The following is a 46,440-nucleotide window of genomic DNA, read 5'->3' on the forward strand; positions in this document are numbered from 1 at the left end:
CCCGGAAGTCGAGGCGTGGTCAAAGGAAAATGGCGGCAAGCTGCCTCTTCTGCGCGACGTGGATATCTCGTATTACCTGCGGCAAGAGAAGAACGGCTTCAACCTTGGCCCTTATGAGCCCAATTGCAAAGGCCATTGGATGACCGACGATGATCCAATGCCCGACGATTTCAGCTTCCAACTGTGGAACGACGATCTGGACCGCATCGAGGACATAGTCACTGACGCGATGGAAAGAGTGCCGCTTATGGCGACTTCGGGCGTCGGGCGGGTGATCAACGGCCCGATCCCATATGCGCCGGATGGCCTTCCGCTGATTGGCCCGATGCCGGGTGTGAAGAACGCGTTCGAAGCGCACACCTTTACTTTTGGGATCGCGCAGGGCGGTGGTGCAGGAAAGGTACTGGCCGAGTGGATCGTCGATGGCGCGACAGAATGGGACATGTGGGCGGTCGATCCGCGCCGCTACACCGACTATACGGATCAGGACTACTGCAACAAAAAAGGCATGGAGGTTTATGGCAACGAATACGCCATGCACTTCCCCCATCATGAATGGCCTGCAGCCCGCGACAAGAAACTTTCGCCCGTTCATGACAAAGTCAAAGAGCTTGGTGGCGTAATGGGCGCATATAATGGCTGGGAACGCGCCAACTGGTTCGCGAAACCGGGCGACGATACTTCGCTTGATGCGACGCATACCTGGGGTCGTTCAGGGCCGTGGGAACAGCGCATCAAGGAGGAGTGTGAAGCCGTCCGCGATCACTGCGGAGTTTTGGATCTGCCGGGTTTCTCACGGTTCATTGTCAAGGGTGAGGGTGCGGCGGAGGCTCTTCGATCTCTGGCAACGGGGGGATTGCCTAAAATTGGCCGTATGAACCTGATTTATATCGCTGATGAACGGGGCCGTATCCTGACAGAGATGTCCTGCATTCGACTTGGCGAAGATGAGTTTGTCATGATCACCGCTGCAACCGCTCAGTGGCATGATCGCGATATCCTTACCGGTGCAATGCCTCAGGGCGTATCGATTGAGGATGTAACCACAACCCGGGACACTTTGATTGTCACGGGGCCCAAGTCCCGCGAAATACTATCGGAAATGACAGATGCCGATTTGACCTCTGGATGGTTGACGCACCAGTCGGCAACGGTGGCTGGCCAGCCGGCTTATCTGATCCGCGTTTCTTTTGCGGGTGAATTGGGTTGGGAAGTGCACGCTCTTAACGAGCATATGCCGGAAATCTACAACGAAATCATCAATGCGGGAGCCAAGCCTTTTGGAATGTATGCATTGAACTCGTTGCGTATCGAAAAAGGCTACCGCGCGTGGAAAGGCGACCTGAGCACAGATTATTCTTTGTTGGAAGGCGGGCTGGAAAGGTTCGTAAAGCTGGATAAGCCGCAAAACTTCCCAGGCAAGGCCGCGATCCTGAACGAAAAGCAGCAGGGTGTGAAAAAGGCATTCGTTACTTTGACGGTAGACGCGGGTGATTGCGACGCACCTTACATGTCGTGCATCTGGCAAAATGGTGAAATCGTGGGCGAAACAACGTCTGGCGCATGGGGCTATCGTGTCGGAAAGTCAATCGCACTTGGCATGATCAAGTCCGAGCTTGCAAACCCGGGCACCGAGCTTGAGGTAGAAATCTACGGCGAAAAGCACCGCGCTGTGGTAGAGCAGGATCAACCGCTTTGGGATCCTGAAAACGAGCGGTTGCGAGCGTAACCTCTCTCGGAGAAGGCCATGAGTAAAAGATATGCGAAATTGGGACCCGGAGAGGGTCCCAATTATGATTGGGAAAACGACCACACATTTGTAAAGGTGTCGGGTCAGGATACCGATGGTGTATATACGCTCATGGAGGATAACTTGAAGGCCAGCTTTGCGCTGGGCCTTCATCGCCATGACAGCCATGCAGAAACCTTCTATTTTTTGGAGGGTGAGGTGGATTTTTATGTTGATGGCGACTGGCATCGATGCACGACGGGTACAACCATCCATGTTCCACCTGGTGTCCCACACGCGTGCCGCGTAGCTGGAGGGGCACCGGCAAGGATGTTGATGATATTTCAACCTTCTGGTTTCGATGGATTTCTTGCCGAGCTGGCGACTATGACCGAGACCGATTTTGCTGACGAGGCTAAAGTGGCGGCGCTGAACGCACGCTATGACATCGTACCAATGGGACCGGTTCCGCCTCACCCCGACGATCAAGACTAAAGGTGTAACAATGGCAATTCCAAAAACCATGTCAGGTGTGTTCCTGACCCGCCACGGTGGTCCAGAAGCTTTGGAATGGCGCGACGACATTCCAGTACCGACACCGGACAAGGGGCAAGTGCTGGTTCGAGTTGCTGCGGCCGGAGTGAACAACACCGATATCAACACGCGGATTGGATGGTATTCTTCGGAGGTAACTGGCGCGACCGAAGATGTGGAACAGGACGTCGAGGCCGGTGGTTGGGGCGGTTCCCTGAACTTTCCGCGAATTCAGGGAGGCGATCTTTGCGGAATAGTTGAAATAGCCGGACCAGAGACAGGGTTCGAACCCGGCCAGCGAGTTACGTGCCCGATCAACTTGCCACGTTCGCGTCCCGGCAATCCTACCGGATTTATCGCGCTCGGGTCCGAGATGGACGGCGCGTTTGCCCAATATTGCCTGGTCGAGGCCAATGATTTGTATGACGTCAGTAGTTCCCCTCTTTCGGATATTGAAATCGCGGCAATACCGTGTGCGTTTGGTACCGCCGAGAATTTGCTTACGCGTGCCAGAGTTACTGCAGGGCACAACGTCCTAATTACTGGTGCGTCCGGGGGTGTCGGTCTTGCCGCGGTTCAGTTGGCGACGCTACGGGGAGCAACGGTTTCAGGGGTTACGAGTTCGACCAAAGCGAATGTGGTCAAGCAACAGGGGGCCATTGACACCTATGACCGCGACGCGTCTCTGCCAGCTGATGCTTTTGATGTCGTGATAGATGTCGTGGGAGGTCCAGCCTGGCCTGGCCTGATCCAAGCGCTTCGACCCGGTGGGCACTATGCCGTTTCCGGAGCAATCGCAGGTCCGATAATACAGGCTGACTTACGCGATATATATCTGCGGGACATCACGATTCACGGCTGTACGCATCAAGAGTTTGATGTATTCGGCCGCTTGGTTGAATTGATGAATTCCGGACGGGTAAAGCCTCTGATTTCAAAAACCTATCCACTTCGCGATATCGCGCTTGCTCAAGTGGATTTCCAATCAAAGACCTTGCCGGGAAAATTGGTTTTGGTTCCCTGAGGAGACGGATAAATGGCAGACATCACGCTTCTGGACGGCTCGATTGGGCAGGAATTGGTTAAACGCAGCGGGGACAAGCCAACACCGCTCTGGTCCACGCGTGTGATGATGGACCACCCGGAGTTGGTGCGGGAAGTACACGAGGAATACTTTCGCCGAGGCGCGACGATTGCGACAACCAATACTTACGCAGTGCATCGTTCGCGATTGGAACGGGTCGGGCTGGAAGATCAACTTTCTGCGTTGGTTGATGCAGCGCTTTTGCAGGCCGAGCACGCGCGTAAGGGTGCGAAGGCCCGAATTGCGGGTTCACTTGGCCCATTGCTGGCAACATATCGGCCAGATCTGAAGCCCGATCCTGATGAGGCAGCGGACAAATTTTCAGAACTGGTTCGACTGATGGTGGATCGTGTCGATCTGTTCCTCATCGAAACCGTGTCCTCTTTGCTTGAAGGCGAAGGAACATTGCGAGGTACAGCACGTTGCGGCAAACCTGTTTGGCTAGCCTTGTCAGTTATGGATGATGATGGCGCACTGCTGCGATCTGGTGAACCACTTGCCGACATTGCACCTTTGGTAGAACAATACGCACCACAGGCGCTTTTGATAAATTGTTCTCGTCCCGAAGCGATCCCCACGGCATTGGATATTCTGGCCTCTATGAAATTGCCATATGGTGCCTATGCGAACGGGTTCACCGGTATTTCTCAAGAATTTCTTCAGGACGCCCCGACCGTTGACGCATTGGAACGACGTGTCGACCTTGGTCCGGAAACATACGCAGAGCATGCAATGAAATGGGTCGATCAGGGGGCAACAATTGTTGGCGGTTGCTGCGAGGTGGGACCAGACCATATCGAAGCAATAGCGAAACGTTTGCAAGAAACCGGTCACAGGATCGTCTGAAAGGACCGGAATGCAATCCAACGCGACATCCGACAACCAGCAAGGACCCGGTGGACAAATTCACTTTGACATTATGGTCGCGCAGGGGTTCGTTTTGTTGGAGTTCGCGTCGCTGGTTGAGGTTCTTCGCCTTGGCAATCGCGTCTGTCCACATCCGCCTTTCAGCTATACCTATCGATCGCATAAGGGGGGGCCAGTTGGAAGCAGCAGTAACGCAACCGTTCCGACCGAGCCGATTTCGAACAGGCCGAACGCAAGTTACTTGTTTGTGATAGGCAATTCAGATCCGGATCAGCCAGAGTTGTCTTTGGGGCGTATAGTTTCGAATTACACTTATAGCGGGGCACAGGTGTTTTTGCTGGCCGAAGCCGCCAGCCGGTACATCGATGAACACGGCACTGCTGAAATGGCAACCCATTGGGAGAACGCCTCTTTTCTTCGCGAGCGAGGCGCCAGGTTTGAGGCTAAACTGTCGATCGCCACTGAACTTGGCCCCGTTGTTACATGTGCTGGAATGGAAGCGACAACCGATGTCGCTTTGGCCGTTATTGGCCGCCACATCTCGGGCCCTGCCAAAATGACAGTGGCCGATATTATGCTGCACGAGAGCATCCGGGATTTTTCTTCCCTCCAACCTTTTTCGGGCTTTAAAAACACTGCCACTGGGGATGCAAAACTGGATGAATGCATAAAGCTGATGCAGGCGAATATCGAAGATCCATTGGCAATAAACGAGATCGTTGACATGCTAAACCTGTCAAATCGGTCGCTGGAACGAAAGTTCAAATCCTTCTTTGGAACCACTCCGAACGGGTTCTACCGCGAAATGCGACTGGCAAAAGCCAACAACTTGCTTTTGAACACAACAATGAGCGTTCGTGAAATCGGCTTGGCATGCGGGTTTCCGAACGGGTTTTCGTCTGTTTACAAAAGCTTTTTTGGCGTGACACCTTTTGCCTTGAGGCGCGAAAAGCGACGGTCATCGCCAAGGTGATTTTCGCGACTTTTGTGACGCTTTCTGTACATCGTTTGTCGGTCTTTCATGTCAGTTTGGGCAAAACCTGAAAAATCGGAGTCATCAACAATGGCTGAACTTCCTCAAAAGGCCCGGGTGGTCATCATCGGTGGCGGTGTGATCGGATGCTCGGTAGCCTATCATCTGACCAAAAAGGGCTGGGATGATGTAGTTCTGTTGGAACGCAAGCAGTTAACTAGTGGCACCACGTGGCATGCGGCAGGTCTGATTGCGCAACTCCGCGCAACTGCGAACATGACTAAACTGGCGAAATACAGTCAGGAACTTTATGGCTCGCTTGAAGAAGAAACTGGCGTCGCAACCGGGTTCAAGCGATGCGGTTCGATCACTGTTGCCCTGACCGAAGAGCGTAAGGAAGAGATTTACCGTCAGGCTGCCATGGCGCGTGCGTTTGGAGTTGAAGTCGAGGAGATTTCCAACGATCGCGTACAAGAGTTGTACCCGCATTTGAACCTTGATGGTGTCAAGGGTGCCGTCTACCTGCCCTTGGACGGCCAGGGCGACCCAGCGAACATTGCGCTGGCACTGGCCAAAGGTGCGCGTCAACGAGGTGGGATCGTTAAGGAACGCGTCAAGGTCACCGATATTGTTAAGCAGGGCCGCAAAGTTACGGGTGTGGACTGGGTAGCGGACGATGGCAGCGCATCAGGCCACATTGAATGCGACATGGTGGTGAACTGCGCTGGTATGTGGGGTCATGAGGTCGGCCGGATGGCGGGGGTCAATGTCCCGCTTCATGCCTGCGAACATTTTTACATCGTAACCGAGAGCATTGACGGTCTTACGCAATTGCCGGTACTTCGCGTCCCCGATGAATGCGCCTATTACAAAGAAGACGCCGGTAAAATTCTGTTGGGTGCATTTGAGCCCAATGCCAAGCCGTGGGCAATGAAAGGTATCCCGGAAACGTTTGAATTCGATCAGCTACCCGAAGATTTCGATCATTTCGAACCGATACTCGAAGCTGCATGTAACCGTATGCCTATGCTTGCAGAGGCTGGTATTCACACTTTTTTTAATGGCCCCGAAAGCTTTACTCCAGATGATGCATATCACTTGGGGCTTGCGCCAGAGATGGATAATTTTTGGGTCGCGGCAGGTTTTAACTCGATTGGTATCCAGTCCGCAGGTGGCGCAGGAATGGCTCTGGCCGAGTGGATGGATACGGGCGCAAAGCCATTTGATCTGGGTGACGTGGATATCAGCCGGATGCAACCGTTCCAAGGTAACAAACAGTATCTGTTCGAACGCTCGAAAGAGACATTGGGTCTTCTCTATGCTGATCACTTTCCTTACCGCCAGAAGGTAACGGCGCGCGGTGTGCGCCGGACACCGTTCCACCACCACTTGCTAGAACATGGGGCGGTCATGGGTGAACTGGCGGGTTGGGAACGCGCCAACTGGTTTGCGAGCAAGGGGCAGAAGCCGGAATACCAGTACAGCTGGAAACGCCAGAATTGGTTCGAGAACTCGGCTGCGGAACACAAATCCGTGCGCGAAAATGTGGGCATGTACGACATGTCATCGTTTGGCAAGATCCGCGTTGACGGTCCCGATGCCGAAGCGTTCATGAACTATGTCGGTGGCGGCGATTATTCGGTGCCGAATGGCAGGATCGTCTATACCCAGTTTCTCAACCGCGCGGGCGGTATTGAGGCGGATGTGACCGTGACCCGCCTATCTGAAAACGCCTATCTGGTTGTCACACCCGCCGCGACTCGGCTGGCTGATCAGACTTGGATGATGCGCCATATTGGGGATTTCAATGTGGTTGTCACTGATGTTACCGCAGGCGAAGGAGTATTGGCCGTTATGGGCCCAAATGCCCGGAAACTGTTGGAAAAAGTTTCACCAAACGATTTCTCCAATGCGACAAACCCGTTCGGCACGGCGCAGGAAATCGAAATCGGCATGGGGTTGGCTCGTGCACATCGCGTGACTTACGTGGGTGAACTTGGCTGGGAAATCTATGTCTCCGCCGATATGGCGGGCCACGTTTTCGAGACTTTGCACCAGGCTGGGCAAGATTTTGGGCTCAAGCTTTGCGGTATGCACATGATGGACAGTTGCCGCATCGAAAAGGGGTTCCGCCATTTCGGCCATGATATTACCTGCGAGGATCACGTCGTCGATGCAGGTCTCGGCTTTGCCGTCAAGGTGGACAAGGGCAGTGACTTCATCGGGCGCGAAGCAGTGATTTCCAGAAAGGATAGCGGGCCCAAAAACCGCCTTGTGCAATTCAAACTGACCGATCCTGAACCTTTGCTCTTCCACAACGAACCTATCATCCGAGACGGAGAGTACGTTGGTTATCTAAGCTCGGGAAATTATGGTCACACGTTAGGCGGAGCCGTTGGTCTTGGCTATGTACCATGCGAAGGCGAGAAGCCTGCGGACGTTTTGGCATCCACATACGAAATCGATGTGTGTGGTGTCAAAGTTAAAGCCGAAGCTTCTCTCAAGCCGATGTACGATCCGAAATCTGAGCGTGTAAAGATATAATCTAAGTACCTAGAGGAATAGCGCTATTTCGCCCTTTTCTTCAGGCCCATCAAAATATTTGATGGGTTTCTTCACGCTTTTGGTGGTTTAATAACCTGCCTGAACTGACGTAAAGACATCCGGTATAAGCCGGAGACCCATTATGGCGGACATCACGACAAGCCCCCAAAATACGGATACACCAAAGGGGCTTGCTCTTGCGGTGACGGCTTACTTTCTGTGGGGTTTCCTTCCATTGTACATGAAGGCAATGGATCACATTGGACCGGTTGAAGTCGTGGCGCATCGGGTCATTTGGTCAGTTCCTTTGGCCGGGCTTTTGCTTGTGGCTCTTGGGCGGACAAAAGATTTGAAAGCTGCTTTACGAAGCCCGCGTATGTTGGGAATGGCTTGCCTTACAGCAACGCTGATTTCCATAAATTGGGCCATATTCGTTTGGGCGGTTGCAACAGGAAATGCTGTGGATGCTGCACTGGGTTATTATATCAACCCGCTATTTAGTATTGCGCTAGGGGCGCTTCTTCTGCGCGAGCCACTTAATCGCACGCAATTGGTGGCCGTCGGATTGGCAGCGACGGGCGTGTTGGTTTTGATACTTGAAGCCGGTAATATTCCATGGGCTGCACTAGGTATGATGTTCAGTTGGGGCTTTTACGCCTTCTTTAAACGCTCCCTTCCGATAGGTCCCAATCAGGGATTTCTTCTGGAAGTTCTGATCCTCCTGATCCCAGCGTTGCTATATGTCACATGGCTTGGCGCAAAGGGAGAAGGCCATTTCGGCCCTGTGGCTTCTGACACTATGCTTTTGGTGGGTGCCGGGGTTGTCACAGCTGTGCCGTTGTTAATTTATGCTAACGGAGCAAAAATGGTCAGGTTATCGACCATGGGAATTTTGCAATACATTGCGCCAACAATGATTTTTGTTACTGCTGTCTTCGTGTTTGGCGAACAAATCGACCGCGGCAGGATGATTGCATTCCCTTTGATCTGGGCGGCCTTGGTCGTTTACACGCTTCCTATGATCCGAAAGCTGCGGAATCAGGCTTGACGGAGCAGATTAGCAACTGCTTCCGCCCATAGTTGATAAGCCTTTGGGCTGGGGTGATACCCGTCAGCTGCAGCCAGTGTCGGGTCATCTGGAAAATCCAACGGTAAGTGAAGTGCGCCCGGAAAATCCTTTATAAGACATTGTAGACTTTGATCAAGCCGCGACGACTGTCGTCCAAGAACCCAAGCCAGTGGCTGAGGTAGGGCTGGAAATCGCTCCATCCGTGGTACCGCGGTGACAACGACGTGACGCGCACCTAATTTTTTTGATAAATGGTTCAGCAAGCGGGTCTGTAGATTTGCAAACTTTCGCTGGGAAACAAGCCGCGTCACATCGTTTACACCCAAAGCCGTCACCACGACATCAAAGGTAGCGTCCAAATTCTGTAGCCTGTTCAGTGTGTCCTGTGTCGTATGTCCTGTCGTAGCCTCAAGCCTCCACTCGACACAGTATTGGCGGGCTAACCTGGAGACCAGTTGACCAGAAAGCGCCTGACTTTGATAATCGACCCCAACCCCTGCGGCCGAACTGTCCCCAGCGATGAGCAACCTTAATCGCGGCCCATGACCTTCGCGCCCTTTGCGTGGTCCAATCGGCTCGGGAAGTCGTTGTGCATTGCGTCTGACATGCAAAGCCTGAACAGCCAAAACTGGCAGCAGCGGAATCCGCAAAATCCGGTCGGCATCCATGAGGCCGGGAACTTTCAACTTAGAGCATCTTTGAAATCTAAAAATCTGGGGTCTTGCATCACACGCGCCATAATGGCTTCGCGCAACGCGCCGACAGTTTTGTATGGGCGCATGACGACTTCGAACGTTTGAATCAGGCCATCATCGTTGAGTGTGATAAGATCGACCCCGACTGCATTCAGTTCGCCAACCTTGCATTGGAACTCGAGCGCCCAGTCTTTGCCACCGCCCATAATCCGGCGATACTGAAAGCCGGAGAATACCTGACCGACATGGCTAAGCACAGCAGCAACTGGCACGCGTCCTGTCCAGGTTTTGTAATATGTTGGCGGTAAAAATCGCACATCTTCCGCCAATAAATCTGCAATTTGGCTTTCATCGCCTTTTGCGACCACCATTTGCATTTGTTCGATCGTAGGGTGCATCTCGTCTCCGAAAATTTTGGTGCCAGAGTTGCCTATGCCCATTGCGCAGGCAAGGACGACGTTGCGGGAGGTTGGTGCCTGCGATAGGCAGACAAGCATGAGCGAAACATACGATCCCCCGAATAAGCCCCTGGACGTTCTGCATGAGGATTCGCAACTGTTAGTGGTCAACAAACCCTCTGGTCTGTTGTCGGTTCCAGGGCGGGGAGAACATTTGGCTGATTGCTTGCTGACAAGAGTGCAGGCCGCTTTTCCCCAGGCACTGCTTGTTCATAGGCTGGATCGGGACACGTCAGGCGTTATGGTTTTTGCTCAGACGCCTCATGCGCAGCGCCATCTGGGGTTACAGTTCGAGAAACGTCAAACTCGAAAGACCTATATCGCACGGGTTTGGGGCCGTGTCGCCGAAAGGACAGGTACAGTGGACTTGCCACTGATCGTCGATTGGCCGAACCGCCCGCTTCAGAAGGTCTGCCATGACACCGGCAAACCAGCTGTCACCGATTGGCGTGTTGTTCGATACGAGGATGGCACCACCCGTATTCGGCTCTTTCCTCAAACCGGCAGATCTCACCAGTTGCGTGTTCACATGCAAGCTGTCGGGCACCCGATACTCGGTGATCCATTCTATGCAGAAGGAGCGGCGCGAAATTTCCCGCGCCTTATGCTTCATTCCGAAGAATTACGTCTCAAAAACCCCGAAGGTGGAATCGCAATGAGGTTTCGGGCAACTGCCGATTTTTGACCTAAGGCCCGACCTGGCCAAATTGCCTTGAAATTTCTCAGGGAAAAGAGCCGCTTCCGCCTCTTGGGTTGAGTGTTTTCGCAATGCCGGACAGAAGCAATCTCGCTTTCAATTTCAAAACCTCGCGGTGCGCGATGTTGCGACCAACGGCCAAGTTTTAGTTTCATCATTACATGGTTGTCGCGGCTTGGCATTGTGGTCCTCCTTGATCTGACGTCAATTGGAACCTGCCGTAACCCTCCTGACACCCCGCTGTCAGGGGGTTGTGCTAAAGTGTCAGGAGATCGCAAGGAGACTGAGATGCGTCGTTCGACCCGTTTGTTTGAAATCATTCAAATTCTGCGCGTATCAAAAGGCCCGGTGACAGCGGAAGAACTGGCGGCAAAGCTGGAAATATCGGTCCGCACAGTCTATCGCGACATCGCCGCGCTGCAGGCCCAACGCACACCAATCGAGGGCGAAGCAGGCGTTGGTTACATGATGCGCCGCGGGTATGACCTGCCGCCGCTGAATTTCGATCCAGAAGAAGTTGAAGCGTTATGGGTGGGTCTTTCGATGCTGGCGCGCACCGGTGACAGCACTCTGCAAAAAGCCGCAGACCGGGTTTGTCGCAAGATCGAAGCGCTGCGTGCCCCGTCAGATTGGTTGCAGGTTGCGCCTTGGGGTACGCCAATTGACGATCCTGCAAATGGGTGCGTCCCGGTGGCCAACTATCGTGAAGCTATTCGGAAAGAGCGAAAAATTCGAATCTCATATCAGAACTCCGATGAAATTCGAACGGACCGGGTCGTTCGGCCTGTGGCTCTTATTTACCATATCGAGTGCACCATCCTTGCGGGCTGGTGTGAGTTGAGAAATGGGTTCCGCCATTTCCGAACGGACCGCATTTGGTCTTGCGATCTTTTGGAAGATCACTTTTTTGGACAGGGTGAGCCGTTGCGCGCGATTTGGCAGGAACAGAATCAAACGACGAATTCTTCTGACGCTGCATAGTTGGCGGGTATTTGCCTATTTCACCGATATGTTGCTTGAGACCTAATGCGGCTGCGATGTTATAGTGCGGTCAACGAAACAAACCCGACGAACGGGCATCGGAGCAGAAGGTGATTTCATGACCATTTCCAAATTTGTCCTTTCGCTAGGGCTGTGTTCAGCGATGGCACTTGGTGCCTGCACGGATCCGGGCACACTCAGTTTGCCCAGCGACCCTAATCAAAACACCAAACAAGGCGCGATTCTGGGCGGAATAGTCGGTGCTGGGGTAGGTGCAATCGCCAACAATTCAAATCCTCTGTTGGGCGCGGCGGCCGGAGGGGCCATAGGCGCAGCAGGGGGCGCTTTGATTGGCAACCAGTTGGATAAACAAGCAGCAGAGTTGAGGCAGCAATTAGCTAATGATGGGATAACCATCGTTAATGCTGGCGACCGTCTGATTGTAACTGTTCCAAACGACATTACTTTTGACACCGACAGCTCGACAGTGCGCCCGGCGCTGCGTGATGATCTGGCAAGGGTCGGGCAGAATTTGGTAAACTACCCAAATTCGAACGTTCAAATTGTCGGCCATACCGATAGCGATGGCGAAGCGTCCTATAATCAGGATTTGTCGGTTCGCCGTGCAAATGCGGTGGCAGACGTTCTGCAAGCGAATGGTGTAAACTTTTCCCGGATCACTACGATTGGTCAGGGTGAGAATAATCCGATCGCGTCGAACCTAACACCCGAAGGCAAGGCTCAGAATCGTAGGGTAGAAATTGTTATTGTGCCAAGCGGCAACGCCTGACTTGAGTTGGACGCAGCAGTAAGGTTCAGTTTTGACATTTCCTATGAGAATGTGTGGGTTTGAGTTTGGCAATGGCCAAACTCGAACTAAGTTTCCGCTGATACCAAGCCGGAGCCTACCCTATGCCTGAACCTATTCTACTTGGCCTGTCAGGATCGCTACGTCAGGACGCTACTAACCGCAAGTTGCTGCGTGAGGCTGCCCGGTTGTTTCAACCCGGTCAATTTATCGAGGCAGAATTGAACCTGCCTCTCTATGACGGTGATTTGGAAGACGGCGAGGGAATCCCAGCTGCTGTTCAAACTCTTGCAGACCAGATTTCCCATGCACATGCCGTGATAATTTCGACGCCAGAATACAATAAAGGCCCGTCCGGCGTTTTGAAAAATGCATTGGATTGGGTCAGCAGAACCGATGGCAAACCTTGGGCGAATAAGCCGGTGGCAGTAATGTCTGCCGCTGCCGGTCGTGCGGGGGGCGAGCGCGCCCAGATGATCCTACGGGCATACATGGTTCCATTTCAGCCACGCATTCTGCAAGGGCCGGAGATTCATTTGGTCAGCAGTTCCAACGAATTCGATGAAGATGGCAAATTGAGCAGCCCACGTTACGAAGCAAGCCTTCGAACCCTAATGGAAAAACTTAGGGCTGAAGCTGGCTTCTGAACAGACGCTTGTTCCCTCATGTGACGCTGCCTAGGGTGTCGGTATGACCAAGGAGCTGAAGACACAAACTCGAACCGACATATTGGACCCGGCACGCGCAGCGGCGCTTCAAGCAACGCTGTCGGCAGAAGAAACGATTGCGTCCGGTTCACCTTTGCCGCCGTTCTTTCATCAAGCCTATTTTTGGTTACCAAGCCCCCCTTCTGAATTGGGTCGGGATGGGCATCCCAAGGTTGGGGGCGGCTTGATCCCCGATATGGGATTACCAAGGCGAATGTGGGCAGGTGGCCGTTTGCGGTTTGATGTGCCCTTAATCGCTGGGGTCGAAGCGGAACGCCATACTGTTTTGGAAAATGTTCAATCAAAAACCGGGCGAACCGGACCACTTGGCATTGTAACGCTCAGGCATGAATTGCGGCAGGGCGGAAAGCTGTGCGTGACCGAATGGCAAGACCTTGTATACCGCAACGACTCTGCGGATTCAGAAACCAAACCGACGCCGCCCAAAGCCAGAATTGATGAAACAGATGGCAAGGATGTTGCGTTCGACTCAACGATATTGTTCAGGTACTCTGCACTCACGTTCAACGGCCATCGAATTCACTATGATTTGGACTATGCCAAGAATGTAGAAGGTTACGACGGTCTCGTGGTGCATGGCCCGCTTTTGGCCCAGCTTCTGATGCTGTTCGCGACGGAACTGATGGGATCATTGGTCGAGTTCTCATTTCGAGCCACGTCTGCATTAATGCATTTTGAATCCGCAACGTTGTGCCGTAACGACAGGAACCTATGGGTGCGTGGCCCTGACGGGCGCCAATGTATGCAAGCAGAGGCGGTTCCCCGGTCAGAGTGATGCCGACGGGCGGAATTCGCCCGGGATTGCGTCGTTATTCTCCAGCATCAGATCTGCCATTACCTCGGCCACTTTGGGGGCCATCCCAAACCCGATTTTGAAGCCGCCATTGGCAATGAACTGTCCCTTTTGCAATGGATGCGCTCCCAGCATCGGCGCCCGGCTCTTACTTCGAGGACGGACACCGGCCCAGCGTTCGATAACCTCGGCCCCGTGTAAAACCGGAACGGCGCCCATGGCGCGGTCAATTACCTCATCCAAAAGTTCGTTGGTACTGTTTGGTTCGTCGTAGTCTCGTTCCGACGTCGATCCGACAGCCAAAGTTCCGTCGGCGTGCGGCACGATATGAATAGCGTCGACAAAAAGCTGTGGTGCATCGCCTGCATCGAAACGCAACAAAGCCGCCTGTCCTTTAACGCCATTGCCCACCGTTTTTCCAAAAACTTGACTGAGTTCTTCTAGCCCACCAAGACCTGTCGAGTGAACAACTCGGCCCGCGTCTGATGCTTCTGGCACGATGTCAACACCCATGACGCCCAGTGCGGCCACTAGTGCCGAGCACGAGTTGCGCGGGTGGATGCGTGCGCTAAGGTTGTCGTGGATCACATATCCGGTTGGGCTGGACGGGCACCAAGTACCCAATTCGGTGACCAATTTCACCTGCCATTCTGCGTGACCGCCCCAAAGCTCTTTTGCCGAGTTTTGCCGCGCGCGCGCAAGTTCAAGCGTTCGCTTGTCCTGGATGGGCTGAATTCGTCCCGATCGACTGTATCCTGCCGATACCCCTCCGGTGGCTTCAACTTGGGCCCAGAAAGCTTCGGCCATTATCAGGCTTTCGAACTGAAAGGCCTTTTTCGAATTCCAATTCTCCGGCACATGTGGGGCAAGCGCGCCGACCAAGCCACCGCTGGACCCGGACCCGGCGCCAAAGGGGTCGACCACCTGCACCTTTGCTCCGCGTCTTGCGCAAGTCCAGGCGATGGACAGGCCGAAAATTCCTGCTCCGCGCACAGTGACATCGACCATTGCCAAACCGCCTTTCCTTGTTCAGTGTCGCGCGGCCTAGTTACAGGAATATCCTATGGCAGACCAGCATGCCAAACTCACATGGACCGGGGATCGGGTCCCAGTATCGGATCAATTTAATGATCCCTATTTCTCGTTGCAAAATGGGTTAGAGGAAACGCGCCATGTCTTTCTGGGCGGGAACGACTTGCCTGCGCGATTTGCCCCCGGCTTTCATATTGCCGAACTGGGTTTCGGTACCGGTCTGAACATGTTGACAGTATGGTCCGAATGGGAAAAGTCGGGCCAGACAACAGCTTTGACTTTTACCAGTTTCGAAGCGTTTCCGATGGCACATGACGATATGGCCCGCGCTTTGGAGGGATTCCCGGCCTTGGCTGAGTGGAGCAGTCGGTTTCTTTCAAATTGGCAAGGTAAGGAATGTGATCTTGGTACGCTGCGATTGCACGTCATAAGTGGCGATGCGCGGCAAACTCTACCCGAATGGAAAGGAATTGCAGATGCCTGGTTTCTAGACGGATTCTCACCTGCAAAAAACCCAGAGCTTTGGGGGCAGGAGTTGATGCAGCAAGTCGCTGATCACACTGCCCGGGGGGGTACAGCCGCGACATACACAGCGGCAGGATTCGTGCGCCGAGGACTGCAAGATGCAGGGTTCACCGTCAGTCGTACGCCGGGATATGGTCGCAAACGGCATATGACACGGGCTATTTTGCGATGACGCAGCAGAACAATGCTCGTGCAGGTATTGCGCTTATGATTGCTGCGACAGTTGTTTTTGCTTTGCAGGACGGTATTTCCCGTCACTTGGCTGGGGCCTACAACACCTACATGGTGGTAATGATCCGCTATTGGTTCTTTGCAGCCTTTGTGATCGCCTTGGCAATGCGCGCTTCGGGAGGAATCAGGGCGACGGCCAGCACGAACCAGCTGGGGCTGCAGATCACGAGGGGCGTGCTATTGGCCGCGGAGGTCTGCGTAGCAGTTTACGCGTTTACAATTCTGGGTCTGATCGAGAGCCAGGCGGTTTTCATTTGCTATCCCTTGTTGGTTGCTGCGCTGAGCGGGCCGGTTCTCGGGGAAAGTGTCGGATGGCGGCGTTGGGCCGCCATCGGCGTTGGGTGCATAGGCGTTCTGATTATTCTGCAACCGGGTATTGGCGTATTTAACCCATGGGCTGTGATACCCCTTATATCTGCGTTCATGTTCGCGATTTACGGGCTGATGACCCGCTATGCTGCCAGACGTGATAGCACAGCGACAAGCTTTTTTTGGACGGGGATTGCGGGTGCTACCGCGATGACGGTTGTTGGAATCTGGTTTTGGGAACCAATGCATTTACACGACTGGTTCTGGATGGGTTTGCTTTGTCTTAGCGGGGTCCTTGGTCACTGGTTGTTGATCAAATGCTATGAGATGGCCGAGGCCAGCGCCGTGCAGCCTTTCGCCTATTTCCACCTGATGTGGAGTGCAATTTTGGGTATTGCGATCTTTGGTGAAACGCTACGCCCAGCGGTGATTGTGGGCGCAGCCTTGGTGATCGCTGCGGGTCTTTTCACTCTATGGCGCGAAAGACGCCAAAGTCGAACCGGTTAGTTCTTGAGAGAACGGCACTGGAAGGGGCGGTTTACCTAACCTTGCACGATAAACTGGAAGGCTTTCAGCAACGCGCATTACATAGTTTCGCGTCTCGGAAAACGGAATTAGCTCAATCCAATCGATTACGTCCACCTCGCCACGGCGTGGATCGCCAAACCGTTCCATCCAGGATATGGGACGCCGTGGTCCAGCGTTGTAGCCAGCGGCCATCATGACCACATTGCCATTGAAATCCGCAGCCAGCCCAGACAGATAGTTCGCACCCAGTTTGGCGTTATACTTCCAATCCGTGGTGAGGCGTCCAGTTTTGTGGCCGCTTAGAATGCCCAATTCCTTGGCGACCAATTTTGCCGTCGCAGGCATAACTTGCATCAAGCCGCGCGCGCCCGCACCGCTGATGACAACGGGATCAAACTCGCTTTCCCGCCGCGCAATTGCCAGTGTCATCTCCTTGGCCATCGGCAGGCCCATATCTGCTACGGGGTGTACCGGATAATAAGCTGCGGGCAGCACGATCCCGGTGGTCGCTGCTCGTTTGGCAATCATTACGGCCAGATGAGGTTCCTTCAACTCGATAACCAAATCCCCCAACTGTGCAGCCTGAATGGGGTCAAGGCCTTCCACCAAATGGGTCAAATACCGTTCTGCAAGATTGTCTTCGTCCGCAGTTAACAATAACAATCCGGCTTCCAGCACGCTTGAGTTGGCGAACCCTGCCTGTTTCCAATGCGCTGCACGCCTTGGGTTGGCCAATTCTTCGTCGAAAGGTCGCCCGATCTGCTCGGCTGCCAGAAGGCCATAAAACGAGGTTTGGTAATCCGCGCCTGCCGCATAGGCTTCATAGGCCTTTTCTGCGTTGCCTTGTGCCGCATAGGCTCTGCCCAGCCAATAGCCGCCGCGCCCTTTGGAAATCGGCGAACTCACGGCATCTGAAAAATTCTGGAAATGGCGAACGGCTGTGTCAGGGTCGTCCAGTTTTCGTAGCGCCAAAAAGCCGGACAGCCATTCCAGATCTGCGTAGCCATAGCCCATTTCAGGCGTCATGTGGTGGTTTGCCGCAATGTCATAAGCGCGTGACATATTGCCCTGTCGCATAACCAGCCGCGCCAGTCGGCGGCGCCCTTCAGCCCATTTATCCGGTTCTCCTAATTCATCAGGTCCTGTCGAACGCGCCAACATCAATTCGATTGCGCTATCGTCAAGCTCTTTTCGATCGCGCCAGACAAATCGGTCAAAGGCCAAACCCGGCGAGTCCGACAGCGATTTCGGGACGGCAGAGACCTTGCCATCGACCCCTGGTTGTCGTTTCTGCAGGGCAATCCGGGCTTCGGCCAACTTGCGTTGATCTGCACTGACCAACGGCAACATTTGATTCGCGCTGACAAGATGGCCGTCCCAAAGCATTCGGTCCAACCGCGCTTCGTGATGCGGTTTCAGCAGCTTGTCGAAGTTTTCCAGATAATTCTTTTGCAGACCCGACCCCATAGGCATCGTGCGCCATGCCGTCACGATATCTGCCTCGGCCTCGCCATTGCGGCCTTTTGCCATCAATGCCACAGCGTAGTTTAAGGCGCCTTCTGCGGTTTGCGGCGGTGTTTCGGCGTAGAAATTCACCACCCGATCTGCATCGGCACCCGTGAAGGCGGGTTCACTTTTGCGTCGCAACCATGCAAGACCGGGCCAATCCGGGCGGCGCCCCAAAAATACAAGCACATCTCCGGAAGTGCCAAATCCTTCGCGCAGCCAGTGCCAGACAATGATATCGCGCGACACTGAACCGCGCGCTCCAGATACTTGCAGTGCTTGGTTCCAGTCGCCTTTGCGCATCGCATCAAGTCCGGCTTGCAAATCTGCCGCCGCGTCTGCGCGCGCAGACTGCGAGTTGACTGCGAAAATCATTACCACCGTCATCAAAACGGTTAGAAAGCGTGTCATCCCTTGCATTTCCCAACCAACCAAGGATAGAGCCATTCAGGATAAACCTTGCGTCACCGGGATCAACTCACAAACCGAAGATCGTGAGCGACCGCGGCGCAAAAACAGCAATTCGCACCCTAAGGAGCGCACCCATGTTCACAGGCTCTATGCCAGCCCTCGTCACCCCGTTCCGCAACGGCGAGTTGGACTTGGACACGCTCAAACAATTGGTGGAATGGCAAATTCAAGAAGGCTCTTCCGGGTTGGTGCCTGTTGGCACCACAGGTGAAAGCCCGACACTCAGCCACGAGGAACATGAGATCGTCGTGGCGGAGGTTGTCAAAACCGCCGCAGGCCGCGTGCCTGTTATTGCGGGAGCAGGATCAAACAACACGGTTGAGGCGATCCGGTTCGTGCGATTCGCGGAAAGGGTAGGTGCTGACGCTGCGCTTGTCGTGACGCCTTATTATAACAAACCCACTCAGAAAGGGTTGATTAGCCATTTTCGCGCATTGCATGACTGCGCAGATATTCCGATCATCATCTACAATATCCCCGGGCGTTCCGTAATAGACATGACGCCCGAAACCATGGGCGAACTGGCAAAATTGCCGCGCATAGTCGGCGTAAAGGATGCTACAGGTGATCTGGCACGCGTTAGTCAACAACGCGCAAGTTGCGGCCCGGATTTCTGTCAGTTGTCAGGTGAAGATGCGACTGCGCTGGGTTTCAATGCTCATGGTGGGGTGGGATGTATTTCGGTCACGGCAAACGTCGCGCCGCGGTTGTGCGCCGAATTCCAACAAGCCACACTGAACGGCGATTACGCCAAGGCCTTGGAATATCAAGATCGATTGATGCCACTTCACGAGGCTATTTTCATCGAACCGGGTTTGGTGGGCGCTAAGTATGCACTCAGCAAACTGGGGCGTTGCAGCGACGAAGTACGCTCGCCGTTGACAAGTTTAGAAGACAGTACAAAATCATCGATTGAAGCTGCGATGGCGCATGCAGGATTAGTTTAAGGCATACTTCATGAAATGCAAAAGGCGGCGCTCGTAAACCGGGAACCGCCTTTTTTGTACGAAACTCATCTTGGTTGAAGACTGTTTGCCGTAGTTTCGGCAGACTCGATACAGCTCACCTTTTGCCGTAGTAGATACCTACGACATGCTCAGCTTGCGCGAAGAAAAGCCAACGCGACGTCGCTACGCCAGCGAGATGTGAAAGTACAGCGACTGCGGCAAGGAAATGCTTAGTGGCGACAGAATTGACCGGCATGATCAGCAGAACGACCGGGATGAAAAAGCCTAGCGAAAACGCAATGATGCGTAGTTTCTCAGCGTGCTTCCGGCCCACCACATGGACAAATTCGCGCAACAGATAATTCGTGCCAGTGTGCGGAGGTTCGAAAGCGCGAACAGAACCGCGATCACCCAGACCAGTGGCAGTGCCAATGTTGGTGCCTGAGCGGGCCAAAGCTTGATCACCTTGCCTCCAGTACAGAATCTGAACCAATGCGGCGATCAACAATGAGATCAACGCCAGCGCGGTTTGTCCGGCCAGCAGTGCGCCGCCAGCCAAGCTAAAACTGAGGAACATTGCTGGGGTTAGATTCATATTCCAGCGCGGGATCGATTTGAGCTGTGTGTAGATCATTGAAGTCGTAAAGACCGTTAAGATCGAGAATAACGCCCCAACAAAGCCCAGCAGACCCCAACGTTGGTCAAAGAAAATTGCTCCGATGGCATATAGCCCCATGAGGATCAATGCCGCGACTGCGCACCATCCTTCGCGGCTGAGCCAACTTGACCGCCATTGAGTAAAGGCTTTTATTGCGCGCTCAGGACGACCCAGATGGAAAGTTGAAGCCAGCAGTCCCGCGACTGACAGACCAAAACCAATAACAAAGAAAGTGAATGCAACCCAGCCGGTTACATTTGGCAGGCCTAGTCCCAAAAAGAACAGCAGACCGAAGCCCAAGCCAGAAAGCGTGGTAAAAACGATAACGGAAGGTGCGGGATGCATCAGAGTTTCTCCAGCGCTTTGTCGAGCCAGCCCATGAAACCTTTTGGCTCTTCGGCAATAGGTGCAAGCAAAGGAGCCAGAACATCGATCTGGTCCTCGATTGTATCTTTGGGACGGGGCGGCAGGTATTTGTTCACGGGTTTTGTACCCTGTTCAGGCATCAGATCTATGCCGCCACGTTCTGCGACCAATTTACTGACATCGCTGTCAGGATCGCCCAGATCGCCAAAATGGCGAGCTCCGGCGGGGCAAGTACGCACGCACGAGGGGACACGATCAACTTCGGGCAGATTTTCATTATAGATACGGTCAACGCAGAGCGTACATTTCTTCATTACACCTTCTGCGACGTCCAGTTCGCGCGCTCCGTAAGGGCAGGACCACGCGCACAAGCCGCATCCGATGCAGTCGCTTTCGTTTACCAAAACGATGCCGTCCTCGACCCGTTTGTAGCTTGCACCTGTTGGGCAAACAGTAACGCAGGGCGCATCTTCGCAATGCAGGCAAGACTTGGGGAAGTGAACAAGTTGCGCGTGCCCGTTTTGAGGCTGCACTTCATAAGAATGAACACGGTTTAGAAATGTGCCCGAGGGATTGCCACCATAAGCGTCCTGATCAGAAAGCGGAGCGCCATAGTTTTCAGTGTTCCAACCTTTGCACGAAATGACACAGGCATGGCATCCGACACATGTGTCGAGGTCGATCACCAAACCCATCTTGCGTTCTGTTGAATGGGGGAGTTGGGTCATTTGCCTACCTTCCACGCGAGGTCTTTTGGGCCGGTGCCTACCGGTGAATTGATCGGTTCGAATTCAGGCTGGCTTTGCGCGTCGTCTGGAGCTGCGGCCTTTTCAATCTTCACTTTCAGGTCGAACCACGCGGCTTGTCCCGTGATCGGGTCCGAGTTGGCCCAACGCAGCCCGTCACCCTTCGGTGGTAAAAGTTCATGGATCAGGTGATTGAGCAAGAAGCCTTTAGTGGCCTCGGGCGCGTCATCATGCAGGGCCCATGCACCTTTGCGCTTACCTATGGCGTTCCATGTCCAAACGGTATTATCGTTCAGTGCCGCCATTTCCATAACCGGAACGATGATTTGTCCATGGGGTGACGTGACCTTGGCCCAATCGCCGTCTTGCAGTCCATGCTCACGCATCAGCTTGGTAGGAACATACAAAGGGTTACGACCATGCAATTGGCGCAGCCAGGCATTTTGGGTGCCCCAACTGTGATACATCGCCATCGGGCGTTGGGTCAGGGCATTGACAGTAAAGCCCTCATTGCCGGTTTGATCTGTTTCGTACCAAACGGGCATCGGGTCCATCGTCGCTTTGATTCGCCCACGCAGATACTCGGGCGGCTGGCGCTCGCCATGACCCTCGGCGGCCAATTGAAACTTGCGCATAGGCTCAGAATACAGCTGGAACAAATAGGGTTGCGGGCTGTCATAAATTCCCATGCCAACGGCCCAATCCTGATAGGCGTTGTTCCAGGGTTTATAATAATCAGCGCCTTCAGGGATATGGGCCACAAAGAAGCCGCCGTTTTCAATATAACGGTTTAACTGATCCGGGTTGATTTCGCCGCGACCTACCTTTTCACCGTTTTCACCACGATAGCCAGCCAATGGGCCGATACCCGGTTTGCGTTCGTGGTTCACGATGTAGTCGGCGTAATCAACCCACTTGGCGCTGCCGTCCTCGTTGGTGAAACCTGGCAAGCCCATCCTGTTGGCAAGATCAATCAAAACCGACTGGAATCCGCGCACGTCGCGGTCAGGCTCGATAACTGGCCACCGGATTGCATCGGCGGCCGCTTCTGCCTCGCAAATTGGGCGGTCTAGCAACGAGATACAGTCGTGGCGTTCAAGATAGGTTGTATCAGGCAAAATCAGGTCGGCATAGGCCACCATCTCGGACGAGTAGGCATCCGAATAAATGATATGTGGGATCACATAGTCACCGTTTTCGTCCATATCCGTCAACATATCCATGACACCCTTGGTATTCATGGTCGAGTTCCAGGACATATTGGCCATGTACATGAATAATGTGTCGATCTTATAGGGGTCACCCGCGTGCGCGTTAGAGATTACCATATGCATCAGCCCGTGGCTGGACATCGGGTTTTCCCATGTGAATGCCTTGTCGATCCGCGCAGGACTGCCATCCGCTTTCAGTGCAAGATGCTCGGGCCCCTGAACAAACCCCAGATGAGGTCCGTCCAATGGTGAGTTTGGCGTCACTTTGCAGTGCGGTGTCGGATGCGCTTCGACCGGTTTGGGGTAAGGCGGCTTGAAGCGAAAACCGCCTGGCACTTCCACCGTACCAAGGAGAATTTGCAAGACGTGTAACGCCCGACAGGTTTGAAAACCGTTTGCGTGGGCAGAAACACCGCGCATCGAGTGCATCGCCACCGGGCGACCGATCATCTTGGTGTGTTTCTCACCGCGAAAGTCGGTCCATTCATGATCCAGTTCAAAGGCTTCGTCAAAGGCCACGCGCGCCAGTTCGCCTGCGATTGCGCGGATGCGTTGGGCAGGGATACCACACTGATCGGCGACGTTCTCCGGCGCGTATTCATCGCTGAGATACCTTTCAGCCATCAGGTGGAAAACCGGGCGATGAGTAACACCGCCCCTTTCATAAACCGCTGAAAGGTCAGGACGCACACCGGGCTTGTCGAAAGCCGTCAACTTACCTGTTTCGCGGTCGACGACCAACGGTTTGCCGTTTTTATCTCGCAGGAACAGGCCCTTGGTGGGACCTTCGGACGCGTCGATCAAAACGGGCGCGTTGGTATAGCGGCTGAGATAGTCCAGGTCGATCATACCTGCCTTCATTAGGACGTGAATCATGGACAAGATGAATAGCCCGTCGGTCCCTGGTGTTATGCCGACCCAGTCATCTGCCACTGCGTTGTACCCCGAACGGATCGGGTTGACGCCAATCACACGTGCGCCGCGTGCCTTGATTTTGCCGATGCCCATCTTGATTGGGTTCGAGTCGTGATCCTCGGCCACGCCAAATAGCATGAACAGTTTGGTGTGATCCCAATCAGGTTGTCCAAATTCCCAGAATGCGCCACCCATGGTATAAATGCCGCCCGCGGCCATGTTGACCGAGCAAAAGCCGCCGTGGGCAGCATAGTTGCAGGTACCGAAATTCTGCGCCCAAAAACTTGTAAAGCTCTGGCTCTGGTCGCGACCCGTAAAAAACGCCAGTTTTTCCGGGTTGTCTTCACGGATCGGTTTGAGCCAGCCGACGGCTATGTCCAGCGCCTCGTCCCAACTGATTTCTTCAAATTCGCCTGACCCGCGGGGACCGACTCGTTTCAATGGCGCCTTCAACCGCGAAGGGGCATTGACCTGCATGATGCCTGCCGAGCCTTTGGCGCAAAGCACACCTTTGTTTACCGGGTGGTCGCGGTTGCCCTCGATATAAGCCACTTTGCCGTCTTTCATGTGAACATTGATCCCGCAACGGCAGGCACACATGTAGCAGGTGGTTTTTCGAATCTCGTCCGAGACTTTGGGACTGGTGTCAAGGATCGGCTGCTGATGAGTCATTGGCGGGTCCTGTCAGTTGATCCGGATACGGCTTTGGTCGGCCGGGCCGGAATGGGATAGTCCGCGGCACCGGCCGCAGGTTTTAGTCTATTGCGCAGTTTGCGCCTGTAAAACGGTAACGGCGATGATCTGCGTTACATCATCCGCACTGCATCCACGGGATAAATCGTTCGCAGGCTTGGCGAGGCCTTGCATAACGGGGCCAATGGCTGCGTACCCACCCAATCGCTGGGTAATTTTGTAGGCGATATTACCCGCGTCCAGATTGGGAAAGATCATAACATTGGCTTGCCCGGCCACGGATGAACCCGGAGATTTTCGCTCACCCACAGTCGGCACAAACGCGGCGTCGAATTGAAGCTCTCCGTCGACTTCGAGATCGGGACGCTTTGCGCGAATGGTATTTGTTGCTTCGATCACCTTGTCGACGGCTTTATGGCGTGCGCTTCCCTTTGTGGAAAAACTCAGCATAGCAATTTTTGGCTCGACCTGCAGGAGAGAACGCGCCGAAGCGGCTGAGGTTTCCGCGATGTTGGCAAGCTCAGAAGCTGAAGGATCAATCACAAGCCCGCAATCTGAATAGAGCATGGCGCGCGCATTATCTGGTGCGTCGTCGGGTGGATACATCAAGAAAAATGACGAGATCATGCCAGCGTCAGGTGCCATACCGATCACTTGGATAGCGCTTCGCACTACATCGCCCGTTGTGTGCACGGCGCCGCCGACGGTGCCTGTGGCGTGACCAATCCGCACAAGCATTGCAGCATATATTAACGGAGTTTCAGCTGCCGCCCGCGCCTTTACTTCGTCGACACCTTTGTGTTTGCGCAGTGCAAGGAACTCTGCGGCAAACATTTCAGTCAATTCCGAGGTTGCCGGATCGTGAATTTCTATGCCTCCGCCGACGGATATGCCTTCAGCAGCAAGCGCCGACGAGACTTCGTCCTCGGGTCCGACCAGAATGATATCGGTCAACCCCGAGTTATGGGCGGCAAGCGCCCCCGCCACGACGCGGGGATCACTGCCTTCGCTCAATGCAATTACAGGACGGGCTGCCGGGGCGCTGTTGCGCAACAGCTCGATGGGTGTCTTTGTCATTCGCCCCGGTCCCTGTCTTGCGGCCTACACCTGTGTTTCAGCCATGTCTGCAGCGTTGATACCAGCAACACGCACAGGATTTTTCATCGCGTCGCGGCGGAACGGCTCGCCCAGCTCTTGGTTGATCAAGGCCTCAATCAGCGTTGTAATGCCGTTCTTCTGGTCGATAATTGCCTGATTGAGCGCTGCGGTCAGCTCTTCCTGAGTGCGCGCCTGTACACCCTTCAGGCCACAGGCGTTTGCGATTGCGGCATAAGACACGCCCTGGTCCAATTCGGTACCGACAAAGTTGTCGTCAAACCAAAGGGTCGAGTTCCGCTTCTCAGCGCCCCACTGGTAGTTGCGGAAAACGATTTGCGTTATTGCGGGCCATTCTTCGCGGCCAATCGCGGTCAACTCGTTAACCGATATGCCGAATGCTCCGTCGCCAGCAAAACCTACCACGGGCACGTCAGGGCAACCGATCTTGGCGCCAATGATCGCAGGAAGACCGTAACCACAAGGGCCAAAGAGCCCGGGTGCTAGGTATTTCCGGCCTTCGTCGAATGACGGGTAGGCGTTTCCAATCGCACAGTTATTACCAATATCCGACGAAATGATCGCCTCACGCGGCAGCGCTTGCTGGATTGCGCGCCATGCCATGCGGGGGCTCATCCATTCGGGCTTGGCGGCGCGTGCGCGCTCGTTCCAGGTGGTACCTGGATCGTCGTCTTCATGGGTCATAGAGCTTAGTTCTTGTGCCCATGCGGACTTTGTTTGAGCTATTTTAGCTTTGCGTTCGTCTCGTCCCGCATCGCCCGCATCTTCTGCTAGTTGGTCCATAATACCGTTGGCTACCAGCGCCGCATCACCCACGATACCTACAGTCACGTCTTTGGTCAGGCCGATGCGATCGGGGTTGATGTCAACCTGTATGATTTTCGCGTCTGTCGGCCAATAGTTGATGCCGTAGCCAGGAAGCGTCGAGAACGGATTCAAACGTGTGCCCAAGCACAAAACAACGTCAGCTTGGTTGATCAACTCCATCCCTGCTTTGGAACCGTTGTATCCGAGTGGACCGGCAAACAGAGGGTGGTTGCCCGGGAAAGCGTCGTTGTGCTGATAGCCAACACATACAGGTGCATCCAAACGTTCAGCCAATGCCTGCGAAGCTTCGATGCCTCCCTTCGACAGAACAACGCCTGCGCCGTTCAGAATAACCGGATTCTTGGCTTTCGACAAAAGCGCCGCTGCCTCGGCAACCGCATTTGCACCGCCGGAAGGGCGTTCAAAGTCGACAATTTTCGGTAGCTCGATGTCAACAACTTGGGTCCACATGTCGCGGGGGATATTCATCTGCGCGGGTGCCGAGGCGCGTTTAGCTTGCATGATCACGCGGTTTAGAACCTCGGCCACACGGGTCGGGTCACGCAGCTCTTCCTGGTACGCCACACAATCGGCGAACAGGTTCATCTGTTCCATTTCCTGAAAACCGCCCTGGCCGATGGTTTTGTTGGCAGCCTGCGGTGTGATTAGCAGAACCGGTGTATGGTTCCAGTATGCCGTCTTAACCGCAGTCACAAAGTTAGTGATACCAGGACCATTCTGGGCGATCATGATTGACATCTCGCCCGTAGCACGGGTGTAGCCATCGGCCATCATCCCGCCAGAGCACTCGTGCGCACAATCCCAGAAGGTTATTCCAGCCGCTGGAAAGATATCCGAAATCGGCATCATTGCTGAACCGATAATGCCAAAGGCATGCTTGATACCATGCATCTGTAGCGTCTTAACGAACGCCTCTTCTGTCGTCATCTTCATGTGAGTTCTCCGGGCTGATAGGAAGTAGCGGGGTATTCCACCCCGACGTTTCCATCTGGTTTTGGCGTATGGGTGTCTGTCGCGTTAGGGCCAAAACACAAGCCAGGGTAGGTCCAGTTTTGTTCAATACTGGCGAATGGTGTCGGCGATCTGGTGGATTCCGGCACGTATTCGTTCAGGTGCTATCGACGAGTACCCAAGCCGATAGTAGTTGGTCGGTCGATTAGGGCCGGAAAAGAACAACTCTCCAGGTTCGATGTGGACAGATTTTTCCTGAAGGGTTTTGGCCAATTGCGTGGTATCTATGCCCTCGGGGGCTTGCATCCAAATGGAGGATCCGCCGAACACACCACGCCCTGCGACGTTCAATCCATGTTCGGCGATAGCCTCTTCAATCGCTTCACGGCGTTGCTGTAACGCTTTGGACATCCTCCGTATCTGGGCATCGTAGTGACCCAGCGACAGAAAATACGCGGCGGTTCGCTGAATATGCCCCGGTGGATGCCTTAGGACTAACGATCGCAGAGCCCGTGCTTCACGAATGAAAGCTTCGGAACCGACCATGTATCCAAGTCTCAATCCAGGAAACAGGGACTTCGAAAAGCTGCCTACGTATATCACACGCCCTTCCCGGTCGATAGATTTCAATGCCGGAGACGGCGCGCCCAAAAATGCCATTTCAAACTCGTAATCATCTTCTACTATGACGGCATCCAATTCGCGCGCCCGTGCCAGCAAAGCGTTGCGTCTGTCGATTGGCATAGTCGCGGTGGTTGGGCACTGATGGCTTGGTGTGGTGAAGATGACGTCGGTATCCTCGGGGATCGCATCGGGCGGCAAACCTCGCTGATCCACACTTATCGGCGCCAATTCACATTCGGCATGGTTCAAGAGATCGCGAAGGGCGTAATAACATGGATCCTCGATAGCTGCTTTGCTATTGCGGTTCAAAAGAACGCGTGAAGCGAGCCACAACGCATTCTGCGCGCCAAGTGTGATTAAAATTTCCTCTGGTCGTGCCGAAATCCCGCGTCGTGGCAATGTGTGCCGGGCAATAAATTCGACCAGCAGTGGGTCGTCCCGGTCGACATAATCTCCGGTGAGTGAGTCAAAGTCCTTGTGCCCTAGTGCACGTACGGCGCACAATCGCCAATTGGCGTGATCGAACAGAGTTCTGTCGGCTTGACCGTAGATGAATGGATAAAGATATTCCTGCCAGTTACTGGGTTTCTGAAGGAAATCCCCCTCTGAAAATCGACGTGCAAGGGCGGCGTTCCAGTTAACAGTTTCAGCGCCGCGTTGAACAGGCGTGTATTGCGGAGGTACAGGCGCATTCTGTGACACGTAGTACCCCGAGCGGTCTTTTGCTGTCAGATAATCATTGGCCAGTAATTCTGTGTAGGCCAATGTCACTGTGATCCGACTGACACCCAGATGAGACGCCAGATTTCGCGATGAGGGTAGTTTTTCGCCCACATGGAATCGACCTGACAGAATGCCTTCGGCAATCATTTGTTGAATTCGGGCTTGCAACGTGCCCTGCCCGTTCGGTTCTAGAAAAAATGTGTCGACTGAGATGGCCATTACCAAGTTATAAGCTGGACTTAACCAGGGGGCAATCTGGACATAAGTTAGCGCGAGCTTTGTCTATTAATTTTTTGGTTGACCTATGCTTCTGAAAAGTTCATATAACTAGTAAATTAGTTTTATGGAGATAATATATGTGGGAAGCGGCAGCAGCTGGGTTTTCTGCAATGGGTTCAGAAGCCCGGCTAAAGGTTCTGAAAACGCTGGTTCGTGCCGGGGAATCAGGGTTGACAGTCGGTGAAATCCAAAACCGGACTGATATTGCGCCTTCGACCCTTGCACATCACCTGCGGTTTCTGTCCGCGGGCGGTGTTGTCGAGCAAGAAAAAATAGGGCGGAGTACTATAAATCGCGCCAATTTCGACGAACTTAGAAAACTGGCACAATTTATCCTGAGCGAATGTTGTGCGGACGAAATCGGGAAGGCTGCAAACGATGGCTGAATTGACTCAAAATCCAAAGATGGCACCAAAAGCCATCCTTGAGATGATAAAAACGCCTTGGGCGTTGATCGTTGCGCTTTTGATGGCAGTCGCCCTACTTGACCCAGATAACTGGGTCGACGTGGTCACGTTTGCCGCCAAGGCGCTGGCCCATACGGGCCAATACATTTTGTTTGCCGTTTTGCTCTTGTCTTACCTAAAGGCCACCGGGGCCGAGGTTATGGTTGAGCGCGCTTTTGAAGGGCGCGAAACCCGGATGATCCTGCTGGCTGCATTGTTCGGTGGGTTGGCTCCGTTTTGTTCTTGCGAAGTAATCCCCTTCATCGCCGGCCTTCTAGCGCTTGGGGCACCGCTCTCGGCCGTGATGGCATTTTGGCTCAGCTCTCCGCTGATAGATCCGCCGACATTATTAATCACGGCTGGTGCATTGGGTTGGCCTTTCGCAATCGGAAAGGCAATTGCAGCGGTGGCACTTGGCTTGTTCGGCGGCTTTACCGTTCGGTTCCTGATGCGCAATGGCGCATTTGCCCAACCACTGCGTGAATACAAACCAGCAGGTTGCTGCGGTTGCGGACCCAAGCAGGATGATAGGCCGGTTTGGCGTTTCTGGCAGCAGCCCGAGCGCCGCGCCCGATTCCGTTCCGAGTTCGTGCACAATGGCGTATTTTTGCTGAAATGGTTGGCATTGGCCTATGTACTCGAGGCGTTGCTTGTCAGCTATGTGCCAGCAGACCTAATCGCGCGTGTTGTAGGTGGAGAAGGCGTCGTGCCCATCGTGATCGCAGCACTGGTTGGAATGCCTGCATATCTGAACTCGTACGTCGCACCGCCGCTACTGGCCGGGCTGATGGAACAAGGCATGAGCGCAGGCGCGGCGATGTCCTTCATGGTCGCTGGTGCCGTTAGCTCGATACCAGCAATGGCGGCTGTTTGGTCGCTCGTCAGACCACGGGTATTCGCAACCTATCTCGGCTTAGGCGTTTCCGGTGCGATCGTAACAGGTATTTTGTTCCAAACGTTGTAAAAGAAAACCGCCCGCTGACATTAGCGGGCGGTTTGCCGTTAGCTTGCCTCGCAAAGCTGTGGCAATTTCAAACGATAGCGGGCCTCGCCACTTTTCACGAAGACACGTTTTTCCACACAAGCACTGGTCCCGACAGATTGCGAGATAAGCCCGTCTGTTGATGTGATCGAAGTCGCGGAACCGTCTGGCAAACGAACCGATGCGATTACCCCGTTTTTCAAATCGCCATTGATAGAGGTTGCGGACAGAACCGCGACCGTCAGGAATGAGTCGTGCTCGTGTTCGCCATCGTCACCGAGTACAAACAGACTGGTGACCAGCGCGATCATGATCAAACCGCCCAGAATGGCCAGACCCTTTGTCTTGAGAAATACGTAGATTGATACTGCGCGGTGTGGTCCAAAAATAGCGGACAGTGCATTCAGCATGGTGTTTCCCGGGAACAAGCGCCCCGACTATGCTGCGTCGGGGCTACTAAGATCATTGGCGCAAGTCGTCTTCATTTTCTTCTTCGCCACTTCCTTTTGGAAGGTTGAAGAAGCTGTCCGCGTCCACAATGGGTTCCTCTTCTTCCTTGCTTTCTGGCTCTTCAGACAGCGAAAAGGTCTCCAAACCTTCGATCGCGGTTGGTATCTTGGGCGCATTTTCCATTTCGAGCGACTGTTCAGTTGAAACCAGTTTGCGCCGCTCATCGTCGCTCATTACACCGCCTTCGGCTGCCTTCTTGGCGGCGGCCTTTTGAACGATTGCGTCCAGCTCGGACTGCTTACATAGCCCCAGTGCAACGGGATCAATTGGCTGCATATTCGTTATGTTCCAGTGCGTCCGCTCGCGGATCGATTGGATCGTCGGTTTCGTGGTTCCCACGAGCTTGGCGATTTGTCCGTCGCTAAGTTCGGGGTGAAACTTGACCAACCAAAGAATCGAGTTCGGACGATCCTGCCGCTTGGACAATGGCGTATAGCGGGGTCCGCGCCGTTTTTCTTCGCCAGTTGCGGCCGGATTAAACTTGAGTTTCAGTTTATGCAAAGGATCACTCTGCGCCGCTTCGATCTCATCCTGTGTGAGCTGGTTGTTGGCGATCGGATCGAAACCTTTAACACCTGCTGCAACGTCACCATCGGCGATACCCTGCACCTCTAACTCGTGCATGCCCACGAAATCCGCGATCTGCTTGAAGCTGATCGTGGTATTATCCACCAGCCATACTGCTGTTGCCTTGGCCATCAGGGGTTTTGCCATCAGCCCATCTCCTATACATACATCTATCCCGTCGCCGGAATTCGGCGGCCCCGTGGTCTTGGGGCAGGTTTCCGTTGTCGGGGAACTTGGGCTGTATATAGTCGCCGCAAGGCAAGAAGGGAAGAGGCGAATGCGTTGGTTGGTTCTTTGGGTGTTCAGCGCAATGACCGCGTATGCCGATAGTGAAACAGCGGGTGAGTTTGACTACTACGTACTATCACTCAGCTGGTTGCCGAATTGGTGCGCACGCGAAGGCGATGCGCGGGGATCAGACCAATGTGATGTCCGGCACGATTATGGGTGGATTCTGCACGGCCTCTGGCCGCAGTATAATCAAGGTTGGCCTTCTTTCTGCCGTACCACCGAAGCACAACCTTCGCGCCGAATGACCCGTGCGATGTCTGATATACAGGGAAGTTCCGGGCTGGCGTGGCATCAATGGAAAAAACATGGCACGTGCTCGGGCCTTAGTGCGCCTGATTACTTTGCTCTTTCAAGACGGGCCTACGACAGCGTGAAACGTCCCGAGGTGTTTCGAAAACTTGACAAGTCTGTCAGATTGCCCGCCTCGGTTGTTGAAGACGCGTTCGTTGAAGCAAACCCAGATCTGTCGCGGGACATGATCACAATCACTTGCAAGCAGGGTTACATCGAAGAAGTTCGCCTGTGTCTTTCGCGCGCGCTTGAACCAGTGCCTTGCGGACGCGATGTGATCAGAGATTGCTCAGCGGAAGACGCTTTGTTTGATCCGATTCGCTAAAGTTTACGGTTCTGGCAGTCCCGCGCGTATTCCAGCGCTTTGGCTGTTCCGTTCAGATCGATGGCCATCACCACCTCACCTAAAGGGTTATAGACGGTCATGGTTTTGTTTTGCGCGATAGCGTTGACAAAATTCCGGTCAGTGAAGAACACAGTCGCACCCGGTACGCGGTCTTGCCTAAAACCTATTGCAGTGGCGTCAAAACTTTTGCCATCCAGCTCGAACCGGATCGGATAGCTTTTACCGGGTTCGATTTCGCCCCACGCCTTATTGTAAACGGTGAAATACCCACGATTGCCCAGAGCATCATAACCCAACCGAACGACCGATAGATCCTGATATACGGTCTGGATCAGACATCCATTGCCCAAGGCTGGATCCATCATGATGTTCCAGCCTTGGACAAAACCTTTGTCTATCAATTCTTGTGAAAAGGCCGCGGTTGCCGTGAAGGCGGCGAAAGTGAGGGCTAGAATGCGGTTCATTGGAACTCCTGGGTCGGTTCTGGCGAAACTTACCGGTTTAAGTTGACCTTTTGTTCATGATTATATCGACGGCGGCCACGAGGGCGCTTCTCCAAACCTGTTTGCCTCAGCGTCGCTGGGTTGAACAAAAAAGTAGATGAGGATGAGAAACCCAATCAAAGGAATCAGGCCAATAAGCAACCACCAGCCTGAACGATCCGTATCATGTAATCGACGTGCGCCGACTGCCAAATTTGGTAGCAGTACCGCAAGGCTCGCTAAAAGTGAGAGCGGCTGCCCGGCGTTTTCGTCGCCCGCCTGAAAGCCTAAAAGAGGGGCTATGACGAATGCGTCCAGTACGCCCAGGATCAGCATGAAAATAAGTAGTGCAAGGAACCACCACCAATATTCCGACCTAGATGCGCGTCCTGAAAATGTCGCGTAGTTGGAAAAAACCTTCTGGACCGCCGACACCATATTTTCCACTGCCTAATCTCCCTAAATTTGTTTCCGGACGGCAACTAATGCAGCTGCCCGTCTGAATGGCCGAACTCAAATTAGCTTTCATTCGTATCCAGTTACAGGTGTGATCCCCTATATCACAGAATCTGGGTTAAGGTCTTTTATTCAAATATCAAAAAGAATCTTGTTCGATCGTGGCAATAGAGACCATCAAAATTGCTGGCCACAATCCTAAAGGGATTAAGTTTTTCAAATTTCTTTTCGCGCCCGCAGAGCGGCGGTAATCGTGCCATCATCCAGATAATCAAGTTCACCGCCAATTGGCACACCTTGCGCCAATGACGTCAGGCGTACCTGGCCTTCCAACTGATCGGCAATGTAGTGGGCAGTTGTTTGCCCATCGACAGTTGCATTAAGCGCCAGGATGACCTCGCGAATCCCTTCCGCGATGACGCGATCCTTAAGGCGCGGAATCCGCAGCTCGTCTGGGCCGACACCGTCCAATGCAGACAAGGTGCCGCCTAGAACGTGGTAACGGCCCTTAAAAACTCCGGCGCGTTCCATCGCCCAAAGGTCGGCCACATCCTCGACTACGCAAAGTTCTCCGGTTGCTCGGGCCTCACTGTCGCAAATTTCACAGACGTCCGTCGTGCCGACATTGCCGCAGTTTAAACATTCGCGCGCTGTAGCGGCCACCTGTTGCATGGCATCCGAAAGTGGCGTCAGTAAAAGGGCGCGTTTGCGGATCAGGTGCAGAACGGCGCGTCGGGCCGAGCGAGGGCCAAGACCAGGAAGCTTAGCCATCAGGTCGATCAAGTTATCGATATCGCTATTTGAGCTCACGGCCTGTCCTGCACTTCTTTAGAAATGCGCCTCGTTGGGTAGATGGGTTCGGTTATTAAAAGGGCAGTTTGATGTCTTTCGGAAGGCCCATGCTTTCTGTTAACTTGCCCATTTCTTCCTGTGATCGCTGGGCAGCTTTTGATTGGGCGTCCTTGATTGCGGCAAGGATCAGGTCCTCGACCACTTCTTTGTCGTCGCCATTGAAGATCGACGGATCGATATCCAGGCTTTTCAGCTCTCCCTTGGCTGATGCGGTTGCTTTAACAAGTCCCGCACCTGACTCACCTACGACAATTATGTTATTCAACTCGTCCTGCATTTCAGTCATTTTGGTTTGCAGGTCCTGTGCGGATTTCATCATCTTGGCCATATCGCCCAAGCCGCCGAGTCCTTTGAGCATTGCACTTCTCCAGAAAATTGGTTTCCCGCCTAAATACGAGCGGTGCACGCGTGGTACAAGGGGGGACAGTTACATGCGTTGGGCGCCACTATCATTGTCAAGTCCTCACCAACAACTTCAGTAATATCCCAGGGCGGGGCTCAGACGATGCGCACCCTGTCTAACCCATCGTCATCGGTGACGGAACAACATATCGAGCGAAGAGTTCGTGGATAGCCGTAATCCCAGGGGCGCCCTCGGTGGAGTGTAGCGCGCTCGTCCCAAATCAGCACGTCGCCCACATTCCATTTGTGCGAGTAAACGTAATCAGGCTGCGTACAAAAGGCGATCGCCTCGTCCAGTATCTCTTGGCTTTCTTCATGGCCCATACCTTCGATCGCAAAGGCGTGCGATGCGATAAACAAGGCTTCCTCACCGGTTACTGGGTTTGGCCAGACAGCGCGCCACGGTCGATCGGGCCAACGTGTCATGTTCGGTAATGCGGCAAGATCGGTCGATATCTTGGAACGAGAGTGTGACAAGCGGTGCCAGATGACAGCATCCTGTAGAACGGATTTCAAATGCTCGGGCATCTCAGACCATGCGGCGCGAGTCGATGCAATTTCGGTTTCCCCGCCAGAGGGTGGAACGACATGAGCCGTCAGAATGTTGATAAGGGCAGGCACCGGTAAAAAAGTGCTGTCGGTATGCCACAACATGTTGGCCTGCAAATCCAGCAATCTGAGATCATCCTTCGCCCGTACGCCAGACTTGGTTTGATTTGTAAGCTCGGGAACGTGAAACGAAACGTCGCGCCCGGCAGCCATTGCTTCGCGGTTTTCCAGCGGACCAAACAGCTCTCCCAATCGAATATGATCGTCATCGGTCAGGGATTGCGCCGGAAACAATAGTGCGGAATGCGTTTCGAAAGCTCTTCGGATTTCAGGATAAAGATTGCCCTTGTCAACTTCCCTGAGGTCGACGTCATGGATAGTGAGTCCGAATTTGGGGTGCAGCGGGGTCGAGTGCATTAGGTTCCTCCGTCACATGCCTAACCACAGCATGAGCGACACGTTGTGGGGCTTTCCGCTTTGATCGAGTCAAAGTTAGTCTTCTTCGAACGGGTCCCATTCGTCTTCCACCTCTGGCAGAGCTTCGGTCTCGACTTGGGCTGCCTTTTGTTCTGGTGTTTCAATATTGGTGATCCGAGCCTTTGGGAAATGCGCCAGAACCGCTTGAACCATCGGGTGTTGCTCTGCCTGATTACGCAAGGCTAAGTCAGCAGTGTCGCGAAGTTCCGCAATTGTAGGGGCCTCTCCCTCCGATACGATTGAGACGGCCCAACGATTTCCAGTCCAGCGCTGCAAAGCCGAACCCAGCCGGGCAGCCAAGTCAGAGGGTGCTTTATCGGCCGGTGTGAACTCGATCCGACCAGGCTGGTATGAAACAAGGCGTATGCCGTTCTCGACTTCGACCAGTAACTTTACGTCGCGGTTAGAACGGATCAGTTCGACAACATGGTCGAACGTCGGATACCGCGCCAGCGCGGTTTGAGTGTCTTGGGCCAAAGCAGCCGTCGGTGCGCCGGCGCTTCCACGTGGCGTGGCGGCATATGACGCAGGGGCCGACACATGCGTTGTAGTAACACTTTGGCCTCCATTCGGAATACCGCCGCCCGGGCCGCCGGGTGGCGGCGTCGGCGCATCTTGCAGACGTTTCACCAGCTCTTCCGGGCTGGGAAGATCGGCAACGTGCGTAAGACGAATGATTGCCATTTCCGCAGCCATCATACTGTTTGGCGCTGCGGACACTTCCTCCAACGCTTTAAGCAACATCTGCCACATTCGGGTCAGGACGCGCATAGGCAGCGTTGAGGCCATATCTTGACCGCGTGCCCGCTCATCCGGGGAAACAGTTGGGTCCTCCGCCGCGTCTGGTGTGATTTTCACAACAGAAACCCAATGTGTTATTTCGGCTAAATCACGCAGTACCGCCAATGGATCTGCGCCCTCAGCATACTGTGCGCTCAATTCCGTTAACGCACCTGCGGCGTCGCCCCGCAAGATCATATCCATCAGGTCCAACACGCGACCCCTGTCAGCCAAGCCCAGCATGGCACGAACCTGGTCTGCGGTGGTTTCGCCGGCACCGTGCGAAATTGCCTGATCCAGCAAAGAGGTCGCATCGCGGGCTGATCCTTCGGCTGCGCGGGTAATCAGCGCCAGTGCGTCATCTGCGATTTTAGTGTCTTCCGCCGCCGCGATCCGGCGGAGAAGTGCGATCATATCCTCGGGCTCGATCCGACGTAGGTCAAACCGTTGGCATCGCGACAGGACGGTCACCGGGACCTTTCGGATTTCCGTCGTGGCAAAGATGAATTTCACATGCTCGGGCGGTTCTTCCAGAGTCTTGAGCAGCGCGTTAAAAGCGCTGGTCGACAGCATGTGAACTTCGTCGATTATATAAATCTTATAGCGCGCGCTCGCTGCGCGGTAACGTACGCTGTCGATGATTTCTCGGATATCGTTCACACCCGTGCGGCTGGCGGCATCCATCTCCATGACGTCAACATGGCGGCCTTCCATTATCGCTATGCAATGTTCGCATTGACCGCATGGTTCAGTCGTTGGTCCGCCTTCGCCGTCAGGGCCGATACAGTTCATGCCCTTGGCTATTATTCTGGCTGTTGTCGTCTTACCGGTGCCTCGAATACCGGTCATGATAAAAGCCTGCGCGATCCTGTCTGCTGCAAACGCGTTCTTTAGCGTCCGAACCATAGCGTCCTGCCCCACCAGATCGGCAAAGGTTTCGGGACGATATTTTCGGGCGAGAACCTGATAGGCGGGGCTGGGCGTGTCGGTCATGTCTGCTTTCGCGGATTCGTATTCAGACCGCAGCGTAGAGGCCCCTGTCGTCCGCGTCCACAGCGGGTAAGCAGGATTTTGTTTTGGAAACTGCGCTGGCAGAGTTAAAATCACCGAGTCTGATGTCACGCGTAAGACTTACTGGGTAACGTTTCGGGGGGAACGGCAAGATGTCTCAAATGGTGATTCATGCGTTGCAAGTGGGCGGTGGCACACTTGCGCTAACCTCAATGCCTGGGCGGAATGGTGATTATTCCGGTGATCTTGAGATGATTTCCGGCTGGCGTCCGGGTCTTGTGATCTCGATGGCGACTGAAGTTGAGATGATCATGGACGGCGCTCGCGACTTTGGACGCGACGTACAAAGCCGCGCCAGCCGTTGGGTTCACCTTCCGGTCGAGGATTTTGGGGCACCATCGGCGGAAATCCGCAAACGCTGGGGTGTTGCCAGCGCATCAGCGCGGCAAGCGCTCTCCGGCGGTGGTCGCGTCTTGGTTCATTGCCGCGGCGGGTGCGGTCGTTCGGGAATGGTCGTACTCCGATTAATGGTCGAATGCGGCGAAAATCCCGATACGGCGCTGACGCGATTAAGGGCCCTTCGCCCCTGTGCGGTTGAGACTGATGACCAAATGCATTGGGCGACAGCGCCGGCTGTCGTTTTCGCGGCGCAATAGCCCTAGAGGATCGCACAGTAATCTGGTTCAGCCACATCTATTTCAGATATCGTTAGCGCCTGGAGCATGGCGCATGGGGGATTGTATGTCGCACTAGATGGCAGGATACCAAAATCTGTCCCAAACATTAGCTCGGCAAAGGTATCTAACAGATCCATTTGGGTGTCAGTTTCCACTCCGCAATAAAGGCGCACTTCGTCCACCCGTGCACGAAACTTTGCGGTGCATCCGTTTTTGCAATACGCCAGTTCAACGCTGCCTTCGATTTCGATATCGCGCGTTGCACTCCGTCCCGAGGCTAAGATGGACTTAGCCAGCTCACGGCCCGTGCGTGCCATCGCAGGGCACGCGGTGCCCGTGCGATGGCAAATCGTGGCCGTAAATCGATGTGTTTTCGTGTTCCAGATCATGATGTGCCCTCCGCACATTGGACGATGGGCTTTGTTCGGGAAGACCCGCGTATCACGGTCTGACCCCAACCGGACGCCCCGCCCGAGTTTCGGTTTCATTTTTTGATGGCAGGTCTCCTGACTTGCGGGTCGTCGCTTTGCCGACCTTCCCAGCCTGTTGGCCAGTGGTATCTCGGCATCGCTTTCCGCTTACAGTTGCGGGGGCAGTCTCGGACTTGAACCATTCCGGTATCCCAGGAAGGTCGCACCGTGTTCCCTTTTAATCCCGTCCTCAATCGAGGGCAGGGAAACCATCAGCCAACGGCTAATGGCCAAACCACACCCAAGTCAAGCTTGCTGTATTCTGGAGTGTGAGCTTAAGGCTCAAACTCAGGGAGAAAAACGCAAGGTAAATCCAAACATAGGGTTTTATCGGTTCACTCAGTTGGAACCTTTAGACTTCGGATTACGATAGGTCGAACACCTAGTGGTCGTTGCATATGGAAATGCAGCTGTTTGTCCCCGGATGATACCGGCATGAATATTGGGCGCCGGTTGCGCGGCGCCCAAATTTTAAATCCGCTTTTGTGCCTTCTTGTCCAGCATAACGGACCTTACCATTTTGCCGAATGCCTTGTCTCGAGCGCGGGCTTGCGCGACGGATTCTGAATTGTGCAATTCCTCACGTCGCAACTTGCGCCAACGATCAAGCCGTGCGGCATCCAATTCTCCCGCGGTGATAGCTGCCTGAATGGCGCAACCGGGTTCTGACAAATGTTGGCAATCAGAAAATCGGCACGCTCTCGCGAGGTCGATAACCTCCGAAAACACTTCATCTACACCCTCTTCGGCATTGAGCAACCGCAATGCCCGCATTCCAGGTGTATCGATAAGCCATCCGCCGTTTCGCATCTTGATAAGGGCGCGCGAGGTCGTTGTGTGCCGTCCTCGCGCATCATCTTCGCGGATACCAGCCGTTGTGTTGGACTGACCGGTCATCCCGTTTGCCAGCGTCGTCTTTCCAACGCCCGAGGACCCGACCAGAGCGCCAGTCTGACCCGTTGGGCACCATGACAGAAGATGTTGGATATCAGCCGCATCCAGCGCATTTACACTCAAGACAGTTATGAATGGAGCCAGGCTTTCAGCACGCGAACTATAGTCTGCTACGTCCTTGCAGGTATCGGCCTTGGTTAAGACAATCACAGGATAACATCCCGCCTGATGTGCCAGCGCCAGATATCGTTCGAGCCGAGGCAGGTTGAAATCAGCGTTGCAAGAGCTGACGATGAACAAGACGTCGACATTTGCTGCAATTAACTGTGACTTGGCATTTGTACCAGCTGCACGTCTTTGAAGCAGGCTGCGACGTTCCAACAAACGCTGAATGCGACCATGTTCATCGGCCAGTACCCAGTCGCCGACAGCAAAATCTCCGGTCGACTGATTTGGGGTCGTTAAAGGCACCTCGCCCTCAGGCGATAGGCCTATAAGGCGATCTCGATGAACCGCTGAAATACGATATGGATTCAGTGAGGCATCAACCGCGTGTTGTGCGGCAAAATGAGAGGACCATCCAAGGTCCGAAAGTGAAAAAACCATTGTTCTGCCTGTTTTCAGGTCAAAAGGCCAAGGGATGGCGAACGCGCATCCTCAGGTCGTGTGTTCAGGCAATGATCAGTTTGTGTGTTCTCAGAAACCATCAGCCCGAAGGGTCATTGCTACAATCATAAAGGCCCTCCTGCCGCTGATAGAATTTACGCGCGATACACGTTCGAGAGTGAGAGGCTGGACATCGACCCAAGCGGGGCTCGTTGTGGCTGCTTCCTTCCGGACCTGACCAGGTTGGCGAGGCGCTCGCCCGCGCCAACCTCTCACCGTGTGATATAAGTGTCAGGACATAAAATGGCAACCCATCACAGCGTGAGTTGGACTTGCATAAAGCCTTCGTCATCAAGTCCCAAATCAATCGGTCGGTACTCTGCAAGTTCATCAATGTAATTCCGCGCATTAGGCCCGGTTTTGAGGATTGCAGTTCTGCTGCCCATAGGGGCAAAAGAGAACGGTTTTACTGTTTCGGCCAATAGGGTTGGCTGCAAATTCCCGGCCAGATAATCACGCAGTGCATCCTGAATGCGAAGCGATGGCAAAGAAATCAGTCGCGGGTTTTTCGCAACTGGAAAGTCGCCACCACCATTTGCCCGATAGTTGTTTAAAACGACGACAAAAATCTGATCCTCCGTGATTGGCGTGCCATTGAAGCTTGCGTCGAGAATGCGTGAATTAGCAGCGTCTACCAGGCTACCGTCACAGTTAAAACGGGCAGGTTTTGAGAGGTCGATTTGCCAGGTCGCTCCGTAAAGGATGTCAAAGTTATGACCCGTCCAATGTGGATTAGTCAAAAGATGGGGGCCGTCTTTTGATAGCTGACTGAACAAGCCTGCAGACATTTCAAGCCAGTCCAGAATCTGTGCCCCGTTTGCAAGGACGGCGCGAAGTTCGTTTGGAAAAACGTGAATGTCCGCAACATGGCGCATCGAAATTTCACCGGCAGGCACATCGGTGTAGTATCGTGGTCCTGCCCTGCCACCGAATTTGGCTGGTGCGACTGCTGAGAGTACCGGAATATCCGCAAATTGCGTGTTGGCTAGAAACGGCTTCACAGCTGCGGCCTGTGCCTCGGCCAAAAGACTCAGGCTCCTGTCGGACCCACAATAAGAGAAATAGCTGTGCAGGGGTTTCGTAATTCGTCCAACCGGCTCGGCAGACTGTGCCTTGGTCTCTACATGGCCGGCCGCGAAAAAAGCCGAGATTTCTGCGTCCTCCGCCACTGTGGATCCGTCAACGTCCGATTGGATTGATCTTAGTTCGGCCTTGCTATTTTCGACCCGCCATTTTTTGTTCTGATCCCGTTTCAGGGATAGGTCAATGATCCCCAAATGTGATCCTGCCCATCCGGGCATAACGACGGGTTTGTCGTGTACAAGACCTCTTGCGTGGTCGACGTGTTTTAACCCCGCGTGCCCAGGACCCGGCAGTGTCAGGTGCGTGTGCCCTGCTATGATCGCATCAATGGCGTCTATTTCCGCCAAAGGTATTGCGGCGTTTTCCTGACCGTTTTCAAAAGTATCGGCTCCTAATCCGGTATGGGCCAGGGCCACAACCAAATCGCACCCCAATTGCTTCAAATTTGCGGCAGTGTGATGGGCAGAAGTGACAATATCCTCAACCTCGGCCTTACCTTTAAGTTTGTGGGCTTCCCATTGGAGTGTTTGCGGTGGCAACACTGATAAAACGCCGATGCAAATCGGTTCGTTATTGCCGTTTAAAACAACCGAGCGAGGAAGGATTGCATAAGGATGCCAAGGGCTTTTCAGGGCCTTGTACCGCATATTCGAACACAAAATCGGATACGTGGCCTTTTCAGCGATTTGTTCGAGAAATGCGACTCCGAACCCGAAGTCATGATTGCCCAAGCCTACGGCATCATAACCCAATGCAGCAAACGCTTGTGGTAGTGGATGGGTGTGCCGAATGGTTTGGGCTGCCCACTGACCGTAGGGTGTGCCCTGTAGGGAATCGCCGTTGTCAAACATCAAAACAAGGGCGTCATTCTGAACGGCTTGTTGCCGTGCTTCGCGGATCAAGGTTGCGGTTCGGGTGAGTCCGATCCGTGTGTCCGTGCAATCAGCGTAATAGTCGTAGCCAGTCACGTTCATATGGATATCGGAGGTGGCCAGAATCCGAATCATGGCGCGGTCGTCTTTGCGCTGGCCTACCGGCACTTTTGGTTTGGTGATCAAGTTATGAGCTTCTTGCGGTCAAAATATTTGTTTGTTCATAATGTTCGGGACGATTGCGACTTCCGCGGCGATTGTGCGGTTTTTCAAACGCGACATTTGCATTTTGCCCGATGAACGCCCGTTGCACCAGAGGGCAAGACGTGGCAGCCCTTGGTTCGGACTTGAGGGAGCAAAATAGTGAAACGCGCGGAACAGGTAACATTCGGCGGTTCGGGTTTGGACCGCGCGGCGCATATTCGAGGTGACGCGAAAATGCTGGCCAAGGTAAAGTCTGGTGGGGCCGCTAAATGTCATTTGATTTGGCGCGGTAAGGTTCTTGTGCAGGGAGAGGGGTTGGATTCACTTGCATCGGTCCCAATGCATCATGACATAATAACACAGGGGCCTGGCGGCGCGGTTGAACAACCTGTTTTTCTGGGTCTTGGCGATCAAGATGTGCCGCATTTTGCAATGGACATTTCAGGTTGGGACGCAGAAGGGTTGGACATTTCCGGTGTCGGCGCATTTGTAGATGGAAGTGAACAGCAGCATCCAGATTTGCCAACAGGCCATGTTTTTGCTGAGCTGCGTCGAATCATGACAAGGCTGTCACCGCGGGATGCGGAATTGGCCGCCTCCGCAAAGGCGGTCGTGGGGTGGCACGAAACGCATCGCTTCTGCGCCCGTTGTGGCGCGGGCAGCGAAATCTCGCAAGGAGGGTGGCAGCGCAGTTGTCCTGCGTGCGGGGCGCAGCATTTTCCGCGAACCGACCCCGTGGTGATCATGCTGATAACCCATGGAAATTCTGTGCTGATGGGACGGTCGCCCGGATGGCCGGAGGGGATGTATTCTCTGTTGGCCGGATTTGTGGAACCTGGTGAAACGCTAGAGGCCGCCGTCCGTCGTGAAGTGATGGAAGAAGCTGGAGTTCCCGTCGGCGCTGTGCAGTATTTGGCGAGCCAGCCTTGGCCTTTCCCGGCGTCGCTTATGATGGGGTGTTCGGGTCAGGCTCTGTCGCGCGACATTCAAATTGATCCGGTCGAAATTGAAGACGCCATTTGGGTCACCAGAACAGAAATGATGCAGGCTTACGCAGGTGAGCATCCAAAGCTGCTGCCTGCCCGAAAAGGAGCGATTGCACACTTTCTTTTGCAAAACTGGCTGTCAGACACGCTGGATTGACGAAAGCTTGGTTCGTAACAAAGACTAATAAGGCAAAAATGAAGTTTTCAGCGCAGGAAGACATCGAAGCTCCAATCGATGCGGTATTCGCCTTTGTGTCGGATTTCGATAGATTCGAGCGTTTGGCCGTTCGGCGAGGCGCTGACGTGCGACGAATTTCTGCGCAACACTCTGCAATCGTTGGAGCCAAATGGGAGACCGTAGTCAAAGTGCGAAGCAAACCTCGCCAGATCATGGTTGAAATGACTGAATTTGATCGGCCTTCTGCGATAAAATTTAGGGCCAACAGCAAAGGAATGAAGGGTGAAACTTCGATCGAGCTTCTAGCACTTTCCAAGGGTCGCACACGCTTGAAAATCTCAATGTCGCTAGCGGCCAAGACCCTTACGGCGCGTTTGTTGTTGCAATCCCTTAAACTAGGGCAGTCACGTGTCCGGCGCCAGTTTCAATCGCGACTGAGTGACTTCGCCCGCGATGCGGAGGAACGTTACCGTCACAGCATGTAGCCCGTCCACAGGTGGGTTTGGGTGCGCAGTGTTACGGTGACGCTGATCGTTAAATTGTTCTTCAAGGAGTTTCGTTCAGCTGTAAGACAGGACTGGTGCAGCGCTTAGCGGGGGTCCGAGATTCGTTGGTATAAAAGTTCTAGCCTCTTGGCCGGGCCGCAGGGTACACGCCCAAAATTTCGACATTCGTTGTGAAGTGTTCAAGTTCGTCGAGGGCAAGTTGTACATTTCGGTCTTCTGGGTGGCCGACAATATCCGCGTAGAATTGCGTCGCAGTGAAAGATCCATCGATCATGTAACTTTCCAGCTTTGTCATGTTAACGCCGTTGGTGGCGAAACCGCCCATGGCCTTGTACAAAGCCGCGGGGATATTGCGCACCTGGAAAACGAAACTCGTGATCATTTCATGTTCGCCGCGTCGCGTCGTGTCGGCTTGCGGTGACATAACAAGAAAACGGGTAGTGTTGTCGCCGCGGTCTTCAACGTGCCGGGCCAAAACATTCAGACCATAAATCTCACCAGCCAATTCGCTGGCCAGGGCGGCCGAATGCTTGTCACCCAGTTCGGCGATCTCGCGGGCGGCGCGCGCATTGTCAGGGCTGACCCGGCCACGAATACCGTGTTCTTTAAGGAAACCTTCGCATTGTGGAAGCAACACTAAGTGGGAGTGAGCTTCGGTAATATCTTCTAACGTCGCGCCGGGCACTCCCAAAAGGTTGATATGAACCCTAACAAAGGCTTCTTCGATAATATGCAGCCCACTATGAGGAAGCAGTCGGTGAATGTCGGCAACACGGCCATAAGTGGAATTCTCCACCGGCAGCATCGCCAAATCCGCCTCGCCGGAACGGACCGATTCGATAACATCTTCAAAAGTTCGGCAGGGAAAAGCATCCATTTCTGGCCTTGCATTGCGGCAGGCTTCGTGGCTGTAAGCGCCGGGTTCCCCTTGAAAAGCGATGCGTTTGGTCATTTGATCGATTCCGTGCAACAAGTTCCCACATTGGGCGTTTCGTCGCGGTGTCTATACCTTGCCTCTTGCGAGGGGAAGCCTTAGACACCCCGAAGACAGCTGAAATGGACTCGCGATCAATGTTCGACACGATGACAGTTACCAAGGCCGCAGCCGGCCTGTTCGGAACCTTCCTTGCGCTTCTTCTGGCCAAATGGGGCGGAGATATCCTGTATCATGTGGGTGGCCACAGCGCGGAGGCTGCTTACGTGATTGAGACGGAAAGCGCCGGTGAAAGTGCTGATGGTGAAGAGGTTGTGTTCGAAGAGCTTTTAGCAGCTGCAGACCCGGAGAAAGGTGCCCGTGTGTTCCGCAAATGCACGGCTTGTCACAAGCTGGAAGACGGCGCAAATGGCACAGGTCCGTACCTGTACGCTATCGTTGACCGGCCGGTTGCGTCGGCCAAGGGCTTTACCGGCTATTCGGCGGCCATGCAGGCACATGGCGGCAATTGGACACCCGAAGCGCTTGATGCGTTCCTTGAACGTCCAAGCGGCTATATCTCGGGTACTTCGATGAGCTTTGCCGGCCTGAAAAAGCCTCAAGAACGCGCCGATTTAATTGCATATTTGCAAACCATCGGAAATTGATCCTGCTATTCCATCGCAAAGATTCAAGGCCGCCGCAAACCGCAGCGGCCTTTTTTTGTCTGATGAAATCTTCACAAAGCGTTCACGCAGTCTAAACTTGCAACAGGCAGTGTTGGACTTTTACCTAACATGAACGACATAAAAACCGTGATAGACACCAGAGGATGAGCACTATGATCTCCCTTTCGCCATCAACGCGCGTTTCAAAATTCCGGCCATGGGTGGCGGTTTTGGGTTTGTCTGCAACCGTTCTGTCAGGTGACCCAGCGCTGGCGTCAGAAGACAAGGTCACAAGCAGTCACGGATATTCCTATTTCGGGAATCTGGACTACCCGGCGGATTACACTCATCTGAACTATGTTAACCCAGATGCGCCCAAAGGCGGGGAGTTGTCTTTGGCGGCTTCGGGCACGTTCGATTCGCTCAACCCCTATTCCCGCAAGGGCCGCTCTGGTGCGTTGACGACATTGCAATACGATCGTCTGATCGAAAGTTCTGACGACAGCGTAGGGCAGTACTATGGGGTTCTTGCAGAAAGCCTGGAGTATGATGAGGGGCGCAACTACGTCATCTTTCACATGCGCCCGGAGGCAAAATTCTGGGACGGGACACCGGTCACCGCCGAAGATGTTGTTTACAGTCATAGACTGTTTATTGAACAGGGCCTCCCTTCTTACGCGCAGGCTGTAGGTCGGATGGTCACCGGTGCCGAAGCTTTGGACGATCACACCGTCAAGTTCACATTTAACCCAGAAGTTACAAGACGAAGCCTGATCGAAACGGTGGGTGCTACTCCTGTTTTCTCGAAAGCTTGGTTCGAAGCTGACGAATCTCGCAGGTTGGACGAACCTCGGCTCGAGGTTGCCGTTGGCTCCGGGCCTTACCAGCTGGATAGTTACGACATTAACCGACGCATCGTTTACAAGCGACGGGACGACTATTGGGGCAATGATGTTCCTTTCAATCGCGGGCGAAACAATTTTGACATTATCCGGGTAGAATACTTCGCGGATCAAACGGCTGCCTTCGAAGGTTTCAAGGCCGGAGAATACACGATGCGCATCGAGAGTGACCCAAAACTTTGGGCCACCGGATATAATTTCCCGAAGCTGAACGAAGGATCAGTGGTTCGAGACGAAATTCCTGACGGCAGCCCACCGACGCCTTCTGGGTTTGTGTTCAATCTTGGTAAACCTCAATTTACCGACAAGAACGTCCGCGAGGCTTTGGCTTTGGCATTTAATTTTGAGTGGACAAACGAG

The 46,440-nt window shown here is 53.9% G+C and carries 45 protein-coding genes, 1 other RNA gene and 1 riboswitch; of the genes, 23 read left to right on the forward strand and 23 right to left on the reverse strand.

Annotation, left to right across the window (positions count from 1 at the left end):
* The 7 genes from AC2FNV_RS16565 to rarD all read left to right on the forward strand — a co-directional run.
* Window positions 1–1,729, forward strand: a 1,729-nt coding sequence (locus tag AC2FNV_RS16565; protein ID WP_496773911.1) for a GcvT family protein, incomplete at its 5' end; no start/stop codon positions are given.
* An 18-nt stretch (window positions 1,730–1,747) separates the two neighbouring features.
* Window positions 1,748–2,224 carry a cupin domain-containing protein gene (locus tag AC2FNV_RS16570; RefSeq protein ID WP_170603276.1) on the forward strand — a complete coding sequence of 159 codons (477 nt, stop codon included), beginning with the start codon at window positions 1,748–1,750 and terminating at the stop codon, window positions 2,222–2,224.
* Window positions 2,225–2,234: 10 nt separating this feature from the next.
* Window positions 2,235–3,287, forward strand: a complete 1,053-nt coding sequence (locus AC2FNV_RS16575) for a zinc-binding dehydrogenase (protein WP_217371819.1) — start codon at window positions 2,235–2,237, stop codon at window positions 3,285–3,287.
* Between the two features lie 12 nt (window positions 3,288–3,299).
* A complete protein-coding gene (locus AC2FNV_RS16580; protein ID WP_170603278.1) occupies window positions 3,300–4,193 on the forward strand; it encodes a homocysteine S-methyltransferase family protein in 894 nt (297 codons plus the stop codon).
* Between the two features lie 10 nt (window positions 4,194–4,203).
* Entirely contained in the window at window positions 4,204–5,187 is a 984-nt protein-coding gene (locus AC2FNV_RS16585; protein ID WP_170603280.1) for a GlxA family transcriptional regulator, read from the forward strand.
* Window positions 5,188–5,277: 90 nt separating this feature from the next.
* Window positions 5,278–7,731 carry a GcvT family protein gene (locus tag AC2FNV_RS16590; protein ID WP_170603282.1) on the forward strand — a complete coding sequence of 818 codons (2,454 nt, stop codon included), beginning with the start codon at window positions 5,278–5,280 and terminating at the stop codon, window positions 7,729–7,731.
* Between the two features lie 142 nt (window positions 7,732–7,873).
* The gene (gene rarD, locus AC2FNV_RS16595; RefSeq protein ID WP_170479175.1) at window positions 7,874–8,779 is read left to right on the forward strand and encodes an EamA family transporter RarD; all 906 of its coding nucleotides are present in this window, start codon (window positions 7,874–7,876) and stop codon (window positions 8,777–8,779) included.
* On the opposite strand, the gene AC2FNV_RS16600 is transcribed toward rarD, so the two are convergent.
* Window positions 8,770–9,486 carry an SGNH/GDSL hydrolase family protein gene (locus AC2FNV_RS16600; protein WP_254442512.1) on the reverse strand — a complete coding sequence of 239 codons (717 nt, stop codon included), beginning with the start codon at window positions 9,484–9,486 and terminating at the stop codon, window positions 8,770–8,772. The genes rarD and AC2FNV_RS16600 overlap by 10 nt on opposite strands.
* Complete coding sequence (locus AC2FNV_RS16605; RefSeq protein ID WP_170603286.1) at window positions 9,483–9,893, reverse strand: nuclear transport factor 2 family protein; 411 nt, start codon at window positions 9,891–9,893, stop codon at window positions 9,483–9,485. Before AC2FNV_RS16605 ends, AC2FNV_RS16600 begins: the two co-directional genes overlap by 4 nt.
* Window positions 9,894–9,990: 97 nt before the next feature.
* On the opposite strand from AC2FNV_RS16605, the gene AC2FNV_RS16610 reads away from it, so the two are divergent.
* From AC2FNV_RS16610 to AC2FNV_RS16630, 5 genes are all read left to right on the forward strand, one after another.
* Complete coding sequence (locus AC2FNV_RS16610) at window positions 9,991–10,638, forward strand: RluA family pseudouridine synthase (protein WP_170603288.1); 648 nt, start codon at window positions 9,991–9,993, stop codon at window positions 10,636–10,638.
* A gap of 300 nt (window positions 10,639–10,938) precedes the next feature.
* On the forward strand, window positions 10,939–11,631 hold the full coding sequence (locus tag AC2FNV_RS16615) for a helix-turn-helix transcriptional regulator (protein WP_170603290.1): 693 nt from the start codon (window positions 10,939–10,941) through the stop codon (window positions 11,629–11,631).
* 118 nt (window positions 11,632–11,749) lie between these two features.
* Window positions 11,750–12,421 carry a YiaD family glycine zipper/OmpA-like lipoprotein gene (locus AC2FNV_RS16620; protein WP_170479168.1) on the forward strand — a complete coding sequence of 224 codons (672 nt, stop codon included), beginning with the start codon at window positions 11,750–11,752 and terminating at the stop codon, window positions 12,419–12,421.
* Between the two features lie 122 nt (window positions 12,422–12,543).
* Complete coding sequence (locus tag AC2FNV_RS16625; RefSeq protein WP_496773916.1) at window positions 12,544–13,086, forward strand: NADPH-dependent FMN reductase; 543 nt, start codon at window positions 12,544–12,546, stop codon at window positions 13,084–13,086.
* A 43-nt stretch (window positions 13,087–13,129) separates the two neighbouring features.
* A complete protein-coding gene (locus tag AC2FNV_RS16630; protein ID WP_170603293.1) occupies window positions 13,130–13,942 on the forward strand; it encodes an HTD2 family dehydratase in 813 nt (270 codons plus the stop codon).
* Here the strand turns inward: AC2FNV_RS16630 and AC2FNV_RS16635 are convergent.
* Window positions 13,934–14,968: an NAD(P)/FAD-dependent oxidoreductase gene (locus AC2FNV_RS16635; RefSeq protein ID WP_170603295.1), complete on the reverse strand. Its 1,035-nt coding sequence runs from the start codon at window positions 14,966–14,968 to the stop codon at window positions 13,934–13,936. The genes AC2FNV_RS16630 and AC2FNV_RS16635 overlap by 9 nt on opposite strands.
* A 55-nt stretch (window positions 14,969–15,023) precedes the next feature.
* On the opposite strand from AC2FNV_RS16635, the gene mnmC2 reads away from it, so the two are divergent.
* Together mnmC2 and AC2FNV_RS16645 are read left to right on the forward strand one after the other, a co-directional pair.
* Window positions 15,024–15,689 (forward strand): tRNA (5-methylaminomethyl-2-thiouridine)(34)-methyltransferase MnmC2, encoded by a 666-nt coding sequence (gene mnmC2, locus AC2FNV_RS16640; protein WP_170603297.1) that lies wholly within the window; start codon window positions 15,024–15,026, stop codon window positions 15,687–15,689.
* On the forward strand, window positions 15,686–16,564 hold the full coding sequence (locus AC2FNV_RS16645; RefSeq protein ID WP_170603299.1) for a DMT family transporter: 879 nt from the start codon (window positions 15,686–15,688) through the stop codon (window positions 16,562–16,564). Before mnmC2 ends, AC2FNV_RS16645 begins: the two co-directional genes overlap by 4 nt.
* Here the strand turns inward: AC2FNV_RS16645 and AC2FNV_RS16650 are convergent.
* Window positions 16,529–18,502, reverse strand: a complete 1,974-nt coding sequence (locus AC2FNV_RS16650) for a lytic transglycosylase domain-containing protein (protein ID WP_170603301.1) — start codon at window positions 18,500–18,502, stop codon at window positions 16,529–16,531. The two genes, AC2FNV_RS16645 and AC2FNV_RS16650, sit on opposite strands and share 36 nt — an antisense overlap.
* Before the next feature lie 134 nt (window positions 18,503–18,636).
* Between AC2FNV_RS16650 and dapA the strand changes: the two genes are divergently transcribed.
* Window positions 18,637–19,509, forward strand: coding sequence for a 4-hydroxy-tetrahydrodipicolinate synthase (dapA, locus tag AC2FNV_RS16655; RefSeq protein ID WP_170479155.1), 873 nt, complete (start codon window positions 18,637–18,639; stop codon window positions 19,507–19,509).
* Window positions 19,510–19,624: 115 nt separating this feature from the next.
* Here dapA and AC2FNV_RS16660 read toward each other — a convergent pair whose 3' ends face one another.
* From AC2FNV_RS16660 to pdxR, 6 genes are all read right to left on the reverse strand, one after another.
* Window positions 19,625–20,512 carry a dimethyl sulfoxide reductase anchor subunit family protein gene (locus AC2FNV_RS16660; RefSeq protein ID WP_170603303.1) on the reverse strand — a complete coding sequence of 296 codons (888 nt, stop codon included), beginning with the start codon at window positions 20,510–20,512 and terminating at the stop codon, window positions 19,625–19,627.
* Entirely contained in the window at window positions 20,512–21,261 is a 750-nt protein-coding gene (locus AC2FNV_RS16665) for a 4Fe-4S dicluster domain-containing protein (RefSeq protein WP_170603305.1), read from the reverse strand. Before AC2FNV_RS16665 ends, AC2FNV_RS16660 begins: the two co-directional genes overlap by 1 nt.
* Complete coding sequence (locus tag AC2FNV_RS16670) at window positions 21,258–24,077, reverse strand: molybdopterin oxidoreductase family protein (protein WP_496773920.1); 2,820 nt, start codon at window positions 24,075–24,077, stop codon at window positions 21,258–21,260. The genes AC2FNV_RS16665 and AC2FNV_RS16670 overlap by 4 nt, the downstream gene beginning before the upstream one ends.
* Before the next feature lie 87 nt (window positions 24,078–24,164).
* Complete coding sequence (gene pta, locus AC2FNV_RS16675) at window positions 24,165–25,175, reverse strand: phosphate acetyltransferase (protein ID WP_170603309.1); 1,011 nt, start codon at window positions 25,173–25,175, stop codon at window positions 24,165–24,167.
* Window positions 25,176–25,199: 24 nt separating this feature from the next.
* Window positions 25,200–26,975 (reverse strand): sulfoacetaldehyde acetyltransferase, encoded by a 1,776-nt coding sequence (gene xsc / locus AC2FNV_RS16680; protein ID WP_170603311.1) that lies wholly within the window; start codon window positions 26,973–26,975, stop codon window positions 25,200–25,202.
* Window positions 26,976–27,098: 123 nt separating this feature from the next.
* A complete protein-coding gene (gene pdxR / locus AC2FNV_RS16685) occupies window positions 27,099–28,559 on the reverse strand; it encodes a MocR-like pyridoxine biosynthesis transcription factor PdxR (protein WP_170479144.1) in 1,461 nt (486 codons plus the stop codon).
* A gap of 137 nt (window positions 28,560–28,696) precedes the next feature.
* On the opposite strand from pdxR, the gene AC2FNV_RS16690 reads away from it, so the two are divergent.
* Complete coding sequence (locus tag AC2FNV_RS16690; RefSeq protein ID WP_170479142.1) at window positions 28,697–29,005, forward strand: ArsR/SmtB family transcription factor; 309 nt, start codon at window positions 28,697–28,699, stop codon at window positions 29,003–29,005.
* Window positions 28,998–30,029 (forward strand): permease, encoded by a 1,032-nt coding sequence (locus AC2FNV_RS16695; RefSeq protein ID WP_170603313.1) that lies wholly within the window; start codon window positions 28,998–29,000, stop codon window positions 30,027–30,029. The genes AC2FNV_RS16690 and AC2FNV_RS16695 overlap by 8 nt, the downstream gene beginning before the upstream one ends.
* A 38-nt stretch (window positions 30,030–30,067) precedes the next feature.
* Here AC2FNV_RS16695 and AC2FNV_RS16700 read toward each other — a convergent pair whose 3' ends face one another.
* Both AC2FNV_RS16700 and AC2FNV_RS16705 read right to left on the reverse strand, forming a co-directional pair.
* On the reverse strand, window positions 30,068–30,457 hold the full coding sequence (locus tag AC2FNV_RS16700) for a hypothetical protein (protein WP_496773923.1): 390 nt from the start codon (window positions 30,455–30,457) through the stop codon (window positions 30,068–30,070).
* A gap of 52 nt (window positions 30,458–30,509) precedes the next feature.
* A complete protein-coding gene (locus AC2FNV_RS16705) occupies window positions 30,510–31,271 on the reverse strand; it encodes a DUF1013 domain-containing protein (protein ID WP_170603315.1) in 762 nt (253 codons plus the stop codon).
* Between the two features lie 130 nt (window positions 31,272–31,401).
* On the opposite strand from AC2FNV_RS16705, the gene AC2FNV_RS16710 reads away from it, so the two are divergent.
* Complete coding sequence (locus AC2FNV_RS16710) at window positions 31,402–32,031, forward strand: ribonuclease T2 family protein (protein WP_170603317.1); 630 nt, start codon at window positions 31,402–31,404, stop codon at window positions 32,029–32,031.
* Here AC2FNV_RS16710 and AC2FNV_RS16715 read toward each other — a convergent pair.
* The 6 genes from AC2FNV_RS16715 to AC2FNV_RS16740 form a co-directional block, all read right to left on the reverse strand.
* Complete coding sequence (locus AC2FNV_RS16715) at window positions 32,028–32,516, reverse strand: hypothetical protein (RefSeq protein ID WP_170479132.1); 489 nt, start codon at window positions 32,514–32,516, stop codon at window positions 32,028–32,030. The two genes, AC2FNV_RS16710 and AC2FNV_RS16715, sit on opposite strands and share 4 nt — an antisense overlap.
* Window positions 32,517–32,576: 60 nt before the next feature.
* The gene (locus AC2FNV_RS16720; RefSeq protein ID WP_170479672.1) at window positions 32,577–32,972 is read right to left on the reverse strand and encodes a DUF805 domain-containing protein; all 396 of its coding nucleotides are present in this window, start codon (window positions 32,970–32,972) and stop codon (window positions 32,577–32,579) included.
* A gap of 234 nt (window positions 32,973–33,206) precedes the next feature.
* Window positions 33,207–33,800, reverse strand: coding sequence for a recombination mediator RecR (gene recR, locus AC2FNV_RS16725; protein WP_170479130.1), 594 nt, complete (start codon window positions 33,798–33,800; stop codon window positions 33,207–33,209).
* 55 nt (window positions 33,801–33,855) lie between these two features.
* On the reverse strand, window positions 33,856–34,200 hold the full coding sequence (locus AC2FNV_RS16730) for a YbaB/EbfC family nucleoid-associated protein (protein WP_170479128.1): 345 nt from the start codon (window positions 34,198–34,200) through the stop codon (window positions 33,856–33,858).
* Window positions 34,201–34,340: 140 nt separating this feature from the next.
* Window positions 34,341–35,210 carry a TauD/TfdA dioxygenase family protein gene (locus AC2FNV_RS16735; protein WP_170603319.1) on the reverse strand — a complete coding sequence of 290 codons (870 nt, stop codon included), beginning with the start codon at window positions 35,208–35,210 and terminating at the stop codon, window positions 34,341–34,343.
* Window positions 35,211–35,285: 75 nt separating this feature from the next.
* The gene (locus AC2FNV_RS16740) at window positions 35,286–37,043 is read right to left on the reverse strand and encodes a DNA polymerase III subunit gamma/tau (protein ID WP_170603321.1); all 1,758 of its coding nucleotides are present in this window, start codon (window positions 37,041–37,043) and stop codon (window positions 35,286–35,288) included.
* 170 nt (window positions 37,044–37,213) lie between these two features.
* Here AC2FNV_RS16740 and AC2FNV_RS16745 point away from each other — a divergent pair, with 170 nt between their 5' ends.
* Window positions 37,214–37,717 carry a protein-tyrosine phosphatase family protein gene (locus AC2FNV_RS16745; RefSeq protein ID WP_170603323.1) on the forward strand — a complete coding sequence of 168 codons (504 nt, stop codon included), beginning with the start codon at window positions 37,214–37,216 and terminating at the stop codon, window positions 37,715–37,717.
* 2 nt (window positions 37,718–37,719) lie between these two features.
* On the opposite strand, the gene AC2FNV_RS16750 is transcribed toward AC2FNV_RS16745, so the two are convergent.
* The 4 genes from AC2FNV_RS16750 to AC2FNV_RS16765 all read right to left on the reverse strand — a co-directional run bounded on the left by AC2FNV_RS16750 (window position 37,720) and on the right by AC2FNV_RS16765 (window position 41,858).
* Window positions 37,720–38,226, reverse strand: coding sequence for a hypothetical protein (locus AC2FNV_RS16750; protein ID WP_170603325.1), 507 nt, complete (start codon window positions 38,224–38,226; stop codon window positions 37,720–37,722).
* Window positions 38,218–38,437: riboswitch (cobalamin riboswitch) on the reverse strand. Its footprint overlaps the gene before it by 9 nt.
* Before the next feature lie 242 nt (window positions 38,438–38,679).
* Window positions 38,680–39,708 (reverse strand): ribosome small subunit-dependent GTPase A, encoded by a 1,029-nt coding sequence (rsgA, locus tag AC2FNV_RS16755; protein WP_170603327.1) that lies wholly within the window; start codon window positions 39,706–39,708, stop codon window positions 38,680–38,682.
* A 176-nt stretch (window positions 39,709–39,884) separates the two neighbouring features.
* Window positions 39,885–39,983, reverse strand: an RNA gene (gene ffs, locus AC2FNV_RS16760) — signal recognition particle sRNA small type.
* 39 nt (window positions 39,984–40,022) lie between these two features.
* Window positions 40,023–41,858, reverse strand: coding sequence for a bifunctional 2',3'-cyclic-nucleotide 2'-phosphodiesterase/3'-nucleotidase (locus tag AC2FNV_RS16765; protein ID WP_170603691.1), 1,836 nt, complete (start codon window positions 41,856–41,858; stop codon window positions 40,023–40,025).
* A gap of 228 nt (window positions 41,859–42,086) precedes the next feature.
* Between AC2FNV_RS16765 and nudC the strand changes: the two genes are divergently transcribed.
* Together nudC and AC2FNV_RS16775 are read left to right on the forward strand one after the other, a co-directional pair.
* The gene (gene nudC / locus AC2FNV_RS16770; RefSeq protein ID WP_170603329.1) at window positions 42,087–43,070 is read left to right on the forward strand and encodes an NAD(+) diphosphatase; all 984 of its coding nucleotides are present in this window, start codon (window positions 42,087–42,089) and stop codon (window positions 43,068–43,070) included.
* 38 nt (window positions 43,071–43,108) lie between these two features.
* The gene (locus AC2FNV_RS16775; protein WP_170603331.1) at window positions 43,109–43,576 is read left to right on the forward strand and encodes an SRPBCC family protein; all 468 of its coding nucleotides are present in this window, start codon (window positions 43,109–43,111) and stop codon (window positions 43,574–43,576) included.
* 139 nt (window positions 43,577–43,715) lie between these two features.
* Here the strand turns inward: AC2FNV_RS16775 and AC2FNV_RS16780 are convergent, their stop codons facing one another.
* Window positions 43,716–44,549 carry a prephenate dehydratase gene (locus AC2FNV_RS16780; RefSeq protein WP_170603332.1) on the reverse strand — a complete coding sequence of 278 codons (834 nt, stop codon included), beginning with the start codon at window positions 44,547–44,549 and terminating at the stop codon, window positions 43,716–43,718.
* A gap of 119 nt (window positions 44,550–44,668) precedes the next feature.
* Between AC2FNV_RS16780 and AC2FNV_RS16785 the strand changes: the two genes are divergently transcribed.
* Together AC2FNV_RS16785 and AC2FNV_RS16790 are read left to right on the forward strand one after the other, a co-directional pair.
* A complete protein-coding gene (locus AC2FNV_RS16785; protein WP_170479668.1) occupies window positions 44,669–45,178 on the forward strand; it encodes a c-type cytochrome in 510 nt (169 codons plus the stop codon).
* Between the two features lie 173 nt (window positions 45,179–45,351).
* Window positions 45,352–46,440, forward strand: a 1,089-nt coding sequence (locus AC2FNV_RS16790) for an extracellular solute-binding protein (protein ID WP_496773929.1), incomplete at its 3' end; no start/stop codon positions are given.

Source organism: Ruegeria sp. BHSA163 (assembly GCF_059613365.1).

Coding starts and splice junctions, on each gene's coding strand:
- AC2FNV_RS16720 (WP_170479672.1), bottom strand. CDS start 32,972: ATGGTGTCGGCGGTCCAGAAGGTTTTTTCCAACTACGCGACATTTTCA.
- AC2FNV_RS16585 (WP_170603280.1), top strand. CDS start 4,204: ATGCAATCCAACGCGACATCCGACAACCAGCAAGGACCCGGTGGACAA.
- AC2FNV_RS16730 (WP_170479128.1), bottom strand. CDS start 34,200: ATGCTCAAAGGACTCGGCGGCTTGGGCGATATGGCCAAGATGATGAAA.
- AC2FNV_RS16630 (WP_170603293.1), top strand. CDS start 13,130: ATGACCAAGGAGCTGAAGACACAAACTCGAACCGACATATTGGACCCG.
- AC2FNV_RS16575 (WP_217371819.1), top strand. CDS start 2,235: ATGGCAATTCCAAAAACCATGTCAGGTGTGTTCCTGACCCGCCACGGT.
- AC2FNV_RS16765 (WP_170603691.1), bottom strand. CDS start 41,858: ATGATTCGGATTCTGGCCACCTCCGATATCCATATGAACGTGACTGGC.
- AC2FNV_RS16775 (WP_170603331.1), top strand. CDS start 43,109: ATGAAGTTTTCAGCGCAGGAAGACATCGAAGCTCCAATCGATGCGGTA.
- rarD (WP_170479175.1), top strand. CDS start 7,874: ATGGCGGACATCACGACAAGCCCCCAAAATACGGATACACCAAAGGGG.
- pta (WP_170603309.1), bottom strand. CDS start 25,175: ATGACAAAGACACCCATCGAGCTGTTGCGCAACAGCGCCCCGGCAGCC.
- mnmC2 (WP_170603297.1), top strand. CDS start 15,024: ATGGCAGACCAGCATGCCAAACTCACATGGACCGGGGATCGGGTCCCA.
- AC2FNV_RS16745 (WP_170603323.1), top strand. CDS start 37,214: ATGTCTCAAATGGTGATTCATGCGTTGCAAGTGGGCGGTGGCACACTT.
- AC2FNV_RS16615 (WP_170603290.1), top strand. CDS start 10,939: ATGCGTCGTTCGACCCGTTTGTTTGAAATCATTCAAATTCTGCGCGTA.
- rsgA (WP_170603327.1), bottom strand. CDS start 39,708: ATGGTTTTTTCACTTTCGGACCTTGGATGGTCCTCTCATTTTGCCGCA.
- AC2FNV_RS16645 (WP_170603299.1), top strand. CDS start 15,686: ATGACGCAGCAGAACAATGCTCGTGCAGGTATTGCGCTTATGATTGCT.
- AC2FNV_RS16605 (WP_170603286.1), bottom strand. CDS start 9,893: ATGCACCCTACGATCGAACAAATGCAAATGGTGGTCGCAAAAGGCGAT.
- AC2FNV_RS16610 (WP_170603288.1), top strand. CDS start 9,991: ATGAGCGAAACATACGATCCCCCGAATAAGCCCCTGGACGTTCTGCAT.
- AC2FNV_RS16670 (WP_496773920.1), bottom strand. CDS start 24,077: ATGACTCATCAGCAGCCGATCCTTGACACCAGTCCCAAAGTCTCGGAC.
- AC2FNV_RS16700 (WP_496773923.1), bottom strand. CDS start 30,457: ATGCTGAATGCACTGTCCGCTATTTTTGGACCACACCGCGCAGTATCA.
- AC2FNV_RS16750 (WP_170603325.1), bottom strand. CDS start 38,226: ATGAAACCGAAACTCGGGCGGGGCGTCCGGTTGGGGTCAGACCGTGAT.
- AC2FNV_RS16650 (WP_170603301.1), bottom strand. CDS start 18,502: ATGACACGCTTTCTAACCGTTTTGATGACGGTGGTAATGATTTTCGCA.
- pdxR (WP_170479144.1), bottom strand. CDS start 28,559: ATGGCCATCTCAGTCGACACATTTTTTCTAGAACCGAACGGGCAGGGC.
- AC2FNV_RS16715 (WP_170479132.1), bottom strand. CDS start 32,516: ATGAACCGCATTCTAGCCCTCACTTTCGCCGCCTTCACGGCAACCGCG.
- AC2FNV_RS16785 (WP_170479668.1), top strand. CDS start 44,669: ATGTTCGACACGATGACAGTTACCAAGGCCGCAGCCGGCCTGTTCGGA.
- AC2FNV_RS16580 (WP_170603278.1), top strand. CDS start 3,300: ATGGCAGACATCACGCTTCTGGACGGCTCGATTGGGCAGGAATTGGTT.
- AC2FNV_RS16705 (WP_170603315.1), bottom strand. CDS start 31,271: ATGGCAAAACCCCTGATGGCCAAGGCAACAGCAGTATGGCTGGTGGAT.
- AC2FNV_RS16660 (WP_170603303.1), bottom strand. CDS start 20,512: ATGCATCCCGCACCTTCCGTTATCGTTTTTACCACGCTTTCTGGCTTG.
- AC2FNV_RS16695 (WP_170603313.1), top strand. CDS start 28,998: ATGGCTGAATTGACTCAAAATCCAAAGATGGCACCAAAAGCCATCCTT.
- AC2FNV_RS16620 (WP_170479168.1), top strand. CDS start 11,750: ATGACCATTTCCAAATTTGTCCTTTCGCTAGGGCTGTGTTCAGCGATG.
- AC2FNV_RS16590 (WP_170603282.1), top strand. CDS start 5,278: ATGGCTGAACTTCCTCAAAAGGCCCGGGTGGTCATCATCGGTGGCGGT.
- AC2FNV_RS16635 (WP_170603295.1), bottom strand. CDS start 14,968: ATGGTCGATGTCACTGTGCGCGGAGCAGGAATTTTCGGCCTGTCCATC.
- AC2FNV_RS16710 (WP_170603317.1), top strand. CDS start 31,402: ATGCGTTGGTTGGTTCTTTGGGTGTTCAGCGCAATGACCGCGTATGCC.
- dapA (WP_170479155.1), top strand. CDS start 18,637: ATGTTCACAGGCTCTATGCCAGCCCTCGTCACCCCGTTCCGCAACGGC.
- AC2FNV_RS16740 (WP_170603321.1), bottom strand. CDS start 37,043: ATGACCGACACGCCCAGCCCCGCCTATCAGGTTCTCGCCCGAAAATAT.
- AC2FNV_RS16570 (WP_170603276.1), top strand. CDS start 1,748: ATGAGTAAAAGATATGCGAAATTGGGACCCGGAGAGGGTCCCAATTAT.
- AC2FNV_RS16665 (WP_170603305.1), bottom strand. CDS start 21,261: ATGACCCAACTCCCCCATTCAACAGAACGCAAGATGGGTTTGGTGATC.
- AC2FNV_RS16690 (WP_170479142.1), top strand. CDS start 28,697: ATGTGGGAAGCGGCAGCAGCTGGGTTTTCTGCAATGGGTTCAGAAGCC.
- xsc (WP_170603311.1), bottom strand. CDS start 26,975: ATGAAGATGACGACAGAAGAGGCGTTCGTTAAGACGCTACAGATGCAT.
- AC2FNV_RS16780 (WP_170603332.1), bottom strand. CDS start 44,549: ATGACCAAACGCATCGCTTTTCAAGGGGAACCCGGCGCTTACAGCCAC.
- AC2FNV_RS16625 (WP_496773916.1), top strand. CDS start 12,544: ATGCCTGAACCTATTCTACTTGGCCTGTCAGGATCGCTACGTCAGGAC.
- AC2FNV_RS16735 (WP_170603319.1), bottom strand. CDS start 35,210: ATGCACTCGACCCCGCTGCACCCCAAATTCGGACTCACTATCCATGAC.